The following is a 56,069-nucleotide window of genomic DNA, read 5'->3' as shown; positions in this document are numbered from 1 at the left end:
GGTGGTCAGGTGGTGCAGGCCGATGATCATATCCTGCGAAGGCAGGGCAACCGGGCGGCCATCCGAAGGCTTGAGGATGTTGTTGCTCGAGAGCATCAAGATCCGGGCCTCGGCCTGGGCTTCGGGGCTCAGCGGCAGGTGAACTGCCATCTGGTCACCGTCGAAGTCGGCGTTGAACGCGGCACAAACCAACGGGTGAAGCTGAAGGGCCTTGCCTTCAACCAGCTGCGGTTCGAACGCCTGGATGCCCAAACGGTGCAGGGTAGGTGCACGGTTCAGCAGCACCGGGTGCTCGGTGATGATCTCTTCGAGAACGTCCCAGACCTGCGGACGGTAACGCTCGACCATGCGCTTGGCGCTCTTGATGTTCTGTGCGTGGTTGAGGTCAACCAGGCGCTTCATCACGAACGGCTTGAAGAGTTCCAGGGCCATCTGCTTGGGCAGACCACACTGGTGCAGCTTCAGCTGCGGGCCGACCACGATGACCGAACGGCCCGAGTAGTCGACGCGCTTGCCGAGGAGGTTCTGGCGGAAACGACCCTGCTTGCCCTTGAGCATGTCGCTCAGGGACTTCAGCGGGCGGTTACCCGGACCGGTCACCGGACGGCCGCGACGGCCGTTGTCGAAGAGCGAGTCCACAGCTTCCTGCAGCATGCGCTTTTCGTTGTTCACGATGATTTCCGGCGCGCCGAGGTCCAACAAGCGCTTGAGGCGGTTGTTGCGGTTGATCACGCGGCGGTACAGGTCGTTGAGGTCGGAGGTCGCAAAGCGGCCACCGTCCAGCTGCACCATCGGGCGAAGCTCCGGCGGGATCACCGGAACGGCGTCCAGGACCATGCCCAACGGGGAGTTGGTGGTGGTCAGGAACGCGTTGACGACCTTGAGACGCTTCAAGGCGCGGGTCTTGCGCTGGCCCTTGCCGTTCTCGATGATCTCGCGAAGGATCTCGGCTTCTGCTTCCATGTCGAAGCCCTCGAGGCGCTTCTTGATGGCTTCGGCGCCCATGGAGCCTTCGAAGTACAGTCCGTAGCGCTCGCGCAGCGAGCGGAACAGGCCCTCGTCTCCCTCGAGGTCGGCGACCTTGAGGTTCTTGAAGCGGTCCCAGACCTGGTCAAGACGCTCGATGTCGGCATCGGCGCGCTTACGCACCTGTGCCATGGTCTTGTCGGCCAGGTCGCGGGCCTTCTTCTTCTCCGCTGCCTTGGCACCGTCGGCTTCGAGGGCAGCAAGCTGGTCCTCGAGGTCGCGGGCAATGGCGGCGATGTCGGAGTCGCGGGTGTCAACCAGCTGCTTGCGTTCCAGGTCATGCTGGGCCTGGAGGTTCGGCAGTTCGGCGTGGCGGCGCTCTTCATCAACGGCGGTGACCATGTAGGCCGCGAAGTAAATGATCTTCTCAAGATCCTTCGGGGCCAGGTCAAGCAGGTAGCCCAAGCGCGAGGGAACGCCCTTGAAGTACCAGATGTGGGTCACCGGAGCGGCGAGCTCGATGTGGCCCATGCGCTCGCGACGGACCTTGGCACGGGTGACTTCGACGCCACAGCGTTCGCAAATGATGCCCTTGAAACGCACGCGCTTGTACTTGCCGCAGTTGCACTCCCAGTCACGGGTCGGACCGAAGATCTTTTCGCAGAAAAGACCGTCCTTCTCCGGCTTGAGGGTGCGGTAGTTGATGGTTTCGGGCTTCTTTACCTCGCCGTAGCTCCACCCGCGGATCTCTTCCGCAGTTGCCAGGCCGATGCGCATGAGGCCGAATGAGGATTCGCTGGACATATGGTCCTTATCTCTCTTCTAAGTTCTCTGAAGTCTAATGTGGTGAGGTGTTCGCGGATCCGGTGCGGATCCGCGCTCACCGTTGGGTCTGGAAGAAATCCAGTTCCTTGGTGCTCCGGGCCGGGGAATGCCGGGGGCACTTGGCCCCCGCACTCCCCCGACCCGCGAACACGGGTTGGAACTAGACCTCTTCGACGGAGTTCGGCTCCGACCGGGAAAGGTCGATGCCGAGTTCTTCCGCGGCCCGGAAGACTTCTTCGTCCGAGTCTCGCATTTCGATGGTTTGGCCGTCGGTTCCGAGGACCTCGACGTTCAAGCACAACGACTGCATTTCCTTGATCAGGACCTTGAACGATTCCGGGACACCTGGTTCCGGGATGTTCTCGCCCTTGACGATTGCCTCGTAGACCTTCACGCGACCGTGGATGTCATCGGACTTGATCGTGAGCAGTTCCTGCAAGGTGTATGCGGCACCGTAGGCCTCCAGGGCCCACACTTCCATCTCACCAAAGCGCTGGCCACCGAACTGTGCCTTACCACCCAGCGGCTGCTGGGTGATCATGGAGTACGGACCGGTCGAACGGGCGTGGATCTTGTCGTCCACCAGGTGGTGGAGCTTCAAGATGTACATGTAGCCCACGGACACCGGATCCGGGAACGGCTCGCCGGAGCGGCCGTCGAACAGACGGGCCTTGCCGGAGTTGCCGATCAGGCGGACGCCGTCGCGGGTCACGGCGGTGTGGTCGAGCAGCCCGCGGATTTCGTCCTCCGACGCACCGTCGAAGACGGGGCTGGAAACCTTGGTGGATCCCATTTCACGCGGGAGGGCCGGCAGGTTCTTGACCCACTCGGGCTCGCCCTCGATCTTCCAGCCCTGCTTCGCGGCCCAGGCCAGGTGGATTTCCAGGACCTGTCCGACGTTCATTCGGCCCGGAACACCCAGCGGGTTCAGGACGATGTCGACGGCGGTTCCGTCTTCCAGGAACGGCATGTCCTCGATCGGCAGGATCTTGGAGATGACGCCCTTGTTGCCGTGGCGGCCAGCGAGCTTGTCACCGTTGGTGATCTTGCGCTTCTGGGCCACGTAAACGCGGACCAGCTGGTTGACGCCCGGGGGCAGGTCGTCGTCGTTGTCGCGATCGAAGATGCGCACGCCGATGACCACGCCGGACTCGCCGTGCGGAACCTTCAGGGAGGTGTCGCGCACTTCGCGGGACTTCTCACCGAAGATGGCGCGCAGCAGGCGCTCTTCCGGGGTCAGCTCGGTCTCGCCCTTGGGCGTGACACGGCCGACGAGGATGTCGCCGGCTTCGACCTCGGCACCGATGTGGATGATGCCGCGCTCGTCGAGCTGCGCCAGGATTTCCTCGGAGACGTTCGGGATGTCCCGGGTGATCTCCTCGGCACCAAGCTTGGTGTCGCGGGCGTCGACTTCGTGCTCCTCGATGTGGATCGAGGTCAGCACATCGTCGGAGACCATGCGCTGGGAGAGGATGATTGCATCCTCGAAGTTGTGGCCTTCCCAGGACATGAACGCCACGAGGAGGTTCTTGCCCAGGGCGAGCTCGCCCTTGTCGGTGGACGGGCCGTCGGCGATGATCGAGTTGTAGTCAACCCGGTCGCCTTCGGACACCATCACGCGCTGGTTGTATGCGTTGCCCTGGTTGGAGCGTGCAAACTTCATGATCGGGTAGGCGGCCTCGGTGCCGTCGTCGTTCATGACGGTGACCAGGTCGGCCGAGACCTCGGAGACGACGCCGCCGGTGGTGGCAACGACGGAATCGCCGGCATCCACGGCTGCGAACTTCTCCATGCCGGTACCAACGAGCGGGGACTCGGAGGCCAGCAGCGGCACGGCCTGGCGCTGCATGTTGGCGCCCATCAGTGCGCGGTTGGCGTCGTCGTGCTCGAGGAACGGAATCAGGGCGGTTGCCACCGACACCATCTGCCGCGGGGAAACGTCCATGTACTCGATCTCGGACGGCTCGACGATGACAGGCTCGCCTCCACCGCCCTTTTCACGGACCAGGACGCCTTCTTCGAGGAAGCTTCCGTCTTCGCCCAGCGGCGCGTTGGCCTGTGCGATGAAGGAATCGAGCTCGTCGTCGGCCGTCAAGTAGTCGATCTGGCCGGTGACCCGGCCATCGACGACCTGGCGGTACGGGGTTTCGATGAAGCCGAAGGCGTTGATGCGGCCATAGGTCGCCAACGAACCGATCAGGCCAATGTTCGGGCCTTCAGGGGTTTCAATCGGGCACATGCGTCCGTAGTGGGACGGGTGGACGTCTCGGACTTCCATGCCTGCACGGTCACGGGACAGACCGCCCGGGCCCAGCGCGGAGAGACGACGCTTGTGCGTCAAACCGGCCAGCGGGTTGTTCTGGTCCATAAACTGCGAGAGCTGGGAGGTTCCGAAGAACTCCTTGATCGCCGCAACAACCGGACGGATGTTGATCAGCGTCTGCGGGGTGATCGCCTCGACGTCCTGCGTGGTCATGCGTTCGCGAACGACGCGCTCCATGCGGGACAGGCCCGTGCGGACCTGGTTCTCGATCAATTCGCCAACGGCGCGGATGCGACGGTTGCCGAAGTGGTCGATGTCATCGATGCTCACGGTCAGGTCGACGGGCTTGCCGTCGCGGATGCCCGGGGTGGTCTTCTCGCCGGCGTGCAGCGCGACCAGGAACTTGATCATCGCGACGATGTCGTCGATGTTCAGGACCGAGGCGTCGGGGCTGTTCAGCGGGGTGTCGACACCGAGCTTGCGGTTGATCTTGTAACGACCAACCTTGGCCAGGTCGTAGCGCTTCGCCTCGAAGTAGAGGTTCTTGAGCAACGCCTGTGCTGCATCGACCGTCGGCGGCTCGCCCGGGCGAAGCTTGCGGTAGATATCCAGGAGGGCTTCTTCCTGGGTATCGGTGGTGTCCTTCTCCAGGGTCGCGCGGATCGAGTCGTACTGTCCGAACTCTTCCAGGATGCGGCCTTCGGTCCAGCCGAGGGCCTTGAGCAGGACGGTGACCGACTGCTTGCGCTTGCGGTCGAGGCGGACGCCGACCTGGTCGCGCTTGTCGATTTCGAGTTCGAACCAGGCACCACGCGACGGGATGATCTTCGCGGTGAAGATGTCCTTGTCACTGGTCTTGTCCGGGGTGCGCTCAAAGTAGGCGCCCGGGGAACGAACCAGCTGGGACACCACGACACGCTCGGTGCCGTTGATGATGAAGGTACCCTTGTCGGTCATCAGCGGGAAGTCGCCCATGAACACGGTCTGCTGCTTGATTTCGCCCGTGTTGTTGTTCATGAACTCGGCCTTGACGTACAGCGGAGCGGCGTACGTGGCGTCGCGGTCCTTGCACTCGGCCATGGTGTACTTCGGATCAGCGAACTCCGGCTCCGAGAAGCTCAGGGACATGGTCTCCTGGAAGTCTTCAATCGGGGAGATCTCTTCAAAGATCTCGGCCAGGCCAGAGATGCTGGCTACACTGGTGTCACCAATGGTCTGGGCGTACGCCAGACGGTTCTTCCAGCGCTCGTTGCCGATGAGCCAGTCAAAGCTCTCGGTCTGCAGCGCCAGCAGGTTGGGGACGTCAAGTGGTTCGTGAATCTTTGCAAAAGAAAGTCGGCCAGCATATTCCGCGCTGCGGGCCGAACTAGCGGTTTGGTTGTTAGAGGTGCTCGAGGCGACCAAGATGGATCCTTCCACAGACCGTCAGGTTTCCGGCGTCGTCTCTCTGTGAAGAGTTTCACTGATCACAGCACCGCTGAGCAGGCCCACCGCTATATGAAGGCCGGAGATGAAAAGAGAAGACGCAAAGTTCCACGTTACACCATGGGACTTACCATGTCCAGCGGCCCGCGTGCAACCCGGCACCCCAGGCCGGGAATAGGATGAGAGTTCCGTCACCATTGGATGGAAGTCCTGTGGCGCAAACCACAGCGCGCTAGCCTAGAGGTAAGTACTTAATCCCGGTACTACCCGAAAGCGAGATTCCGATCATGTCCTCACCACGAGACGCCGTGCTGGTCGCCGGCGCCCGCACACCCTTTGGCCGGCTCAACGGCCAGCTTTCCAGCCTCAGTGCCGTCGAACTGGGGGCGGCAGCCATCCGTGGTGCACTGGAGCGCTCCGGGATCCCCGCAACCGAGGTGCAGGCAGTGATCATGGGCCACGTGGTCCAGGCCGGCTGCGGGCAGAACCCTGCGCGCCAAAGCGCCATTGCCGCCGGGATCGGCTGGGACGTCAATGCGACCACGTTGAACAAGGTCTGCCTCTCCGGGCTTGCCGCCATCACCGACGCCGCCCGGTTGATCCGCGTCGGCGACGCCGACGTGGTGGTTGCCGGAGGCCAGGAATCCATGTCGCAGACGCCGCACCTGCTGCCGGGTTCGCGCCAGGGCTGGACCTACGGAAACATCTCGGCCATCGACTCCGTCGCCCACGACGGACTGACCGACGCCTTTGACGGCAACTCGATGGGCATGAGCACCGAGGCCAAGAACACCGTCCTGGGCCTGACCCGCACCCAGCAGGACGAGGTGGCTGCGGCCTCGCACCAGCGGGCCGCCGCTGCCATCGGCTCAGGTGTCTTTGCCGAAGAAATCGTTCCGGTCAGCATCCCGCAGCGCAAGGGAGCTACCTTGGTGGTCGACACCGACGAGGGCGTCCGCCCGAACACGACGATCGAGACGCTGGCCGGGTTGCGCCCGGCCTTCGCCAAGGACGGCACCATCACCGCCGGAAACTCCTCTCCCCTGTCCGACGGAGCCGCTGCCGTCATCGTCACCTCGCGGGAGTACGCCCGGTCCCGCAACCTCGAGATCCTGGCGACCATCGGCGCCGCTGGCCAGGTCGCCGGTCCCGACAACTCGTTGCATTCCCAGCCGTCGAATTCGATCACCGCGGCCTTGAAGAAGCAGGGATGGGCGACCTCGGACCTCGACTTCATCGAGATCAACGAGGCGTTCGGTGCCGTGGCATGCCAGTCGCTAAAGGACCTTGGATACCCCCTGGACAAGACCAACATCCACGGCGGCGCGATTGCCCTGGGGCACCCCATCGGCGCCTCCGGGGCGCGCCTGGCCCTGACCGCGGCCATGGAGCTGAAGCGCCGCGGTTCGGGCAAGACCGCCGTCAGCCTCTGCGGCGGCGGAGGCCAAGGCGATGCCCTGCTGTTGAGCAGGGAGGCCTAGGACCGTGGCAGAGCAGGTTCCGGCGGGAGTGGCGCGCATGCAGCAGGACGCCGCCAAGCGCGGCCTGGATGTCCAAGTCGTTTCCCGTCCGCCGGCCCGGAGCCTGGCCGAGGCGGCTGGCCTGTTGGGCGTCGAACCGCGCGAAATCATCAAGTCCCTCGTGGTGAAGCACAAGGACGGATCTTTCTTCTTCGCCCTGATTCCCGGAGACAGGGTCATTTCCTGGCCCAAGCTGCGTTCCCTGCTGGGCGTGAACAAGTTGTCCATGCCGCACTCCGACGTTGCCTTCGCGGCAACGGGCTACGAGCGGGGCACCATCACCCCGCTCGGGTCAAGCACGCCGTGGCCGGTTTACGCCGATTTGGGGATGGAACCGGGGAGGATCTGCATTGGTGCCGGCGCACACGGGCATTCGGCCTTTGTGGATTCGACGGCCTTGATTGCCGCGCTGGATGCCACAGTGGCGGACATCAGCGACCCGGAGCCGGAGTCGCGACCTTCTTCCTAGGAGCGAGACGGCCGCCGAGGTAGCCAAGTCCCCGGGTGGTGGCCGCCGCCAACGGCTTGGCAGAAGGCCGCTCGATGAAACGGTGGACCAGGAAAGCGACAGTGAAGACGATGCCTATGACCAGCGGCAGCGTCACGTATTGGCCCAGCACGGGAGCGAAGTGGTCAATCAGCCACCAGCCCCATACCTGATGCAGAAGATAGACCGGGTAGGTCAGGGCGCCAAGGATTCCCAGGAACTTCCACTGCACATTGCCCAGGCGCGTGAGCGAAAGCAGCGCCACGGCGGCAAATAGTCCCACGATGATGAGCCAGTAATGCCAGGCCGGGACCACATAGCCAACCAGTTCCAGGGCTTCGGCGGGACCCTTGATACCGGTGAAGTAGGCGGCGATTCCCACGTTCAACGCCAGCACCGACCAGCGCACGATGCTGTGCCCGAAGCGATAGATCAAGAACAAGACGATCCCGCCGGAAAAGAGGGCCGCATAATCGCTCATGAGGTTCTCGGCGGCGGCCTCTCGGTTCATGAGTTGCGCCGCGAGGCCGAGCACAGGCCAGACCACCGCAAGGATGGTCATGCTGCGGATGGTCAGCAGGCGCAGGATTATCAACGCGAGGATGAGCAGGTAGAAGCGCATCTCGACCCACAACGTCCAGTAGACGCCATCGATGTGCCGCAATCCCATGAGCGGATGGAACATCGTGAGGTTCGCCGTCAATTCCTTGCCACCAAGGCCCGAACCCACCTGGGGCCACATGACGATCACCAGGAATCCGGTGACCAACACCGCAAACCAATAGGCCGGGTACAACCGGCCCACACGCGATCCGACAAACCGCCCGGCACCCTTGCCGTAGGCGGACAGCAGGATGACAAATCCACTGATGATGAAGAACAATTGCACGCCCATGTTGCCATAGACGGTGACCTTCGACAGGACAGGCCAGGCGTCCTTGGCTTCGGCGGTGCCCCAAAAACCGTGGTGCCAAGCGGTGTAGTGAAACAGGACCACCAGGACGGCGGCCGCGAAACGCAGGCCGTCCAGCAGCGCCAGCCGGGGTGGTTTCTGCGCGCTTTTCGTCGTGGCATCGGCGGTTTGGCTGAGGGGCGATGCCGCCGGGGCACTGAGGAGCGCCGTTGTGTTCCCCGCCATCGATGCTCTCCCTAACTCTTGGCCCAGTTCGTTACCTATCTGTTATCTACGATAGCAAACAACAAAAGCAAAGCAGCCCCAAGTGGTAAGGGTCACTCAAAACCGGGGCAAGCCATAAGCTTTTTCCCACGCCAATCGGTGGGTTAAAGACCTCTGGCCCGCAAGACCAAAAAGGTCTGCGGGCCAGAGGCAATGAAGCGAAGAGTTACTTGACAGTAACGCGAGCGCCGGCGGCCTCCAGGGCCTCCTTTGCCTTCTCTGCAGCTTCCTTGGTTGCGCCCTCGAGGACGGCCTTCGGAGCCGAGTCAACGACCTCCTTGGCTTCCTTCAGACCCAGCGAAGTCAAGGCACGAACTTCCTTGATAACCGCGATCTTCTTGTCGCCAGCAGCTTCGAGGATAACGTCGAATTCGGTCTGCTCTTCGGCCTCAGCGGCGCCACCGGCGGCCGGGCCAGCAACTGCAACAGCTGCTGCGGAGACCTCGAAGGTCTCCTCGAAGGTCTTGACGAACTCGGAGAGCTCGATGATGGTCATTTCCTTGAAGGCTTCCAAGAGCTCTTCGGTGGACAGCTTAGCCATGGTGGGCAGCCTTTCCGTCGGCGGCACATATGTGCCGCAAGTTACTTGAGTGAGGGGTTGAAGAAAGCTTAGGCTTCTTCGGTGGCGGCTTCGGCAGCAGGTGCCTCGGCCTCGGCAGGTGCTTCAGCAGCGCCACCGTTTGCTTCTTCGAGCTTTGCGCGCAGTGCTTCGATGGTGCGGACAGCGGCGGAAGCCGGAGCCAGCAGCACACCGGCAACACGTGCCAGCTGGAACTCACGCGATTCAAGTGCTGCCAGAGCGGCAACCTCGGTTGCGTCAAGGGCCTTGCCCTCGAAGTAACCGGTCTTGATGATGAGCTGCTTGTTGTCCTTAGCAAAATCCGTGAGGCTCTTAGCGGCAGCGATTGCATCACCCTTGATAAAGGCGATTGCAGTCGGGCCAGCAAGCTGGCCTTCGAATGCTTCGATGCCGGCTTCCTTTGCTGCGATACCAGTCAAGGTGTTCTTCACTACCGCGTACTTGGTATCTGCACCAAGTGAACGGCGAAGCTGCTTGAGCTGCGCAACAGTAAGCCCACGGTATTCGGTCAGGACAGCGGCGGTCGACTCCTTGAAGTCGGCGGTGATTTCCTCAACTGCGGAAACCTTAGTCGGCGTTGCCATAACACTCCTTCCGGGGTATAGATCTGATACCAGTCGATCTGACCCGGTCAGGAGTACTGACATAAAAAACGCCCCATGCAGATGCACGGGGCGGAAAGGACGCAAAATTGCGGCAAATTCACTTCGTTCACCTGCGCAGGTCGTCCTTTGTGGGACTTTCGGAGTCTTACCGCATAAACAGCAATCCTCGACCGACGGTCTTCGGTATTCCAAGCCTAACAGCGTGGTGCCACGGTCTCCAAATCGAGGTGGAGTGTTCTCCGCAACTCCCCGGGAACCAAGGTGAGCACTTGCTGAAGATAGACGACGGGCCCCTCGGGTTCCGCAACTTGGGGGATAGCGGAAGGGAGGGGCCCGTCTACGCAGCAATGCAACTTGGGGGAACGCATTGCTGCAATTACACGCTCGGGCGGGGCTTGGGGTCTCCGCCATAAAGCGTGTGGTGACTGAGTCACCTGGTCACGATCAAGTCGCGACGAGTTAACCATATCAGGAATGTGGCGACCCACAACTCCTATTTTTGGATATTTTCGTGACTTCGGCCAAACCGCCGATAGTTCCCGACGTGCCTGTCGTGTTGCCCCGGAACCGCATCCGCAATCCTGGCGCCGCGCCGCCGGCCATGCGGCAGGACATCGACGCCGCGTGCCGGGATCCCCCTTGGATTCTGGCCCTGTCAGGCGACAACGCGTAAAGACGCTCGATCGCCCAGCAGCATGCCATCAGTCGTTCGCGCATGAAGCGGGTCATGGGGGTGCGTGGGCCCTGCCGTCGCCCCCGGTCCAACCGATCCCCCGCCCGGTCGCGAGTGCCCGGTTTGTTCGATCCAGGACCTTGGTCCGTCCGGGAGCCGCCCCATCGGCACCGGTGTCCATATGGGCACCGGGAATGCTTCGCGCCATCCGGATACGGCCGTCCCGCCGGTTAAACGACCGGACCCGGCACCAGTCCCCCGTGGGGGGCGGTACCGGGTCCGGAACGCGGAGGCGCTATTAGGCCTCGGCAAGCACGCGGGTCACGTTCGCATCGACCGGGACGCCCGGGCCGAAGGAGGTGGCCACGGTGGCCTTGGTGATGTAGCGGCCCTTGGAGGAGGAAGGCTTCAAACGAAGAACCTCGTCCAGTGCTGCTGCGTAGTTCTCTGCAAGCTTCTGGGCATCGAAGGAAACCTTGCCGATGATGAAGTGCAGGTTCGAGTGCTTGTCGACGCGGAAGTCGATCTTGCCGCCCTTGATCTCGTTGACGGCCTTGGCGACATCCATGGTCACGGTACCGGTCTTCGGGTTCGGCATCAGGTTACGGGGACCCAGGACCTTACCCAAACGGCCAACCTTGCCCATGAGGTCAGGGGTGGCCACTGCTGCGTCGAAGTCGGTCCAGCCGCCGGCGATCTTGGCGATCAGGTCGTCCGAGCCAACGAAGTCGGCGCCGGCTGCGATTGCAGCTTCTGCCTTGTCGCCATTGGCGAACACGAGGACGCGGGCGGTCTTGCCGGTGCCGTGGGGAAGGATCACGGTGCCGCGAACCATCTGGTCTGCCTTGCGAGGGTCAACGCCCAAGCGGAAGGCAACCTCAACGGTCTCGTCGGCCTTCGAGAAGGCGATCTCCTTGGCGAGGGCAACAGCCTCGGCCGGAGCGTAGAACTTGTCTTCTTCGATCTTCGCCGCGGCGGCTACGAATGCTTTACTGCGCTTTGCCATCTGCTTTTTCTCCTTATGCAGTCGTGGTCATGTATGGGTCGCGCGCGACCCTGCCACTTGCAATGCGGTGCACCGGGTTCATCCGGCTGGTTCCGCATCGACTTGGTTGTTTTGGGGGTGCGTTCCTGGGTTTCCAGGTGCGCGGGTGTGGAAGGCGGAATTAGCCTTCTACGGTGATGCCCATGGAGCGGGCGGTGCCGGCGATGATCAAGGCAGCAGCCTTGATGTCGTTGGCGTTGAGGTCTTCCATCTTCACGGTGGCGATCTCTTCAACCTGTGCCTGGGTCAGCTTGGCAACCTTGACGGTGTGCGGGGTAGCGGAACCCTTGGGCACGCCTGCAGCCTTCTTGATGAGCTCTGCTGCCGGCGGGGTCTTGGTGATGAAGGTGAAGGAACGGTCTTCGTAGACAGTAATTTCAACCGGAACCACGTTGCCGCGCTGCGACTCGGTGGCGGCGTTGTACGCCTTGCAGAATTCCATGATGTTGACGCCGTGCTGACCAAGCGCCGGGCCGATCGGAGGTGCCGGGTTGGCGGCGCCTGCCTGGATCTGCAGCTTGATGAGTCCGGTGACCTTTTTCTTGGGGGCCATGTCGGGTCCTTCTTCTTTTGCGTTGCCCCGCTGCACAGGAGCGTGCCTCGGGGGGTTGACCGCCGTGGCGCGGCGGCCGAGTCATGCCGTTTCCCGGTAAAGCAAACCGGGAAGGCACGAAGTCTTTAATGTTACTGGATCTTGGTGACCTGGCTGAACGACAGGGTCACCGGGGTCTCGCGCTCGAAGATCGAGACCAGGACGACCAAGGTGGAGGACTCCAGCTTGATCTCGCTGATCGTTGCCGGCAACGTCTCGAACGGGCCGTCGTTGACGATGACCGATTCGCCGACCTCGAAGTCAACGTGGACCTCGGTGATCGGGGCGCGGCCGGGCTTGTTGTGCTCGCCCTCTTCTTCGGTGACGATCGTGTGCTCGAGCATCGAGAAGACTTCCTCGAGACGCAGCGGCACTGGATCGTGGGCGTTGCCGACGAAGCCGGTGACGCCGGGAGTGTGGCGAACCGCACCCCAGGAAGCGTCAGTCAGTTCCATGCGGACCAAGACGTAGCCGGGAATTCGAACGCGACGCACAATCTTGCGCGTGGTGTTCTTGATCTCCACGACCTCTTCCATCGGGACCTGGATTTCATAAATGAATTCCTCCATGCCCAGGGTCTGGATGCGGGTCTCGAGGTTCACCTTGACGCGGTTTTCGTAACCGGCGTACGAGTGGATGACGTACCAGTCGCCGGGCTGGCGGCGAAGCTTGGTGCGGAATTCTTCAATGGGATCCACGGCCGGGGTTTCCTCGGCTGCGGAATCCTGATCGGCATCCTCGGTTGCCTGGACGGCGTCCTCGGAAACCTCGGGAGCCTGCTCGGCGTCCTCGGAAACGACGGAATCGGCCGACACCTGATCGGTATCAGCCTCTACTGCTTGGCCTTCGATTACTTCGGTGGCCTGCGGTTCGAGTTCCTGCTCGGACACTGCGGTTCCTGCTTTCTGTTACTGGTTCACCAGAAATATGGGGCGAATGGTCCCGTGTTACTGTTCGGGCGAATTGGTGAAGATAAGAATTGATCCATTGCCGAAGACGAAGTCCAGAGCGGAAATGATCAGCATCATGAACACCACAAAGCCGATGACTACCAAGGTGTAGTTGACCAGCTCGCTGCGGGTCGGGGTGACGACCTTCTTCAGTTCGGAAATCATCTGACGGAAGAAGAGGGCCATTCCCGCGAAGAAACCGGCTTTCGACGGCTTCTTGTTGTGCCCAGCGCCGTGCGAATCGTTTGCAGTCGTTTCGGTCACCGATTCCTCGTTTCAGATTATCCCACATGAAACAATCACGGTGTGCCGCAGCCATATCGACCACAACACACCGTGACGTGAATATTCGCCGAGCAACCGTAGATGATTGCCACTGCGCAGGGCAGACAGGACTCGAACCTGCAACCTGCGGTTTTGGAGACCGCTGCGCTACCAATTGCGCCACTACCCTTCGAGCGTAATGCTCGCGGAACAGCAAATCCTTTGCGGACTTGGTGATCCAGATGTTTTCCAACACCGAGGAACAAGTCTACGCAAAGAATGTGCCGATTGTCGAACCGGGGGCCCCGGGTGCCGTTTCGCCTGTCATTTGGCCACCGAATGCGACTGCTAGGTTGGGGTTCATGTTCCCCCTGACACCCCGACGCACCGGCCCCGGCCATGCAAGCGCCCTGGTCCTGCTGGTCTTTGCCGGCGGCTCGGTGCTCGATGCCATCCTGCGCGCCATCTCGCGCTATACACCTGCCGCCGGGATTCTGCCCCAGGTCCTGTTGGCTGGCGTCCCGGTGTTGATAGTCATCGGTACCTGGCTGTGCCTGCGCGGACGGAAGGATCTTTCCGCCCACTTGTTGCTGCACTTGCTCCTGGGGATTCTCGTGGGCATCCTCACCATGTGGTCTGCACTGCCCCTGTCCTGGTACCTCGGCATCGGGCTGGTCTTCTGGTCGATGCGCCTGGGCACGAACCTGCTGATGTGGGTGGGCACCAGCCTGTTGGTCCTGGCCGGCTGGGCGAAGTTCGGGCTGATCGATTTCACAGGGGTCCTTTTCCTGCCCTTCGCCGCCACTCCTGTGCTCTTCCTGGGGGCGGCCGCCTACTTCCAACTGCACCAGGTACGCCACCAGCAGCAGGAGGACGCGGACCCCGAGGCTGAACAGGCCAGGGAACTGCTCCTGAACCGCTACGGCCGCGAGCCCGGGCAGTAGCACGCCACCGGCCGGCGGCCGCGAAGCGAGGGGGGAACTTCACACTACGGCGGCGTGTCAACAAATAATCGTTCTCCCACTACCGCGCCGACTAGGCTTGGATCATACGTTCACCCACACCTCCCTTTCCAGGAAGCGACGACATGGCACGCATTTCCCGACGTATCGGGTCCATCGCAGAATCCGCCACTCTGGCCGTAGACGGCAAGGCCAAGGCCCTGAAGGCGGCGGGGCGTCCCGTCATCGGCTTTGGCGCCGGCGAGCCGGACTTCCCCACCCCCGACTACATCGTTGAGGCTGCGGTTGCCGCTGCCCGAAACCCCAAGTACCACCGCTACTCCCCCGCGGCCGGCCTGCCGGAGCTGCGCACGGCCATCGCCGAGAAGACCATGCGCGATTCGGGCTACAGCCTCGACGCCTCCCAGGTCATGGTCACCAACGGCGGCAAGCAGGCCGTGTACAACGCGTTTGCCACCCTGCTGGATCCGGGAGACGAAGTCATCGTCCCGGCCCCGTACTGGACCACTTACCCGGAAGCCATCCGTTTGGCTGGCGGTGTGCCGGTGGAGGTCTTCGCCGGCCCCGAGCAGGGCTACAAGGTCACCATCGACCAGCTTGAGGCAGCGCTCACCGAAAAGACCAAGGTGCTGCTCTTCGTCTCCCCGTCGAACCCGACCGGTGCCGTGTACTCCCCCGAGCAGGTTGCCGAGATCGGTCGCTGGGCCGCGTCGAAGGACCTCTGGGTCATCACCGACGAGATCTACGAACACCTCACCTACGATGACGCGGTCTTCACCTCGATCGCCACCGCCGCCCCGGAGCTGGGCGACAAGGTCATCATCCTCAACGGCGTCGCCAAGACCTACGCCATGACCGGCTGGCGCGTGGGATGGATGGCCGGCCCGTTGGACGTCATCAAGGCAGCAACCAACCTGCAGTCGCACGCGACCTCCAACGTCTCGAACGTCTCGCAGATCGCCGCCCTGGCAGCGGTCTCCGGCCCGCTGGACGCGGTGGCGGAAATGCGCACGGCCTTCGACCGCCGCCGCAAGGCCATGGTCTCGGCCCTCAACGCCATCGACGGCGTCAACTGCCCGGTCCCCGAGGGCGCGTTCTACGCGTACTCGGATGTGCGCGGGCTGTTGGGCCGCGAAATCCGCGGTGTCGTGCCCAACACCAGCGCCGAGCTTGCCGCGCTGATCCTGGAACAGGTGGAAGTGGCGGTGGTTCCGGGCGAGGCGTTCGGCCCCTCGGGCTACATCCGCATGTCCTACGCGCTGGGCGATGAAGACCTGGCCGAGGGCGTGGGCCGCCTGGCCACCCTGCTCGGCGAGGCCAAGTAGCCAAGCCGCGTAGCCACGCCGGGGGTTTCGGGCAAGAAATTCCAAGGCCGTCGGCCGGATCCGCAGTGCGGGCCCGCCCGACGGCCTTTTGCCTGCCCGCAGCGGGTGCGGGCAGTGGGGGGCATGCGCGACCTAGAGGATCCGGCGGTCCACGGCCCAGCGGGTGAGTTCGTGCCGGTTGGAGAGCTGGAGCTTGCGCAGCACCGAGGAGACGTGGGTTTCCACGGTCTTGACCGAGATGAACAGGTCCTTGGCGACCTCCTTGTAGCTGTAGCCGCGCGCGATCAGGCGCATGACCTCCAGTTCGCGGGCGCTGAGCAGGTCCAGCTCCTCGTCGGCGCTGATCGCGGCCTGGGTGCCGAAGGCATCGAGCACGAACCCTGCCAGCCGCGGGGAGAAGACGGCGTCCCCGCCGGCAACGCGCAGCACGGCATCGGAGATCTCGGCCCCCGAGATCGACTTGGTGACGTAGCCACGGGCCCCTGCACGGATCACCGTGACCACATCCTCCGCGGAGTCCGAGACGCTCAGGGCCAGGAACTTCACCTGCGGGAAGACGTCCACGCAGCCGGCCAGCACCTCCGCGCCGCCGCCCCCGCGCCCGCCGGGCAGGTGCACGTCGAGCAGCACGACGGCCGGCATTTCCCGATGCACCACGGCGATGGCGTCCTCCACCGTGGCCGCCTCTCCGACCACTCTCAGGCGGGCGTCCAGGTCCGCCTTGAGCCCGGAGCGGAAGATCCCGTGGTCATCGACCACCACCACGCTCACCGGTGTGCGTGCGGTCTGGGTGGTCGGTTCAGTCATTGTCTTCTCCGTCTTCTGCGTCCATGGTCAGGTGCACCTCGGTGCCCTCCTCATTGCTCTTGATGTCTGCGTGCCCGCCGTTGCGTTCCATGCGCCCGATGATCGATTCGCGCACGCCGTGCCTGTCCGCCGAGACCGTGGCGGGGTCGAAGCCCGGGCCGCGGTCGCGCACGAACACCTCGATGCGCTTCGGCCCCGCCTCCACGTACACGGAGATGGTGCCCCCTGCATGCTTGGCCGCGTTGGCCATGGCCTCGCGGGTGGCCTGGAGCAGCGCATCGTGCCCCGGTGCCCCGGTGTGCTCCCCGACGTCGACCATGTTGATGGACACCAGGTAAAGTTCCTCGATCTCCCCGGCGGCAGCCCGGATCGCGGCGGCGATGCCGTCCTCGCTGCGTTCGTGCTCGTCGTAGAGCCAGGAGCGCAGTTCGCGTTCCTGGGCGCGGGCCAGGGTCAGCACCTTCGCGGGGTCCTCGGCCCGTTTCTGGATCAGGGCGAGGGTCTGGAGCACCGAGTCGTGCAGGTGCGCGGCGATGTCGGCGCGCTCGGCCGCCCGCACCCGGTTGGCGCGCTCGGAGACGAAGTCGCGCCAGAAGCGCAACCCCCAGGGCAGCAGCACCAGCAACAGGCCGGCGATGACGGCAACCGCCACCGCGAGCCCGGAGAGCAGGGAACCGATGCCGACGGCCCCGCTGAAGAGCAGCAGCACCCCGGCGACCACCAGCCCGACGCCCACCAGCAGCCGGGTGAGCCCCGCCGCGCCCAGGGCCCCGGTGCTCCTGCGCAACCCGGCACGCCCGCCCTCGTCCAGCTGCATCCAGGCCAGCACAGCGCCGGCGATGACCACCAGCACCGGCCAGAGCAGGTCCCAGCGGATCGAGACACCCAGGAACTGGGCCACCCCGAGCGCCGCCACCACCAGCAGTGCGATCCCGATGAGGACCTGGCGCAGGGAGGCTTGGCGCGCGGCCCCCAGCGGGTCCGCTGGCTCCGGCGCGCCGGTGTCGGTGAGCACCTCGGCCAGGGAAAAGCGCCGGGTGCCGGTGCCGCGGGCGGCATCGCGCTGCGCATCCCGTGCGCTCGGCACGAAGATCCACAGCCAGGCGTAGAGCACGATTCCCGCGCCGGCGAGCATGGCCGCCAGCACGAAGCCGATGCGCACCCAGGAGGCCTTCAGGCCCAGGTGGGCGGCAACCCCGGAACACACCCCTGCGATGATGCGGGTCTCCCCGCGCAGCAGCGCGGGACGGAGAGGTGTTTGGCTCATATGTCCATCCAAGCACGCCACGGGCCGCAATCGCGCCCTTCGGCGCCTTTCCCGGGGTTGGCCTCAGGGTTCAATCAGGGGCGACCCCCATAGCGGCGGCACCCCGGCAGGCACGAGGATTGAAGCATGAGAGAAGCATCAATGGAACACGGGTTTTTCCGCTGGGTAAGGGAACTGGGACTGCAACGCGGCGAGGACCACTGGGTCGGCGGCGTCTGCGCCGGGGTCGCCCAGCGCTTTGACATCTCCCCCATCCTGGTACGCGGCATCATGGTGGCGCTGTGCTTTGTCGCAGGCCTGGGGCTGCTGGTCTACGGAGTCGGCTGGGCGCTGATGCCCGGAACCGACGGCAGGATCCACGTGCAGGAGGCCATCGCGGGGCGCTGGAGCAGCGGGATGAGCGGGGCGCTGCTCTTCTTCATCGCCGGCGCCGTGAGCTCCCCGGCACTCTTCGGCTGGTGGGACGGCGGCTTCTGGACGCTGCTGGTGATCGTGGGCATCGGCTTCCTGGTCTTTTCCCGACGAGAAAGCTTCGCCGGGGGCACGCCACAGCCCGGGCCCCCCGCATCGTCCGGACCCACCGACGGCCGATCCGCCACAGGCCCGGGCACCGAACCCGGGGATTCCGCTGATCCCGGCGACGCCGACGCCTCCGCCAACGACGCCGCGGATCCCGCCGGGAGCGCCAGCGGGGCACCGACCACGCCGCTGCCCGGCACCATGCGGGAATACGGACCCTTCACCCAGGAGCACACCATGAAAATGCCATCACCCCAGGCCCCGGCCTCCCCGGGGCCAGCCGGATTCGGGCCCCCGCCTCCGGCCCCGCTGCCACCCCACGTGCCCAAGGTCCCCAAGCCGCCACGCCACAAGGCGCTGCCCGGCTACGCGGCAACCATCGTGCTGGGACTCGCGGTGTTGCTCTTCGCAATGGTCACCGGCCTGTCCCACCTGGGCATGCTCGAGTTGCCGGCCGACGCCGTCGCGGTGGGCTTCGCCGTCGCGCTGATCGTCATCGCCCTGGGCTTGATCGGGGCGGCGCTGAACCAACGCACCGGCGGGGCACTGGTGGGCTTCGGCATCGTCGCACTGGTCTTGTCCCTGTTCTGGGGCGGCGGATCGCTGCGCGATTCCGGGCCGATGAACGGCTTCATGGGCATCACCACCACCGAGGGCGACGGCACCACCAACGTGTTCCATTCCGGGGAGCTGGACCTGCGCTCCTACTCGACCATCACCTCCGACACCACCGTGAAACTGGACAACGTCTTCTCCTCGATGGAGCTGACGGTGCCGGACAACATCCCGGTGGTCATCGACTCCCAGGGGGCCTTCGGCTCGCTGAGCATCAACGGCAGCACCGCCGAAATCCGCGACGGCTCCACCGTGCTCAACGCGGGCCTCGGCGGCCCCGAGCTTCGCCTGGACATCGACGGGGCATTCAGCAGCATCGAAATCAACGTAGCGAAAGCGGAGGTGGCACCATGAGCCAGCACACCGAACAACAGCACGGCAGCGGCGAACCCGCCGCGCAATTCCCCACCGGGACCCTGGTCTTCGGCCTGATCCTGCTGGCCATCGGCATTGCCTTGCTGGCTGGCCTGCTGCTGAACTTCCAGATCAGCGCGCCGTTGCTCTTCATTTCCCTGGTGGGAGGCGCCGGTCTCATCCTGATCGTCGCCGGGATCCTGGCCGCCCGCCGCACCCGCTGATCCACCCCGATTCACCGCACACACGTTTCACAGCCAATTTCCGGCTCCGGCATGAAAGACTTTGACACCATGGACACCTTTTTCAATTCCCTTCGCTCGATCCCCTTCCGCCGCGGCCCCAAGCGCCTGGTCGCAGGCGTCGCCGGCGGCATCTCCGAAAAGTTCGGCTGGGATGTCACCTTGGTGCGCATCGGGTTGCTGCTCAGCTTCCTGCTGCCGGTCCTGGGCATCGGCGCCTACCTCGTCGCCTGGCTGCTGCTCCCGGCGCAGGACGATTCGATCGTGCTGCAGAAGCTAATCCGCCAGGTCCGCTAGCGGGGATCGGTTCCCGCCGCCTCCGACGCCCGCCGCCCCCTTTCGTGGGCCGGCGGGCGTCGGCGTGCGTGCAGGTGCAGGCGCGCGTAGCACTTTGGACACCGTGTTGGCGATCACAAGTGTCCCGTGGCTAGACTGGTTGTTGGCGAGCCCAACGTCGCGCTCCGGAAGCCAGGAAACACCGTCCCGCACTGCGCGGCCGCGGTGGTCGAGCAGCGAAAGAATTGAGTGAGCATGCGCATCGGGATCATGACCAGCGGCGGGGACTGCCCCGGATTGAACGCCGTCATCCGCGGAGCCGTCCTGAACGGCATCAAGACCTACGACCACGAATTCGTGGGCTTCCGCGACGGCTGGCGCGGAGTCAAGGACGGGGACGTCGTCGAACTCCCCCGCACCGCGGTCCGCGGCATCTCCAAGCAGGGCGGAACCATCCTGGGCACCTCGCGCACCAATGCCTTCGAGGGCGAAAACGGCGGGGCGGCGAACATCAAGGCCACCCTCGAACGCCTCGGCGTGGACGCGATGATCGCCATCGGCGGCGAGGGCACCCTGGCCGGGGCCAAGCGGCTCACCGACGCCGGGCTGAAGATCGTGGGGGTGCCCAAGACCATCGACAACGACCTGGACGCCACCGACTACACCTTCGGCTTCGACACCGCCAACCAGATCGCCGTGGAGGCCATCGACAGGCTGCGCACCACCGGCGAATCCCACCACCGCTGCATGATCGCCGAGGTCATGGGCAGGCACGTGGGCTGGCTGGCGATGCACGCGGGCATGGCCACCGGCGCGCACGCGATCCTGATCCCCGAGCAGTCCACCACCATGGAACAGATCTACGCCTGGGTTTCCGAGGCCCACGAGCGCGGGCGCGCCCCGCTGGTGGTCGTGGCGGAGGGCTTTGTGCCCGAGGGCGCCGACGGGGCGTTCTCCGAGCGCGGCCTGGACGCCTTCGGCCGCCCGCGGCTCGGCGGCATCGGCGAGCAGCTGGCCCCCTTCATCGAGGACGCCACCGGCATAGAGACCCGCGCCACCGTGCTCGGGCACATCCAGCGCGGCGGGGTGCCCAGCGCCTTCGACCGGGTGCTGGCCACGCGCTTGGGCATGGCGGCGGTGGATTCGGTGGCCGACGAGGCCTGGGGGTCGATGGTCGCGCTGCGCGGCACCAAGATCAACCGGGTGCCGTTCCAGGCAGCGCTGAACAACCTCAAGCGCGTCCCGCAGGACCGCTACGACGAGGCCCGGATCCTCTTCGGCTGATCCGCTGCGCCACGCCTTGGCCTGCTCCCCTCCCCCGGGGGTTTGTGCCGCCGAACGCCGTTGGCTGCCCGCTCCTGCATTAGGCTCGAACACGTGAATCTTGAATTTGGCACCCGTGCCATCATTGCGCTGTCCTGGGCCCGCGAGTTTTCCGTGCCCGACTCCGCCCTGCAACCCGACCGCGCACCGGTGTCCCTGTTCGTCCCGTCCATCGGCACCGACCGCGTGGAGGTGCTGCACCTGGGCGACCACCAGGTGGTGCGCGCCCCGGAGCAATTCCTGCCGCTGCTGCGCGAGGCCGCCGACCAGCACTTCGTCGACGACCGGGGGCTGCTGGGGCTGTTGCATGCCTCTGGCCTGGCCCCGTCGATCCGCTCGCTGGGCGTCGATGCGCTGACGTACCTCGATTCGCCCTTCGACATCGTGGACTCGGAGAACATCACCGTTTCCACCGACGTGGAGGACCTGGCGGAGCTGCGCGAAGGCACCCCGCGCGACGACGCCGCGAGCACCGAGCTCGGCGGCTGGGACCAGTGCTTCGTGCTGTTCTCCGACACGCGCTCCGAGCCCGTTGCCGGTGCCGGCTATTGGGCGCCAGGCGGGCTGCTGGCCGACACCACGGTGCTCACGCACCCGCACTTGCGCGGCCACGGACTGGGTCGCTACGCCGCGGCGCTGGCGGTGGACGACGCCCTGAGCGAGGGATTGATTCCGCAGGCGCGCATCAAGGAGGGCCAGGACGCCGCCAACGCCCTGGCCACCTCGCTGGGATTCGAACTGGTCGGTTCCCTGATGTCCCTGAAATTGCACGGCGGGGCCTGAGGCAATATCCGCCGGCGCGGGGACGAACGAGGTGGCCCCGGTTTCGCGCACACGAACCCTGGCCCCCGGGACATTCCGGCGTTGTGCTACGGGAGAACGGTTGCCCTCGGGATTTCGTTCGGCGTCACGGTGCCGAGCTTCTCGACATACGCCCTCAGCGCACTGACGTCCGCGGTGCCTTCGTCCGCCGATACCACGATCGGAGCGTTCATAAACGCCGTCACTCCGTCACCGCCGTTCGTTGCCACATAGTTGGTGATGGCCAAGGAGTAGGTGGAGCCCGGATCGAGAGGTGTCCCGTCCTGAAGGAGAACGCCACCAATGCGCTGGCCTGCGGGGGCCGATTCGGAGTAGGTGTAGGTGAAGCCGGAAACCCACGGGAAGCCCCCGTAGCCGCCGGGACTGGAATTGGCGCCCTGGTTCAGGCCCTCGATCAGCTCCGCGCCGGTGACCTCGATGAGCATCGCCCGGTTTCCGAAGGGAAAAACGGTGTGCAGGTCGCGCAGCGAGAGATCTCCGCCGGCGATTTCGGCGCGGATGCCGCCGCCGTTCGCCCAGCCGAGGTCGGCCTGGTAGTAGTCGCGAAAGGCATCTGCGGCCAGCTCGCCGGCGGCACGGCGGCCAAAGTCTCCGGTCGCCGTCCCGATCCTTGTGTCGAGACGCTCTTCCATGTCCTGCTCGTAGAAGGCGGCCTTTGCCGCCCACGACGGCTCCTCGGCCACCGATTCGTCGACGTCGTGGAGGACGGCGCCCGTGCTGATGTTGCCGCAGAGGTCCTTGGCAATGTCGATCTCGGCGACCACGCCGTAGTCGCCCATGCCGGTGACCATCAGGCGCTCGTCGCCCAGCCCGAGCGCCTCGGCCGGGGACGAGCCGCTGTTCTCCTCCCGCATGAGAACCTGGACTTCCGGGACCTGGGCCATGAGCTCGAGTCCTTCGGCCCGGTCGATCTGGCCGGAGACGACGATGACGTCGACGTCCTGCTCCTGCAGCAGCTTCACTCCGGCCCGGGTGGACTCGAGGTAGGGCCGCTGGTCGAGATCGGCATTGGCGGAGCTGTTCTGCAGCGATCCGGTGAGGCCGATGACGCCGACCGTCAGCTCGCCGGCATCCACGGTTCCAGCCACGGCGCCGGGCAGGAACCCGCTGCCGTCCTTGTAGGCGAGATTGGAGGCAATCCACGGGAATTCGGAGGCCGCCACGAGGTCAAGCGCGGTCTCGAGCCCGAAATCGAAGTCATGTTGGCCGAAGGTGGCCGCGTCCACGCCAAGGTCGTTGAACGCCTCCACGAACGGGAACCCCTTGTAGACGCCGCCGAACAGGCTGCCGCCGGCCATGTCGCCGCCGAAGATCGTCGCCGGGTTCTCGTTGGCGGCCTCGATGCCGTCCAGAACCGTGGCAAGGCGGGCAATGCCGCCACGGTAGCCGTCGGTGTGCTCGCGCGGGCTGTACTCATGGGCGTCCTGGAAGTAGGCCAGCGTGCCGTCCTCCGACGGGACAGGCGGCTGGCCCGGTGCGTGGCACCGCCCGGCGCCCGTGCCCTGCCCCTTGCCCGGGGATGCGGATTTTGCGCCGTGCTGCTCGCCGGCGTGTGTTTCCGTTGGGGCAGCAAGGGCAGCGGGAGTTAAGGAAAGGGACAGCGCGCCGGCCGCGGCGGCGAGGGCGAGAACGCGCCCGAATGTGAAAGAAGGCATGCGGGCGACGGTACGAGGTTCAAGTGAACGGCTGGGAAGCCCTGCATGAACGCCCGGCGGCTGCCCCGCTGACTACCTGCCCAACGATATATGAGGACTTCACCGGGCTTTCCTTCATGCTCGTCCATGCAAAACGCCCGGCCGATTCCCCGGCCGGGCGTCCTGCATCACGTAGTGTTTTCTAGCGCGGCGGGCGGATGAACCCGGTGAACCTGCCGGCGATCTGCCCGGCCTCGGGGGTCACGATGACTTCCTGCTTGGCCGCATAGCGCTCCTCGCCGTCAACGACCTCCAGCTCGAGTTCGGTGTCGATGTTGCGCTTGATGAGCGCCAACCCGACGGGCCCCGCCTCGAAGTGCGTGGCCACCGAGGTCAGGGAGCCGACGACCTTCTCCCCCACCATCACCGGGGAACCCAGGGCCGGCAGCGTGTGCATCGAGCCGTCCAGCTGCAAGAACACCAGGCGGCGCGGCGGGCGCCCGACGTTGTGCACGCGGGCCACAGTTTCCTGCCCCTTGTAGCAGCCCTTGTCCAGGTGCACGGCGGTGCGGATCAGGTCCAGCTCGTGCGGGATGGCCTTCTCGTCGGTCTCGAAGCCGAAGCGCGGGCGCCAGGCGGCGATGCGCAGCGCCTCCACCGCGAGCATCCCTGCCAGCGGGAGACCGGCCACGGCCGTCTCCAGTTCGCCGGCGGGCACGAGGTAGAGGTACCAGGGGCGCTCGTTCCCCGGGTGTTCGGGCTCCGAATAGGCGTAGCCTCCGGTGGTGACGCCGGGCCACGGGTCGATCCAGACCGGGTACTGCGCCAAGGCCGGCTGCGGTGCGCAGGCACCCACGACGGCATATTCCGCAGAGACATCGGTGATTTCCACGCGCAGCATGAAGCGCATGCGCGTCAGGAACGCGGCCAGCGGCTCGGCCTGGCCGGGCTCGACGACCAGCCAGAGCTTGTCGGCGTCGGCGAGCACGCGGATGTCGAACTCGATGCGGCCCTGCACCGTGAGCAGCAGCGTCTGGGTGCTTTGGCCCTCGCGAAGCCCGGTCAGGGACTGGCTGGAGAGGGTGTTGAGCCAGGAGAGGCGGTCCTCGCCGGACAGCGTCACCACCCCGAAGTGGGACAGGTCGGCCACCGCGGTGCCGGCGAGCAGCTTCTGCTGCTCCTTGTTCAGCTCCCCGTAGTGGGCGGCGACGCCCTCATCGATCCCGGACGCGGCGACGGCGCCGGGTCGTGTCAACAACGGCGAAAGCGCCATGGTGGTCATCCCTGTTTCTTGAGGGCGGCCGAGGCGTGTGCCTTGAGGTCGTTGCCGCCGGTGGATACATCCCAGCGCCAGAACAGGTCCCCGTTGACCAGCCCGTAGATCCGGGTGGCCGAGGCGTAGTCCTTGGCGTTGGTGCCGCGCATCACCAGGTCGGTGGCCAGCTGGATTTGCGGGCCCTTGATGACGCCGTAATACAGTTCACAGATCGCCCCGGGGTGCGCGATGTCGACCTGGATCTTGAACCCGCCCTCGTCGGTGCGCAAGTCTTCAACGTCTTGGGCCGAACGCAGGGCGGGAACAACATCGCCGGGGGTCATTCCCGGTCCGAGGTCGGCGTCCACCATGGGACGCTCCAGGGACCAGAATCCCGATTCAACGGTGAGCGGACGCAATGTGTTGCCCTGCTCGTCGGTGATCCAGGATTCCGACCTGTATTCCAGGAACGGCAGGCCGTTCTGGTTGAAGCTCACGCGCTGGAAGAAGAATTCGTCGTCCGCCTCGCCGGCGCCCAGGCGGCCGGTGCCTTCCCAGGTCCCGATCAGCCACGACAGCGGCACCAGTTCGGGGGTCAGGTCGGTGGGAATCTCGATTGCCATGCGTGCGCTTCCTAGTGCTATTTGTTCTTTACTTCTGGCCCTTGAAGAGGCGCGCCACGACGAGTCCGGCGAAGCCGGCCATGCCCAGGCCCGCCAGGGTCAGCAGCGAGAGGAAGAAGATTTCGAGTCCAAGGTATTCGTTCATGCCACCATCCTAACCGGTTCGGCGGGCACCCCGGGCCTTTCATGACATCGGCCGTGGCGGCGGCCCGCTTGCCCCCGGGGGCTAGACCAACAGCAACATGACGTACCAGGTCACCGATCCGCAGACCAGCAACGGGGCCAGTGCGGCGGCGGCCATCTGCGCCGGCCCCTTGGGACCGCCCAGGGAAACGAGCATGGCGCGGGTGCCCACGACGACCAGGCCGCAGGCCGCACCCAGGACCAGGCCCGGAACCACGCTGAGATCGGGGTGCAGCAGGCTGGCGGCACCGCCGAAGAGCACTGCCAGCACAAAGCCCAGCGGGAAGACGACGCGGTCAGGCAGCCGCGAGACCCCGGGCGCCGCTGCGCCCAGGATGGCGATCCCTGCCATCAGGGCCACGGCACGGCCGTCGGGATCGGTCCCCAGCACCGCCCAGCCGGAACCGAATGCGGCGATGAGCATGCCGCAGATGCCGGTGGCCACCGAATCCAGCCGCTTTTGCGCGTCGGTGCCGCGCACCAGCTGGGTCACGAACATCAGGATGAGGCCGGCGGCCAGCGACGGTGCCACCCATCCCAGCCCCGGGCCCGGCCGCGCCCAGAGGCCCAGCACCGCCGCCGCCGCGCCGACCACGAAGATCACCAGGGACACCGGATTCGGCGCGGGCACCTTCATCAGGCGCGGCCAGCCGAGCGCGAACGCGGCCAGCAACGCCAGGGTGATGCCGAGCACCGGCCAGCCCGTGGCACCGGGCACAAAGTTCGCCCCGACAACCAGTGCAAGGGCAATTGTTCCTGTGGCCAAAACTTTGAGTCTCACAGGTTACATCCTGCCTTATCCCGCCCTTCACACCCCGTTTGGACGCCGGGCGGCGGTGCGTGTTACAAGCGTCGGAAACGTAATGGAAACGCACGGCAATCTATACTTCATGATGTAAACACCGATGGTTCGGGTCTGGGCGGCATATGCTGCCCGCGCCGGTAAATCGGCAACCCAAGCATGTGGGAGGGATCGCATCGATGGCCGTCATCGCGCTATTGACCAACGCCCCCGGGCCCTCGTCCGACATCCTTCCGTCCCTGGGACTGCTCTCCCACACGCTGCGCGTCATGCCCGCCCAGGGCGCGGCACTGCTGACCACCGAGGGCGCCGAGGTGGTGCTGGTCGACGGACGCAAGGACCTGGCAGCCTCCCGCACGCTGTGCCAGCTGCTGCGCACCACCGGCATCGCCTGCCCGCTGCTGCTGGTGCTGACCGAGGGCGGAATGGCGGCGATCTCCGCATCCTGGCAGGTCGACGACGTGATCCTTGACACCGCCGGACCCGCCGAGGTCGAGGCGCGGCTGCGCCTGGCCATCGCCCGCTCGGCCCCCGACGGGGAAACCGCCGGTGCCCCGATCCGCGCCGCGGGCGTCTTGATCGACGAGGCCAGCTACACCGCCAAGGTCCACGGATCCCCGCTGAACCTGACCTACAAGGAATTCGAGCTGCTCAAGTACCTGGTCCAGCACCCCGGGCGGGTGTTCACCCGCGAGCAGCTGCTGCACGAGGTCTGGGGCTACGACTACTACGGAGGCACCCGGACAGTGGACGTGCACGTGCGCCGGCTGCGCGCCAAGCTGGGCACCGACCACGAACAGCTCATCGGCACGGTGCGCAACGTGGGGTACCGTTTCGCCTCGCAACGCCACGACAACCCCGAGGTCATCGACGCCTAGGCGCCGCTGCGGCTATCTTAGGGATATGAACGCTGCGACAAATCCCGAAGTCACCATCGACATGCTTGCCGGCGCCCCGGACCCGGGCGTGCTCTCCGCGCTGCACCTGCTGGTGGCCGCCGGGGAGGAAGCCGACGGCAACCCTCCGCTGAGCGAACAGACCCTCCTCGAATTGCGCAGCGCCCCCGAATCGGCGTCCCTGCTGGGGGCCTACGCCTACCTCCAGGACGGGTCCGACACGTCCTCCAGCGAACTGGTGGGAGCCGCCGTCGCGGTGCTCGGCGATGCCGGCGCGCCGGGGACCCTGGAAATGGTCGTGCACCCCGCCTTCCGCGACTCGGGCATCGCCGGCGCGCTGCTCACGGCCCTGGCCGGCAAGACCGAGCTGGGCAGGCTGCGCGCCTGGGCCCACGGGAACCACGAGGCCGCGGCCAAGCTGGCCGAGCGCTTTGGCTTCATTCCGGTGCGCGAGCTGTGGCGCATGCGCATGGTCACCGGCACCCAGGTGCCCGCCCCGGTGGTCCCGGCCGGCATTTCCATCCGCGCCTTCGACCCGGAGACCGACGCCGAGGGCTGGGTGGCGGCGAATGCAGCGGCCTTCGCGCACCACGCCGAACAGGGTGCGATGACCCGCCACGACCTGGCCGCGCGCATGGAGGAGGACTGGTTCGATCCGGCAGGCTTCCTGCTGGCCGTCGATGCCACCGGCAGGATCCTGGGCTTCCACTGGACCAAGGTGCACCCCGCGGTGTCCTCCCCCACCACCGGGAAGCACCAGGCCATCGGCGAGATCTACGTCGTGGGAGTGATCCCCGAGGCGCAGGGCACCGGGCTGGGCAAGGTGCTCACCCTGGCAGGCATCGACCACCTCAATTCCCTGGGCCTGGATGCGCTGATGCTCTACGTGGATGCCGACAACACCGCTGCCGTCTCGCTCTACCGGAAACTGGGCTTCACCAAGTGGGATGTCGACGTCATGTACGCACCGGTTTCGGTAAGGTAGACAGTGACGCAAGGCCGCGTGCCCATCCGGCTCGCCGTGGGCACGCGACATCTCCACCCTCATCCACGCTAGGGGCAACAGCCATGGATCCGTACCCAGTCACCTCCGCATTGGGCATCACCGATGTCCCGGCGGCCCGGGCCACCCAGGACCGGATCGAGCTGCCCGACTTCGAGCCCTCCCCGATCCCCGAGGGCGACTTCGCCCACGACAGGTTCCTTGACCGCGAGCTGAGCTGGCTGCACTTCAACGCCCGCGTGCTGGAGTTGGCCGAGGATCCCGAAATGCAGCTGCTGGAACGGGTCAACTTCCTCTCGATCTTCTCCTCGAACCTCGACGAGTTCTTCATGGTGCGCGTCGCCGGCCTCAAACGCCGCATCGCCACCGGCCTTGCCGTGCCCTCCGCCACGGGAACCAGCCCCATCGACCAGTTGGAGCTGCTGCTGTCCGACGCGCACGCCCTGCAGCTGCGCCACGCCCAGGTCTTCGCCGAGCAGGTCCGCCCCGCCCTGGAAAAGGAGCAGATCCTGCTGGTGGGCTGGAAGGAACTCGACGAACGCGCCCGCGAGGAGCTGCGCCGCTGGTTCATCGACCAGGTCTTCCCGATCCTCACCCCGCTGGCCGTCGACCCGGCGCACCCCTTCCCCTACATTTCCGGACTCTCGCTGAACCTTGCAGTGGTGGTCCGCAACCCGGTGTCCGGCAAGGAGCTCTTTGCCAGGTTGAAGGTGCCCGACGTGATGCCGCGGCTGATTTCGGTGGATGGCCCGCGCGCCGGCAACTCCGCGGGCAGGGTCGCGCGCTTCATCTCGCTCGAGAACGTGATCGCCGTGCACCTGGACTACCTGTTCCCGGGCATGGACATCGTCGAGCACCATTTCTTCCGCGTCACCCGCAACGAGGACCTCGAGGTGGAGGAGGACGACGCGGAGAACCTGCTCCAGGCCCTGGAGAAGGAGCTGCTTCGCCGCCGCTTCGGTCCCCCGGTGCGCCTGGAGGTCGTGGAGGACATATCCCCGAACATCCGTGCCCTGCTGGTGCGCGAGCTGGGCATCGAGGAGGACGAGGTCTTCGCGCTGCCCGCGCCGCTGGATTTGCGCGGGCTCGGGGTGATCGCGAACATCGACCGCTCCGACCTGCACTACCCCAAGCAGCTGGCCCACACCTCGCGCTTCCTCAACGAGTCCGAGACCTCCAAGGCAGCCAACGTGTTTGCCGCGATGCGCCGCCGCGACATCCTGCTGCACCACCCCTACGACTCCTTCTCCACCTCCGTGCAGGCCTTCCTGGAGCAGGCCGCGGCCGACCCCAAGGTCATGGCGATCAAGCAGACGCTGTACCGCACCAGCGGCGATTCGCCGATCGTGGATGCGCTCATCGATGCAGCGGAGGCCGGCAAGCAGGTCCTGGCGCTGGTGGAGATCAAGGCCAGGTTCGACGAGCAGGCCAACATCTCCTGGGCGCGGAAGCTCGAGCAGGCCGGCGTGCACGTGGTCTACGGGATCGTGGGCCTGAAGACCCACTCCAAGCTCTCCCTGGTGATCCGCCGCGAGGGCGACAAGCTGCGCCGCTACTGCCACATCGGCACCGGCAACTACCACCCGCGCACCGCCCGCTACTACGAGGACCTGGGCCTGCTCACCTCCGACGACGCGGTCGGCGAGGACCTCTCGCGCCTGTTCAACCAGCTCTCGGGCTACGCCCCGCGCTCGACGTTCCGGCGCCTGTTGGTGGCCCCGCGTTCGCTGCGCAGCGGGTTGATCGACAAGATCGAATCCGAGATCGCCAACCGCAAGGCCGGGCTGGCCGCGCGCGTGGTGATCAAGGTGAACTCGATGGTCGACGAGGCCATCATCGACGCGCTCTACCGCGCCTCCCAGGCCGGGGTGCAGGTGGACGTGATCGTCCGCGGGATCTGCGCCCTGCGCCCGGGGGTTCCGGGACTGAGCGAAAACATCCGCGTGCGCTCGATCCTGGGCCGGTTCCTGGAGCACAGCCGTGTGTTCATGTTCTCCAACGCCGGGGAACCGATCATCTACATCGGCTCCGCGGACATGATGCACCGCAACCTGGACCGCCGCGTCGAGGCGCTGGTGTCGCTGAGCAGCCGCGAGGACATCAACGACCTGGTGCTGCTCCTTGACCGCTACATGGATCCACGCACCGCCAGCTGGCACCTGGATTCCGACGGCGAATGGACCAGGCACCACAAGGACGAGGACGGGGCCCCGCTGGCCGACATCCAGTCCTGGCTCATTGAATCGCGTGCCCGCCAGCGCACCGTGGTCAGGCGCTAAGGGCGTGCATTTCGTGCGTTCAAGCGATGCGGCCGAAATCCGCGAAGGTCAATTTGCCGTGCGTGCCGCCGGGGCCCTGGTCTGGCGCGTCGTTGCCGGCGAGCTTGAGGTCCTGATGATCCACCGCGACCGCTACGACGACTGGTCCTGGCCCAAGGGCAAGCTCGACGACGGGGAGACCATGCCCGAGTGCGCCACCCGGGAGGTCTTCGAGGAGGTCGGCCTGGATGTCCAACTGGGCATTCCGCTGCCCGCCATGACCTACCCGGTCGGTGCCGGAAACAAGGTTGTCTACTACTGGGCGGCAAAGTCCCCCGGCACCCGTCCGGTCCCGGACGGGAAGGAAACCGACGCGGTGCGCTGGGCCACGCCCAAGGTTGCGCGCCAGTGGATCACCAACCCCGGGGACCTGGGTCCGCTCGAGGGATTGGTCCAGGCCCACGACAACGGCACGCTGGAAACCCGCCCGTTCGTGGTGGTGCGGCATGCCAAGGCGAAGCCTCGCTCCAACTGGACCCGCGAGGAAGGCAAACGCCCGCTGGCGGCCACCGGCCGGCGGCAGGCACTGGCCGTGGCCAGGCTGCTGGATTCCTGGCGTCCGGCCAAGGTGGCATCGAGCCCCTGGACACGCTGCGTGCAGACGGTTGCCCCCTACCTGCAGCAGCACCGGTTCACCCTCAAGCTGCTCGCATCGGTCACCGAGTACGAGGCCACGCGTCGCCCGGCCAAGGCGCAGCGCACCGTGGCCAAACTGCTGGACAGGCGCCGGTCCCAGGCGCTGTGCACGCACCGCCCGGTGCTGCCGCTGGTGCTCGCCGAACTCCGTACGCGCATGAATGGCGAGCTGACGCCCTTCCTTCCCGCCGAGGACCCGTACCTTCGTCCCGGCGCCGTCATCGTGGTCCACCAACCGGCCTCTGGCAAGGGGAAACTTGTCTCGGTGGAAGTTTACGACGCGTTTGACGACTAGAGCCCACCCCTTCACGGTAGTCTCATAACTAGGCGCCCGTTTGGCGCGGCGCCGGTACGGTTTTCGAGCTTTGCTAAGGAGCGCATCATGGCCCAACAGGATCACGGCACCACCCAGGAAAAGATCGTGCACCAGGGGCTGCGGTTGGACCACGACGCGGACCGCGGACGCTACGGGCTCTGGCACGGAGCCACCTTCGTGGGCTTCCTGGGGTACCGGCTGGAGGACGGCGTCGCGACCTTGCAGCACACCATCATCAACGAGGAATACGGCCGCCGCGGCTATGCCCGGGCCCTGGTCACGCTGGTGCTGGAGCAGATGCGTGAACGCGGGCTGAAGATCGTTCCCGAGTGCACCTACGTGCAGGACTACCTGCGGCGCTACCCGGAGTACAACGACCTGCTCGCTTGAGCCCGAGGTGGCCACACGGCAACGATTCGACCAGCATCGGGCCATTGTGGAGCCGGGGACCTAAACTTTGTCTCAATGACTTGATACATTGAGACAAAGTTTGATCCCCCCAAGGAGACCCGGATGAGCGACGCGTTGACTTCCATCGGCTTCGGCCTGGCCGGCTCGGCCGCACTGATCTACGTGCTGCTGCGCTTCTTTGTGGCGAGCCCAAACGCCAAAAACACCACCGAGTCCATCTCGCGCCACGCGTTCTGGACGGCCCTGATCGCCTTCCTGGCGTCGGGAACTTCCGGCTTGGCCAACCTCTGGGCCAGCACGTCCCCCGGCACGCCCACAGACCCCGCGGCCCCCACCATGCTCATGCACGCCGCCGCCCCCGGGCTATGGCTCGGGCTGGTGTACATCCTGGGGCAATTCACCTGGCCCAGGCACCTGCGGCCGGTGCGCTCGGCATCCCTTCAGGTGCGCCGCGTCAGGGACGTCTTCCCGCGCTTCCTGGCAGGATTCCTGCTTCTGTGCACCGTTATCAGCACTGCGCTTCTCATCGTGGCCTGGAACGATCCGGGGGCCCCGAGCCGCATCGGCAGCGAGGAGACCCGCCAGGGCCCTGTCTACAACGGAGCGGAGGACAAGTATGGAAACCCGGTGGACGAGTTCGGGCACGTTGTTGACCTGGACAATCTGGAGGACTATTCCACCGGGGACGAGGCGAAGCCCGGGCAACCCTATGTCTCGGGCGTTGCCGGGGTTCGTCCCGGTTCCGAGGTCGGACCATACCTGCTCGGCGGGCTCGGACTGGTGCTCCTGGGCACCCTTGGCGCCGCCGCTGTGGTGGTGCGTCGCCCGCCGCTGGATTCCCTGGACGCGCATGACAATGCGGTCCTGCGCTCCATCTGGATCAACCGGTTACTGCGGACCGCCATCCTCGTCGTCTCCGGATTCGGTGCGGCGGCCCTGAACTACCTGGCCGATGGAATCCGGGCACGCGGCGAGTTGGCCATGCCACTCGGGGATCCCGGAGTCGGATTCGACTCGACCGCCCAGGACCGGGCCAACGTCCTGTCCGGAACCGGTTTCCTGTGCATGTTGCTGGTCGTCGTGGTGATTCTGGCCTGGGCGCCGCCGCGGCTCGCCGAACCTTCCGCATCCGTCCAGGCGGTGGCCGGAACACCCTCGGGCACCTTCGCCAAGGCCCGCGACTTCCTGCTGTTGACCCAATTCGTTTCCCTCGTCCCGGTGTTGGCCATTGTGCTGTTCGCCGGAGTGGGCGCCAGCCCCGTTGTCACCACGGCGGAAGACGGCATGCGGACCTATTCGTTCACGGCCCTCGCACCTACCCGGCTGGAGGCACTAGGCTCCCTGTCGCTGGCCTTGCTGGCGGCTTCCGGCATCTACCTCGTCTTGAACCTCGCAGCCTCGAGGATCATCATCCGCCGGCTGGGGCAGGATCCCGTCCACGCCGAACCACGACGACATCTGTTGCCGGTATGGTTCCTGGTGGTGGTTTCCATGTCGGTGACAGCGGCCATCGCAACCATCACGACCTTTGTCCTCGCCGCCCCGGCGGCAACACGGGTCGCCGCATGGTGGATGGCCGGCATTCTGGCCGTGGTGGCCGCCCTGGGCTGGACGCTTCAAGGCACTGCAGCTCGCCGCCGCCCGCTGCACGGGGCCAGCACCATCGAGGACACCAAGATCCGCATCATCCTGGCCCATCGCGGGATGCGGCTACTCGGTGGCGTGTCGCTGCTCGTTGCCTCCATCCTGGGCGACCCCACCTATTGGACCCCTGGCGGCGCCGGTTATGGGGAGTCAATGTACGTGTCCCAAGAACCATCGGGATTCCAACTCTCCACCTTGGTCCTGGGCCTTCTGCTATGCCTGCTGCCGGCCGCCACGGCCTACCCGGCGCAGCGACACAGCCCACAAACCCCTAGCATGAGCAGCCAGTGAGCACGCTGATCACCGTCGACCTTCGCGACGCCACTCCCCCGTTTGAACAGATCCGTGCCCAAATCGCCTCGCTGATTGCCGTTGGCCACCTGGCGGACGGGACACGGCTGCCGACGGTGCGCGCCCTGGCCGGCGACCTAGGCGTGGCCACCGGAACCGTGGCACGGGCCTACAAGGAGCTCGAGGCCCACGGCCTTGTCGAGAGCCGGCGGCGGCTGGGGACCGTGGTGACCAGCCCCGCCGCGCGCCCGGCCACCGCGCCGGAGCAGCGTGTCCATTCCCTGATGGACGAGCTCATCGCCACCGCCCGGCAAAGCGGGATCGACGACGCCGCCCTACTCTCCCTGTTCCAGGGCAAGCTGCGCTCCGGCGCATAGGACCGGCGCGACCCTTGGTTGTGCTGCCCAGTTGGGAAAAGCCGGTGCCAACCGGGCGTCAAAGGGCGTTGCGAACCGCGACTTCCACGTGCGATATCTGCGTGGGTGGCTTGCCTCGAGGAAGAACTACGCACCATTCTGCAAGGACTCGTTCCGACGCCGTCGATGGCAACGGCTGGGGCTGGCAACTTCCGGATCCCTGGCTTGTGGCGTGTCGGAGCGAAAGCCGAATGTAACGTCCCGGACGATGGGGTCGATTCAGGTGTCGGTCTTTTTCAGTTCCTCGGCAAGCATCACGAGGATTCCGCTGGGGCCACGGAGGTACGTGAGCTTGTACACGTCCTGATAGGTCGCCACTCCGCGTAGCGGATGGCACCCGTGCTTTGCTGCCACCTCGAGGGCCTTGTCCATGTCGTCCACCGAGAAGGCCACGCGGTGCATGCCGATGTCGTTGGGACGTGTCGGGTTCGACTCGATCGCCTTGGGATGGATGTATTCGAAGAGTTCGAGGCGACCATGACCGTCCGGGGTCTGGAGCATCGCGATGTTGGCGTGGTTTCCGTCAAGGCCGACAGCGGTGTCGGTCCATTCGCCGCTGACCGTGTCGCGTCCGATGACCGTGAGGCCGAGATCGGTGAAAAAGGCGATTGCCTCTTCGAGGTCGCGAACGGCGATTCCGACGTTCTCAAGTTTGATGGCCATGCGATGAAAGCTACCAAGGCGGCGAGAGTAACACCAGAGGCGAGGCTCCACCGGCTGTCCGTCGGCCGATCGCCTGAGCGGGCCGTGAAGTGGTGGCTGATCACCATAGGGTGTTCCATGCGAAGTGTGGATTGGCCGCCCTTGGACGGGACGGGACGCCCACCCACGCCGACGCGCCCGCGAGCCGGGAATCACATCAAGGCACCGGCCCGCGTACCGACGCCGGTTCAAACCGGCCCCGGCACGTGCCGAGCCCCTGTGGGCGCCTATCGGATACTGGCTTCCGCGGCACTTCTCCCGTCACCGTCTAGACTGAACCAGTGAAGATTCAAACCCCCTACGAAGATTTGCTCCGGGACGTCCTGGCCAACGGCACCGCCAAGGGCGACCGCACCGGCACCGGAACCTCAAGTGTTTTCGGCCGCCAGATGCGCTTTGACCTCGCCAAATCCTTCCCGCTGATCACCACCAAGCGCGTGCATTTCAAGTCCGTGGCAGTGGAGCTTTTGTGGTTCCTGCGCGGGGATTCGAACACGTCCTACCTGCGCGAGAACGGCGTGAAGATCTGGGACGAGTGGGCCGACGAAAACGGCGAGCTGGGCCCGGTCTACGGCGTCCAGTGGCGCTCCTGGCCCACGGCCGACGGACGCCACATCGACCAGATCTCCCAGGTCATGGACTCGCTGCGCGCCAACCCGGACTCGCGCCGGCATATCATCTCCGCCTGGAACGTTGCCGAGATCGAGAACATGGCACTGCCGCCCTGCCACGCGTTCTTCCAGTTCTACGTGGCCGACGGCAAGCTCTCCTGCCAGCTCTACCAGCGCAGTGCCGACATGTTCCTGGGCGTTCCCTTCAACATCGCCTCCTACGCGCTGCTGACCTGCATGATGGCCGACCAGCTTGGACTGGAACCCGGCGAGTTCGTGTGGACCGGCGGAGACACCCACATCTACGACAACCACGTGGAGCAGGTCACCGAGCAGCTGACCCGCGAGCCCTACCCGTACCCGCGCCTGCGCATCACGCGCACCCCCGATTCAATCTTCGACTACGGACTCGACGACTTCGTGATCGAGGACTACCAACACCACCCGACGATTAAGGCCCCCATCGCCGTATGAGCAACACGAACCAGAGCGCCGGACACCGCGCCGAAACCACCACAAGCGAGCGCATCGGCATGATCTGGGCCGAGGCCGCTGACGGCATCATCGGAGCCGGCGGCACCATGCCGTGGTCCCTGCCCGAGGACCTGGCCCACTTCAAGCGCACCACCAACGGCCACCCGGTGATCATGGGACGCAAGACCTGGGAGTCCTTCCCGGAGAAGTTCCGCCCGTTGCCCGGGCGCACCAACATCGTGATCACCCGTGATGCATCCCGCCATGGCGCACTGCGCGCCGCCGGCGCGGTTCCCGTTGGCTCCACCGACCAGGCCCTGAAGGCAGCGCGGGCTGCCGAAGGCGCGGAGGAAATCTGGGTTATCGGCGGCGGAGAGATCTACGCCGCGCTCACCGATGGTGCCCACCTGGCCGTCAAGACCGTCATCAATGCCAGCCCCAAGGGCGACACCAAGGCCCCGGCCCTGGACTCTGCATGGACGAAGCTGCTTTCGGATCCCGATTCCGGATGGCTGACAGCTGCCAACGGCACCGAATACCGCGTCGAGGCGTGGGAGCGGAAGTCATGAAGGAAGCCCTCAAGGCACTGAAGACCAACCCCGAGGCGCTCTTTGTGCTCGGGTACATGCTCTTTCCGCTCTTCGCCCTCATTTTTGCCGGGCTGGGCCTTTTCATGGTCCTCACGGGATCGAAGATCATGGGCCTGATCCTGCTGCTGGTATTCACCCAGGTCTTTGCCTTCGGCTCCCTCAAACTGGTGGGCATGCGCAAGGCCCTGCTGGCCGACGGCAACAAATAGCACGACCACGCGACCGGCCCGCCGATCCGCGTACAGCTGGGGCGCCCCTCCATGGGTTCATTCCGTGGGGCGGCACCCTACATTAACACCTGCGCCGATTGGCATTGGTACGTAACCGACTCCTCCCGTGGGGTTGTTACCCCTTAAGCTGGAACCATGACTTCATCCGTTGGCTTTGTCGGTTACCGCGGCATGGTTGGCTCCGTCCTGATGCAACGCATGCAGGACGAGGGCGACTTCGCGAATCTCGACCCCGTATTCTTTTCCACGTCCAACGCGGGCGGTGCAGCCCCGGCTTTTGCCGACGGCGCACCCGCGCTGCAGGACGCCTATGACATCGACACCCTGGCCAAGTTGCCAATCATCGTCACCGCCCAGGGCGGGGACTACACCCAGAAGGTCCACGCTTCGCTGCGCTCGCGCGGCTGGGACGGGCTGTGGATCGACGCCGCCTCCACGCTGCGCATGAACGACGATTCGGTGATCGTGCTTGATCCGATCAACCGCAACGTCATCGACGCGTCGCTGGCTTCCGGCACCAAGGACTTTGTGGGCGGCAACTGCACCGTCTCCTGCATGCTGATGGGCCTGGGCGGACTTTTCAAGAACGGTCTGGTCGAGTGGAGCACCTCCATGACCTACCAGGCTGCTTCCGGCGGCGGCGCCCGCCACATGCGCGAACTGCTGACCCAGTTCGGCGACATCAACAGCCACGTCGCCACCGAACTCGACGACCCGGCCTCGGCAATCCTGGAGATCGACAGGAAGGTCCTCGCAGCCCAGCGCGGCGGCTTGGACGCCACCCAGTTCGGTGTCCCGCTGGCAGGCTCGCTGATCCCGTGGATCGACGCGGACCTGGGCAACGGCCAGTCCAAGGAAGAGTGGAAGGCCGGGGTCGAAACCAACAAGATCCTGGGCAACACCGAGGCCAACAAGGTCGTCGTGGACGGCTTGTGCGTCCGCATCGGCGCCATGCGCTCGCACTCACAGGCATTGACCCTCAAACTCACCGAGGATCTGTCGGTGGCCGAGATCGAGAAGCTGCTGTCCGAGGACAACGAGTGGGCCACGGTCGTGCCCAACACCAAGGAAGCCACCGTTGACGCGCTGACCCCCGTCGCCGCTTCCGGCACCCTGGACATCCCGGTGGGACGCATCCGCAAGCTGGAAATGGGCCCGGAGTACATCTCCGCGTTCACCGTGGGCGACCAGTTGCTCTGGGGCGCCGCGGAACCACTGCGCCGCATGCTGGCCATCGCCCAGGGCCGCCTCTAACCAAGGCGTCCTCCGGCGGCACGAAGACCCAAGGCCGGTCGTTGTCCCCGTTCCCCCGCTTGAGGGGCCGGGGGCGGCGGCCGGCCTTTTCGCTGCCCGCCGGGCGCCTCAGTTCTCCCGGAACTCCAGGTAGGCGTCCAAGCGGGCGGCAATCTGCCGGGCGCGGCCTTCCCCGGGCTCCGGCCCGAAGGGGACAAAACGCCCGGTGCGCGCCTTGCCGGCACCGGCCAGCTCCCACGTGGCGATGATCTGCCCGCCGACGGCCACGGTGCGCAGGAAGATCCCGTTCTTCCCCGGCGTCACCACCTGCGCGTGTTCCTCCGGCAGGGTCACCGAGCGGTCCCGGTAACCGAGCAGGAACTCGTCGAACCCGGGCAGCGCGAGAACGCTGCGTGCCCCCGGCGGATGCTCCCAGCGTTCCCGGTGCTGATCGGCAAAATGAAAGGTGTCCCCGCCCAGCTCCGCACGGACCAGCACCGGGTCCAGCGCCGCCACGGCGGCACGCACCGGGGTCAGGGGCAGGCCGAGCCACCACGCGCAGTCGGCAACGGTCGCGGGGCCATGGGATTCGAAGTAGCCGCGCACCAGCATCGCCAGTGCCCCATCGGCGTCGGGATGTGGTCCTGTCTCCGGAAGCCAGGACCCGGCGGCCATGAACAACTGCCGGGTCTCGCTTCCGGGTTCCATGGGGCCCTGGACGATGACCCCGCGCAGGCTCACGGCCACGATCAGGTGGTAGCCGCGCTGCCCCTCGATGCTCGATCCGGCATCCTCGAAGGCACGGAGCAATTCGGCGCGCGTGGCGCCGGTCCCTGCGCAGCGCTCACGGGCCACATCGGCCAACCTGCCGATCTCGGCCTCGGTGATGTCTTCCTGTGCCCTGGTGCCTGCCATCTTGGCGTTCATCCGCTGCGCGGTCACGGCCAGCAGCGCACCGTGCAGCCGCGGATCGATGAGCATCAGTGTGCCGCGTGCACCCCAGCACCGGATCACCGACCCGTCGGCCAGGGCCGCATGGATCGCACCGAGCCCGGTGCCGGGCAGGCGGACCCCCACGCCCCAGCAGGCCTGGGGCAGGTCCTGGGCCTGCATCATGCCCAGCGCGGCGACCACGTCCGCCGGCGTGGTTGCCGGGGCCGGCAGGGTCGCGGCCGGTATCCCGGGCAGCAGCCCCTGGGCGGCCAGGCGCAGGCGCGCGACGGCGTTGCGTTGCACAAGGGTGAGGTGGTGCGGTTGGGTTGCCATGGTGAACCCAACGATTCCCTACAGGGAGCAGCCGATCAAGAGCGGTTCGTTGTGCAGCTCGATGCCGAAGCGCGCCAGCACCCCGGCGCGGACCGCGCGGGCGATGGCCAGCACGTCGGCGCTGGATGCGTTCCCGCGGTTGGTGATGGCCAGGGTGTGCTTGGTTGACAGGGCCGCCCGGCCGCCGGCCAGCTGCTCCCCGTCGGTGCCCTCCAGTCCGAAGCCCTTGGCGAATCCGGCGTTGTCGATGAGCCAGGCCGCCGAGAGCTTGACCATGCCAGGGGTGTCCACCGGGAAGTTCGGGGCTCCTTCGGGCAGCGAGTCGAGCACCGCGGCCGGCACGATCGGGTTGGTGAAGAAGGAGCCGGTGGAGAAGGTGTCGCGGTCCGCGGCGTCCAGCACCATGCCCTTGGAGGCACGCAGTTCCAGGACCGTGGCGCGCACCGCGGCGGCATCGGCGCGTTCGCCCACCGCGACGCCCAGGGTGCGGGCCAGCTCCTTGTAGCGGATCGGCGCGGAGTCACCCCGGCGTTCCAGCGCGAAGGTCACCGAGAGCACCACAAATGCGGGCGAGCCGTTGACGGTGGTGCGCTTGAGCAGCGAGTCGCGGTAGCCGAACCCCAACCCGGCATTCCCGAAGTGGCTGGTGGTGCCGGTGGCGCGCTCGTAGAACTTGGCCTCGAGCAGCGTGTGGGCGACCTCGGATCCGTACGCGCCGACGTTCTGCACCGGGGTGGCCCCGGCCGATCCGGGGATCCCGGACAGGGCCTCGAGCCCCGAGAGCCCGGCGGCCAGGGTCTGGGCGACGGCGTCGTCCCACGGGTGCCCGGCGGCGATGTCCACGCGGATGCGCCCGTCGGAGAGCTCCTTGCCGATCGAGACCCCCTGGTTGGCGATCTGCAGCACCGTGCCCCGATACCCGGCGTCGTCGATGAGCAGGTTTGAGCCGCCGGCAATGATCAGCACCTCTTCCCCTGCCGCGTCAGCGGCGGAGAGCGCGGCGGTGATCCGCGCCTCGGTGTCCGCACGGACGAAGGTGCCGGCGGGGCCGCCGACGCCGGTGGTGGTCAGGGGTGCGAGCAGCTGGGTGTTCACGGTGGTTTGCGCCTTAGTGTTCGGTGGTGGTGGTTGCGGGTGCCGCCACGGTGGCGGCCCTGCGGGGACCGGCGGCCGGGGCCAGGAAGAAGGAGATGACCACGAGGATGCCCACGTAGCCCAGGGCGTGCAGCAGCCCGATGCGGTCCGCCAGCAGGCCCAGCAGCGGCGGGCCGCCCAGGAAGGCGCCGTAGCCGATGGTGGAGACCACCGAGACCCGGGCCGCGGCGCGCATCGGGTCATCCGATGCCGCGGTCATGGCCACCGGGAAGCTCAGCGCCACCCCCAGGCCCCAGAAGACCAGGGCCGCGAAGGCCGTGTGCAGGGAAGGGCCGAGGACGAAGAGCAGCAGGCCGGCCAGGGTGGAAGCAGCGGAGATCCGGATGACCACCACGCGCCCGAGCCGGGCCAGGACGAACCCGCCGCCGAGGCGGGCCAGGGTCATCGCGGTGACGAAGACCCCGTAGCCGATGGCGCCCACGGAGTTGATGGCCCCGTAGCCGTCGGACAGGGCCAGGGCGACCCAGTCCCCCGCGGCACCCTCGGCCAGCGCCATGCCGAGGACCAGCACGCCGAGCACCAGCGTGCGCGGTTCGCGCCAGGCGTCGGCCAGCAGCGACCTGTTGGAGTGCCCGCTGCCGGCGTTGGTGGCGTCGGGCCTAAAGGCCTTGGTGCCGGTGAAGATGATGGCCAACACGGCCGCGGACATGGCCGCGAAGTGCCAGGAAATGGACAGCTGCAGCGCCGCTCCCAGTGCCCCGGCCGCGGCTCCCAGCACGGTGCCCACGGAGAAGAAGCCGTGCAGCACCGGCATGATCGGCACGCCCAGGGCCCGTTCCATGGCGGCTCCCTGCACGTTGGAGGAAACGTTCCAGGCGGCGTTGCCGGCGCCCAGGAGGCCCAGTGCCGTCCCGGTGAGCACCAGCGAGTGGAACCCGGCCGCCGCAACGCCCACCACGGCAAGCGCCACGGCGGTCAGCGAGGCGGCCAGCACCAGGGTCCGCTTGGAGCCCAGGCGCATGACCACGAACCCGGAGACCGAGACCGAGGCGAAGGAGCCGGCCGTCATGCACAGCAGCAGCAGGCCCACCTCCCCGTGGCTCAGCCCCAGCGCGTCGCGCACCGAGGGCAGCCGGGAGACCAGCGTGGCGAGCATCAGCCCGGAGGCCAGGTACAGCGCCAGCACGCCGTTGCGCCAGGGCCGGACCTCGGGGTTGCCCCGACGCCCGGCCGGGGCGGGCGATGCGGGTTGGGGTGCTGGTTTCAGAGTTGCACCACGGCCTGGGCCTTGACCAGCACCTTGGTGCCCTCGACGCTGACGGTCAGGTCAACGCGCGCGGTGCGGGCCTCGGCGTCCAGCGCACCGATGGCGCCGCTGATCTCGATGGCGGTGCCCTCGAAGTCCGACGGGTTGGACCCGTCCGGGTCTGCCACCGGGACCGGCTTGGTGAAGCGGGTCTGGTAGTCGATGACCGCCCCGGGGTTCCCCGCCCAGTCGGAAACCAGCTGGACGGCCGATCCCATGGTGAACATGCCGTGGGCGATGACCCCTGGCAGCCCGACCTCGGTGGCAAAGCGTTCGTTCCAGTGGATGGGGTTGAAGTCCCCCGAGGCCCCGGCGTAGCGCACCAGGTCGGCGCGGTTCACGCGGATGGTGGTGGTGCCGATGGGCTGGCCCTTTTCAAGGGTGTCAAAGTCGATCATTACTGGTCCTCTCCGCGTACCAGGAGCGAGGAAACGGTGGTGGCGACCCTTTCGCCGGCCGCCGTGGTGATTTCGGAGCGGGTGGTGATCATGGCCCCGCCACCCATGGCGCGCACGGTGTCCACGTGCAGTTCGGCCAGCAGCTCGTCGCCGGCGACGATCGGGCGGTGGTGGGTGAAGCGCTGGTCGGCGTGGACGACGCGGGAGAAGTCGATGCCGCTGGCGGGATCGGCGATGAGCTGGGCATCGGCCTGCTGCGCCACGATGATGGCGAAGGTCGGCGGGGCCAAAAGGTCCTTGTGGCCGAGTTTCGCCGCGGCGTCCAGGTCGTAGTGCGCCCGGTGGGTGGCCTTGACCGCTGCCGCGAATTCGCGGATCTTTTCGCGGCCCACCACGTAGGGGTCCTGGGCCGGGTAGATCCGGCCCGCCAGTTCGGGATTGATGCTCATCTGTTGTGCCGCTCCTGTGTGGGACGAATTGGGGCTTTGGTGACTGTGGGGGGACGCTAGGGGGTGTCCCGGGGTGCGCGCTTGTCGCGCTTGGGTCGCTTGGCCGGGACCAGCCCCTGCGACACGCGCCAGGCGCGGGCGTCGCGGGCCCGCACCACCAGCCCGATGACGTGGGTCACCAGTCCGATGCCGATGATGCCCAGTGCCGTGTACATCAGCGGGCGGTTGTCGGTGTTGGCCCCGATGATGGCCAGGATGATGCCCGTGCCGGAAACCGCCATCGATCCGAAGGTCAGCTTCTTGTAGAGTCCGGACGATGCTTCCCAGGGGGTATTGGTCATGAGTCAATCCTAATTCAGCACGGCAAATCGATTCAGAACAGGGCGCCTTGGACCGGCGGCGAATCGGTCACATGATCGCCCGGCACGAGCTTGCGCCCCTTGAGCAGTGCGGCGTTGGCGACGAAGATCTCCGGTTGCCCGCCCAGCCTCACGCCCAGGGCCTGGCCGCAAACCGCGGCGACCTCGAAGCCGTGGGCGGCTTCGCCCAGGAAACCGGGATACGGCTGCAGGTCCTGGGCGTCGAAGCCGGCAAGCAGGACCCGTCCCTGTTCCGGGGCGTTCCAGGTTTCCTCCGCGACGCGGGAGCCGGCCAGGATGCCCGGTGCGAGTCCGGCAACCAGTGCGCGAACCGTGGTGGCGGCCTCGTCGTTGAGCTCATCGAGGCGCCCGGTGGTGTCATGGTTTTCCAGCAGGCCGCGCACCTTGGAATTGGCACGCACCTGTTGGGTGAACCCGAGCTCTGCGCTCACCAGGTCCTCAAGGTGCCGCACGCTGGCCCCGTCGGGGCTCCAGGCAACGTAGCGGGCGGTGATCGCGCCCTGTTCGGCCAGGCGCCGCCACTTGCTGGGATCGGCCGCCGTGCCGACCTTCGTGGTCCCCGTGGCGAAGGTCGCCACATAGAGCCAGTGCGGCTGGTCCAGGTAGTCGCGCAGGCCCGCGCCGGCGCGGCCGCTGCGGTGGAAGTCGTGCATGGCCCGGGATTGGTCGGCGGCCTCGCAGGCCGCGCACTGGGTGCCGTTGGCGATCACCGCATCCTGCGGGCAGGGCACCAGCGTGCGGTGGTGCCGGTCCCGGATCAGCTGGTGGCCCAGGCACCAACGCCCGGGCAACACGGTGAAGCCCAGCCGCGTGCCCGGTTCCAGGGCGACATCGTGGCCGTGGTGCTCCGCGTCATCGAGCACCAGGCGCGGGTTGCCCGGGGTGGAGGGCCACCGGATGCCGCGGCAGAGCAAGGCAGCGCTCTCCACCTCAGTCGTGCAGTGCCCCGGCCACAGCGGCGGTGGCGTGCAGCCAGGCGCGGCGCGTTGCCGGACGCAGTCCCTCGAAGCGGATCTGTCCCTTGACCAGTGCCGCGTCGTAGGGAACCGTCACCACGGAGCGGGCCAGGCGGCGGAATCCGTGGGCAATGCGGTCGAGCTGTTCGCGGTTGCCGTGCGGCTGGTGCTGGGACACGATCACGACGGCGTTTTGGGCCAGGTCGGCGTAGTGCCCGCCGCGCTTGGCCAGTGCCTCGAGCAGCAGGGCCCCGGCCTCGGCGTGTTCCTCCACCGTGGTGCTGGCGATGACCAGTTGGTCGGTGTGGTCGATCATGCGCATCCAGCGTTCGGCCGATTCGTCGTTCCCCGAGTCCACGATGGTCAGGGCGAAGAAGCGCGAAACGACTTCGTGCAGGTGGTCGAAGTCGGCGGCGTTGACGAATTGCTCGCTGGCCAAAAGCGTGGGGTCGGTGCGCAGCACGCTGTAGCAGTCTTCGGGCTGGTAGTGCGTGTAGTCGTGGATGATGGGGTCCCCGACCTTGATGTCCTTCAGCCGCGGGGCAGCCGAAAGCAGGTCCATGGAGTGGGACGCGTGGGGCCCCTGGACGGTGCGCCAGCCCAGGGTGCCGCGGGTTCCGTTGTTGTCCCAGACCAGGACCGGGTCCCCGGTGTTGCGCCCAAAGACCGCCGAAAGCAGGACCGCCGTGGGGGTCTTGTTGGCCCCGCCCTTGCCATTGACCACCGAGATGGTCTTGGGCTCGGTCAGGCGGGTGCCCACCGTGCGGCGCCAGGTGCGCTCTTCGACTTCTTCGGCGGAGGGTTCCATGTTGAAGCCCAGCCGGGAGAGGAAGCCGCGGAAGCCGCGCTCGGCACGGAACGTCGTTTCGTCCTCCGGGCGCAGGAACGTGTCTCGGGTTCCTGCAGCGGGGTTCATTTCGCGGAAGGCCTGACGGCGGCCTTCAGGTGTCGACAGGTCTTCGGCAGCGGAATCGGCCGATGTTGCGTCCGGTGCCGGTGCGGTTGCAGCGGGCTTGGGAGTTGCAGGCTTCGTGGTCTCCACCGCCACGGCGGGCTTGGCCGGGGCCGCTGCGGCTGGCTTCGCGTCCTGAGCGGCTGCAGGTTTCGAGGCCTGAGCGGCAGCAGGTTTCGAGGCGTCCGGCTTGGCTGCGGGTGTGGGCTTGGCGGCAGCGGCAGGCTTGGCGGCCGGTACGGCCGCAGGTTTCGAGGCTTCCGGCTTGGCTGCGGGTGCGGGCCTGGCCGGAGCGGCAGCGGCGGGCTTGGCCGGAGCCACTGCGGCGGGCTTGGCTGCTGGAGCGACCCCAGGTTTCACGGCGTCCGGCTTCGCAGCGGGTGCCGGCTTGGCCGTCGCGGCAGCGGGCGTCGCAGCGGGTGCTGGTTTGGCAGCCGAAGTGGGCGTCCCGGTTTTGGCCGGTGCCGGGATCGGAGCAGGCTTCGCTGCCGGTGCTGCCGCAACGGGCTTGGCAGGAGCCGTCGCAGCAGGCTTGGCGGCCGGAGTCGGGGTCACCGTTTTGGCTGCGGGGCTCGGAGCAGGTTTCGCCGCCGGTGTCGCCGCAGCGGGCTTCGCCGCAGGTGCCACGGGCTTGACGGCTGGCGTCGGAGTGGCGGCAGGCTTAGAGCCGTTGCCTGGCACCGGGGTGGCGGTGGGCTTGGCCGACTGCTGTGGAGCGGGCTTTGCCGGTGCGGGAGCCGGCTTTGCGTGTCCCGGCACCGTTGGCGCCGGCTTGGCCGCTGCCTTGTTGGAGCCGTCTGCGACCGATGCGGCCGTGGGAGCGGTTTTCGCATTTGTTGCGGCCGTTGGCTTCACCGGGGTGGCCGAAGTCGCCGGGGCTTGTTTGCCCGGAGCCGCCGGGGTGCCGTCGGCTATGGTTTCGGGAACTTCGTCGAATTCATCGACTGGTCCAGGCTTCGTGACAGCCTTCTTCGCTTCATCCTTGGTCGTTTGCTGCGCGTCCAGCTCGGCCTGGCGCGCGCGCCGCAATGAAGCACGGGTCGGGAACTCTTGGTTGAAGTCCGCTTTCGGCATGTGCTTCGTCCTCTCCTGAAGGTTCGTGGTCTTCGTGAGCGAATGACCTCAACGAGTCCCGCCCAGGAGGTCGGGCACACAGGATTGCGGCTTCGCACTTTATCCATCCTATCGGGCACCCCATGTGAACCGCCGGATTTGAGCCGGATTGAACACAACCGGCCCCGAAGTAGGAAATGCCCAATGTCATCGTTAGCCTTGAACGAGGGCTCTTGGTTTCTCCCATCGGGGCCGAACATTGAACGAACAGGAACGCTCTTGGACATTATTTCCACTGCATTGGATGCGCTGAGCAACTTCATCCTGTCCGCTGCCGGAAACCCGCTTTCCTATTTGATGATTTTCCTCTTCTGCGCAATCGACGGTTTCTTTCCGCCGGTCCCCAGCGAATCGCTGGTCGTGGCGTTGGCCTCCTTGGTGCCCACCCAGGGAAATCCGAATCCCTGGATCCTGGGTGCGGTGGCCGGGATGGGCGCCTTCGTCGGTGACAACGTGGCATACCTGATCGGGCGGGCCATAGGCACAGACAGGTTTGCCTGGATGCGCCGAAAACGGCTCCAACATGCCTTTGCCTGGGCAGGCTATGAATTGCGGCTCCGCCCGGTGTCGTTGATCCTGGTTGCACGATTCGTTCCTATTGGCCGCGTTGCGGTGAACCTGGTGGCCGGGGCAACCGGATTCCCCCACCGGACCTTCGTTATCCTGACCTGCTTTTCGAGCGTGGGATGGGCAACCTATTCGGTCCTGATCGGGGTACTGGCTGGACGCTGGTTCGAGGAAAATCATCTGCTGGGAATCGTGGTGGCGGTGGCGGTGGCCATCGGCCTGGGAATCCTCATCGACCGGATCGTGTCGCGCGCCAGTGGAAACACTTCGCTGCGGAAGTAGCCGCCTGCACGGCAAATAAAAACCGCGGTTGCACCCATTTCCTGGGGGCAACCGCGGTTTTTTTCTGCGAGCCCCCCACCGGAATCGATCCGGTGACCTCGTTCTTACCAAGAACGCGCTCTACCACTGAGCTAGGGGGGCAACGAGAAAATACTCTACCCAATAACCGCCATGAAATGCACATCGAAAACCACCGACATGACCAACGCCACACCCACGGCCTGATCCCGCTGAAGGGCATCGCTCCGGCCCGCGTCCGCGAATCACCCGGCACCCTTCGGCATTCGGCCGGCCCGTGGGCCGCGGATTCACGGGCCGAACAACGATTCCGCAGCCCGCGCTAGCCGGCGGCCCTCCGTCGCCGTCCTCCCAGGAGGAGTTCAAGGCCGATGGGAATCACCGACAGCAGCACGATGACCAGGAAGATCAGGTCGATGTTTTCACCCACCCATTCGTACTGCCCCAGCCAGAAGCCCAGCAGGGTGACGCCAACGCCCCATAACAGGGCTCCGAGCAGGTTGTAGAGGACGAAGGTCCTGTAGCTCATGTGGGCGACCCCAGCGATGACGGGCACGAACGTCCGCACAATGGGGATGAAACGGGCCAGCACCACCGCCCTGCCGCCAAAGCGCTCAAAAAACGCATGCGCCTTTTCGACGTACTCCTGACGGAAGAAGCGTGAGTCGGGCCTCTTGAAGATCGCAGGGCCGGCCTTGCGCCCAATCAGGTAGCCCGTCTGGTCCCCGACAAACGCTGATACAAATATCAGCGCAGTGAAGAGCGGCAGGTTGACATCCAGCGCGCCCGTGGCGATCAGCAGCCCGGCGGTAAAAAGCATGGAATCTCCCGGCAGGAAGAATCCGACGAGCAGGCCGGTTTCCGCAAAGACGATGCCGCAAATCAGCAGGATGATCCACGGGCCGAGTGCCGGATCGCGCAGGAAGACATCGGGATTCAGCCAGTCAGGCAGAAAGCTGGCGGTGGGTGGCCGTACCATTGCCGCGGCGAGCGTTGTCGGCAGGTTTGCAAATGGACTCACCGCACAACCCTATGGCATCGTGTTTCAAACACGGCCGGGTCGGGCCCGGATCCAAATCCCGACTGGAACAAAAAATCCCCGCCTTCACGAGGAAGACGGGGATCAATCTGTAGCGGCTCCGGGACTCGATCCCGGGACCTCACGATTATGAGTCGTGCGCTCTAACCAGCTGAGCTAAGCCGCCACGAATGGTAAAACCCGCGTCCGCGTCCGATTCTCTTTCCAGCCGACTAAGACGCGGGCCATTCCATTCAGAGCCCCCCACCGGAATCGATCCGGTGACCTCGTTCTTACCAAGAACGCGCTCTACCACTGAGCTAGGGGGGCAACGAGTAAGAACTCTACCAGCAATTTTCTGCGCTGTGAAATCGGGATGGCACTTTGTGACCGAGCACACAAAAGTGGCCGGAAGGGGCAGGTCAGGCATCGATTGGTGTCTGGTTTCGGTGACCTAAATCACCGGTGAATTTTGGGTCTCCGGGCAGCCAGCTGCACCGCCCTTCAGGACAATGCCCGCAATGGCCAGGGGTGCCAGCCACCGGGCACCTTTTCCAGCATGGTCCTGGCCTCGTCAAGGTCCTTGTTCGGGTCGGCCGATCCTTCCCCGCCGCGGAGCGAGTTCCCGTCGGGCGCCGTCAGCCGGAACTGGATCCACGGTTGGCCGCCGACGTCGTAAATGCGCTCGGCGAATCCCCCGGCCGCGACTCCGAGCACCAGGTTCTCCAGTTCGTCGCCTGCACTTTGCAGCGTTTCGTCGCAGGCATCGCAGCCGCATGAGGGGACGACGAAGTCGTGCGCGGCGCCGGCGAAGACCCGCACGGTCGGTTGCCCGCCTTCGGTCCTCGATTCGAGGCGCATGGTTGCGGCCAGAGGGTCTGCCGGAACCAGGGTGATGCGCGTGCCGTCCTCCAGTTGCGCATCCTCGCGCCGCACCTGGTAGTTGGACTCGAGGTGTGCGGCCAGCGCCAGCACGAGCTGGCCAAGCCCGGCAAAGCGCTCGGGGTGGCTGATGCGTTCGTAGCTGCCCTCCGGGGTTTCCCCGTCCGCCCAGCGGCGTCCGTAGTTGATGGGCACGTCGTCCCCGTCGCGGTAGACGGCTTCCTCCAGCAGCGGGCGCCGGTATGGAGCGGGCACGGCCTCGGGAGGGCGCGGAACCGGGTTGAGCGGCGCCAGCTTAGGCACCACCTGGGCAAGCCACTCTTCCAGCAGCGCCGCGGCCCGCTCCACCGCCTGGTCACCGCCCTGGGCCACGGCATCGATCATCACCCGCGGGTCGTAGTAACGGTCGAACGCGCCGACCATCATCTGCCCCGAAGCCGTTGATTCCCACCGGACGTCCTCCCGCGCCTGGGCCACGGTGTTGCCCAGGAAGATCTCCGTGGCCAGCCGCAGGCCGCCCGCCGGCTCCAGTGCCTGCCGGTGGTCGTGGATGAAATGCAGCAGGGCCGGCATGTCGCGGGCCAGCCGCACAGGCTCCTCGCCGTGCTTCCGGGCATAGTCAGCGAAGTCGTCCCAGCCCGGATAATGCCTGATGCCCACCAGTTCGACATCCGCTGCAAGATCGGTTCCGGGGCCGGGGACCATGCGCGCGGTGGGCCGGGGCCTGGCCGGTGCATCGAAGACCGGCGGTTGCGTGTCCATGCCCGGAGCCTACCAACCAGTGCGGTTTCCGGGGGGAATGACAAAACCCCCGGCGGCGGCGTGCCTCCCTGTCTCCAGGAACACGCCCCCACCGGGGGTCATTGTCTATTTAGTGCTTAGTAGTCGCGACGACGCGGGCCACCGGTGCCACCGGCGGTGCGGGGCTTGCGCGAGGAGCCGCCGAAGCTGCGCTCTCCGGCACCGGCACCGGCACCGGCGTTGCCGCGGTAGCCACCGCTGCGCTCGCCACCGGCGTTGCGGTCGTAGCCGCCACGGCCACCTTCGGAGGAGCCGCCCTCGGAACGACGGTCGTTGCCACCGCGGTAGCCACCGCCACCGCCACGGCCTCCGCCGTAGCCGCCGCGTCCGCCACCCTGGTAACCGCCTTCGCGGCCGCCTTCGCGGTCGGACTTCGGGCTGCGGCCGTTGTCCAGCTCGAGGTGGATCAGCTCGCCGCCGATGCGGGTGCGGGAGAGCGAGCGGAGCTGGTCCGCGGAAAGATCTGCCGGCAGCTCGACCAGGGTGTGGTCGGCACGGATGTCGATGCCGCCGATCTGGGCGGAGGTCAGGCCGCCTTCGTTGGCCAGTGCGCCAACGATGGAGCCGGGCATGACGCGCTGGCGACGTCCCACCGCGAGGCGGTAGGTGGCGTTGCCTTCGGTCAGGGCGCGGGACGGGCCGCGGGAGCCGAAGCCGTCCTTGCCGCCGCCTGCCAGGCGGGCCTGCTTGGCCGGGGCCACGGGCAGTTCCTGCATGAGCAGCGGGCGGCCGCCCTGTGCCATGTGTGCAAGCGCCGCGGCGATCTCGACCTCGGTGATGTCCTCGTGCTCGGCGGAGTACTTTTCCACCAGGTTGCGGAAGACGGTGAGGTCCTGCGAGGAGATGGTCTCACCGATCTGGTCGGCGAACTTGGCCAGGCGCTTGTCGTTGACGGCGTCGACGCTGGGCAGGTGCATGTGCTCAACCGTCTGGCGGGTGGCCTTCTCGATCGCACGCAGCAAGTACTTCTCGCGCGGGGTCATGAAAAGGATCGCGTCGCCCGAGCGGCCGGCACGGCCGGTGCGGCCGATGCGGTGGACGTAGGACTCGGTGTCGTGCGGGATATCGAAGTTGATCACGTGGGACACGCGCTCAACGTCGAGGCCGCGGGCCGCGACGTCGGTGGCGACCAGGATGTCGATCTTGCCATCGCGAAGGTTCTCGATGGTGCGCTCGCGCTGCTGCTGCGGGATGTCGCCGTTGATGGCGGCGGCCGTGAAGCCGCGGGACTTGAGCTTGTCGGCCAGGTCCTCGGTTGCCATCTTGGTGCGCACGAAGGCGATGACGCCTTCGGACTTTTCCGACTCAAGGATGCGGGTCATGGCATCGAGCTTGTGGGCTCCCATGACCTGCACGTAGCGCTGGCGGATGTTGGTGCCGGTCGAGGTGTTCGACTTGACCGAGACTTCCTGCGGGTTGCGCAGGTACTGCTTGGAGATGCGGCGGATCGAGGACGGCATGGTGGCCGAGAACAGCACAACCTGCTTCTCTTCCGGGGTGGCCTCGAGGATCTTGTCGACCTCTTCGGCGAAGCCCATGCGCAGCATCTCGTCGGCCTCGTCGAGCACGACGTACTGCAGGTCCGAGAGGTCCAGGGAACCCTTGTTGATGTGGTCGATGACGCGGCCCGGGGTGCCGACGACAACCTGGGCGCCGCGGCGCAGGCCTGCAAGCTGCGGGCCGTAGGCGGATCCGCCGTACACGGGCAGGACGGTGAAGTCGCCCATGTGCTTGGCGTAGGAGGTGAAGGCCTCGGCGACCTGGAGCGCGAGCTCGCGGGTCGGGGCCAGGACCAGGACCTGGGTGTTGCGGGCGGTGCCGTTGAGGTCGGCCAGTTCGGCCATCTTCGACAGGGCCGGAAGGGCGAACGCGGCGGTCTTGCCGGTGCCGGTCTGGGCAACGCCGACGACGTCGCGGCCTTCGAGCAGCAGCGGGATGGTGGCTGCCTGGATCGGGGAAGGCTTTTCGTAGCCCAGGTCGGAGACGGCGGCGAGAACGCGGCCGTCAAGACCCAGGTCGGTGAAGAGAATCGAATCTTCTTCGGTCTTGGCTTCGGCGGTGGGCTGGTTTTCGGACATGTCGGTAGACACGGAGAATTACCTCATTCATAGGGGCGGAATAGACCCCGTATCAACGAGGTTCCGCAGCACAATCGGACGCAATCACTTTGGTCCGGCGACTCCCCTATGAAAGCAACAACCCGCAAGTATTTGGCGGGCTCACACACGACGAGCTTCTGCCTCAAGAATTGGGCAGAATGCGAGGGAAGCCGGATACAGTGAACTCCCTAATACTATCGTCCCTCGCGTAACTTGTGGGACTTGAGCCCGGTGAGGTTGCGCACACGGGGCTTCCCTGCCGGTCAATGTTGTGCCTCGCATGGCCCCTTTGGGCCCGCCGGTCACTGCCCAGGTTCTATCCGTGGCAGTGCGCGCAGGACCTTGGCCGGCAACTGGCTGCCGCTGGCCTGTTGGTGTTCCAGCAGCCGCCGGGCCTGTTCCAGGGTGGGCCCGACGAAGATGTCGCGCACCCGCACCCCGTGTTCCGGACGCGAGATCACCGCGATGCCGTCCCCGGCTGCGATCTTCCCGGTCCTGACCACCTTCAGGAAACAGCCGACGTCGCCGCGATCGGTGAACCGGCGCACCCAATTCTCCTCCCCCAGGTGCCGGGCGAACGTCGAGCAGGGAATCCGCGGGCTGGTCACTTCCAGCACCACGGCCTTGCCGATGGCCCAGCGCTCCCCCACCACCGCGTCGGTGGTGTCGATCCCCGAGACCCGCAGGTTCTCACCAAACAGGCCCGCGGGGATGTCCCGGCCCAGCTCGCCGGCCCAGCGTTCGGCCTCGGTGTGCGAGTAGGCGTAGACCGCCTGGTCATGGCCGCCGTGGTGTTCGCGGTCCACCTGCACATCCGCATACAGGCCCATCTTGCGCACCTTGACCTGGCCTTCGATCGGGCGCTTGTCGATGGCGGTGGTGCCCACCGGCCCGGCATCGGGCTTCAGGGCATGGACAACGCACACCGCCTCAAGCGTGCCGTGGGCAACGGGACCCGCTGCAAGGTCACCGGATTCGGGGGAAACACTCATGACATGAATCCTATAAGAGGTGCGGGAGATGGCCGTGTGGATCTTGCGCTGCCAGGGCCGATGCGCGCCGCGAAATCCGCCGCGGGACAATCATCGGGTAACCTGCGGTGCATGGAGAAGCCTGAAAACCATTCCGTGGCCGCCGCGTGAAAAACACGAAACCCGTGCTCCCGCCCTCGTTGCGTGCCGCCCGCTGGTGGTGGAGCGCCGCGGCGATTTCCGCCCTGGCGTTCGCCGGCGGATTCTTCCTCAATGCCGCCACGCGCCCCGGGAACGAGGCCCCCGGATTTTGGGGCGCGGGCATCGCCCTGGTGGGCCTGGGGCTGGTCATCGGCTATTGCACGCTCCAGCTCTGGCGCGGGAAGCTGTCCGGCCGGATGTCGCTGATCTGGTGCGGGGTCATTGTGGGCATCCCGCTGCTGACCCGCGGGGTGCGCGTGGGGATCTTCGGCGCGCTGCTGCTGGTGGGCGTGGCCCTGCTCTTCAGTCCGGGCACGGTCAAGTACTTTGCCCCGCAGTCCAAGGCAGCCCGCGCGCAGCGCAAGGCCGAACGCCAGCGCCGCAAGCGGGAAAACGCCGGCTGACACCACGAGGGTGGGCGCCTGGCATTTGAGGCGGCGGCAAACCATGGAAGAGTGCCATCATGAGTACCTTTGCCATCGCCAATGCATTCATCGTGCCCATCGCCGGGGAGAAATTCACCGGCACGCTTCTGGTCAAGGACGGGTTGATCGCCGCCTTGGGTCCCGACCTGCCGGTCCCCGGAGACACCCCGGTCTTTGATGCCGAGGGCGCGTGGCTGCTGCCCGGCTTCATCGACGCGCATGTGCACCTGGGCATGCACCCCGAGGGCGAGCACGAGGCCGGGTCCGACGTGAACGAGATGACCGATCCGAACATGGCCGCGGTGCGTGCCATCGACGCCATCGACCCCTTCGACCCGGGCTTCGACGACGCGCTGGCCGGCGGGGTGACAACCGTGAACGTTAATCCCGGATCCGGGAACCCGATCGGCGGGCAGACCGTGGCGATCCACACGCACGGGCGCTACGTGGATGAGATGGTGCTGCGGGCCCCCAGCGGCATCAAGTCGGCCCTGGGTGAGAACCCCAAGCGCATCCACGGCGCCAAGGACAAGACCCCCTCGACCCGGTTGGGCAACGCCATGGTGATCCGCCAGGCATTCATCGAGGCACAGAACTACCTGGCCGCCAACGACCCGGCCAAGCGCGACGCGAAGCTGGAGGCCCTGGGGATGGTGCTGCGCCGCGAGATCCCGTGGCGCCAGCACTGCCACCGCGCCGACGACGTGGCCACCGCCCTGCGCCTGGCCGCGGAGTTCGGCTATGACCTGGTCCTTGACCACGGCACCGAGGCCCACGTGATCGCCGACGTGGTGGCGATGCGCAAGGTTCCCGTGCTCATCGGCCCGCTGTTCACCTCCAAGTCGAAGGTGGAGCTGCGCGGCCGCTCACTGGCCAACCCGCGGCGGCTGGCCGAGGCGGGGGTCGAGATCTCGATCATCACGGACCACCCGGTGGTCCCGATCAACTTCCTCATCCACCAGTGCACGCTGGCGGTGAAGGAGGGGCTGGATGCGGACACCGCGCTGCGGGCAGTGACCCTGAACCCTGCCAAGGTGCTGGGCCTGGCCGGGAAGCTGGGCTCGCTCGAGGCCGGCAAGGACGCGGATCTGGTGCTGTGGAGCGGGGATCCGCTGGATGTCATGTCCCGGGCCGTGCGCGTGTGGATCGGCGGGGTCCAGGTCATGGAGTACGACGCGGCGACCCGCACCCCGGTGGTGGCCTCCCGCAAGGTCGTGCCCGAGTAGGACCCACGAAAAACGGGCGGTGCCGCGGGGGAATCGATCCCTCCGCGGCGCCGCCCGTCCTTCGTTGCCGTTCGGTTGCCGCCTACAGCTTGGCGAAGGCCTGCTCGAGGTCGGCGATCAGGTCCTCGACGTCCTCAATGCCCACCGAGAGGCGCAGCAGGTTCACCGGAACCGCCAGCTCGGTGCCCTTCACCGAGGCGTGGGTCATCTCCGAGGGGTAGTTCATCAGCGATTCGATGCCGCCCAGGGACTCGGCGAGGGTGAACACGTGGGTGGCCTCTGCCACGGTGCGCGCCGCGTTCTCGCCGCCGGTGAACTGCACCGAGACCATGCCGCCGAAGTCGCGCATCTGCGCCTTGGCCAGCTCGTGGCCCGGGTGGGTGGGCAGGCCCGGGTAGTGCACTGCCTCGACCTCGGGGCGCTTTTCCAGCCACAGGGCCACGGCCATCGCGTTTTCCGAGTGGGTGCGCATGCGCACGCCCAGGGTCTTCAGGCCGCGGGTGGTCAGGAACGCGTCCATCGGGCCGGAGACCGCGCCGACGGCGAACTGGATGAAGCCGATGGCCTCGGCCAGCACCGGGTCCTTGACCACGATGGCGCCGCCGACCACGTCGGAGTGCCCGCCGATGTACTTGGTGGTGGAGTGCACCACCACGTCGGCACCCAGGTCCAGCGGCTGCTGCAGGAACGGGGAGGCGAAGGTGTTGTCGACCACCAGCAGGGCACCGGCGGCATGGGTGATCTCCGCGATGGCCTTGATGTCGGAGATGCGCATCATCGGGTTCGACGGCGTCTCCACCCAGACCAGCTTGGTCTTGTTGGCGGCGATGGCATCCTTCAGCGCCGCGTGGTCGGACATGTCCACCGGCGTGTTGCCGATGCCCCAGCCGCCCAGGACCTTGGAAATCAGCCGGTAGGTTCCGCCGTAGGCGTCGTTGCCCAGCACGATGTGGTCACCGGGTTCGGCCAGCGCGCGGATCAGCGAATCCTCGGCGGCCAGGCCGGAGGAGAACGAGTAGGCGTGGGTGCCGTTTTCCAGCGCGGCGAGCTGCTCCTGCAGGGCATCGCGGGTGGGGTTGCCGCCGCGGCCGTACTCGTAGCCGGCGCGCAGGTTCCCGATGCCGTCCTGGGCGTAGGTCGAGGAGAAGTGCAGCGGCGGGACCACTGCCCCGGTGCGCGGCTCGAATTCCTGCCCGGCGTGCACGGCGCGGGTGTTGAATCCTTGGATGTTTTCAGTCATGTCTGGACGCAACTTTCTTAGTGGGTGAGGTAGGTCAGCAGGTCGTGCCGGGTGATGACCCCGACGGCCGCCCCGTCGTCGGTGACCAGCAGGGCGTCGTGCTCGGAGAGCCGTTCCTTGGCGCGGTCAATGGTTTCGTGGATGCCGATCAGCGGCAGCGCGGTGGTCACCAACGGGCCCACCGGGTCGGTCAGGGAGATCTCGTTGCGGAACAGCTTCTCGGTCAGCGTGCGCTCGTCGATGTAGCCGCGCACCTCGCCCAGGCGGACCGG

Annotated in this window: 53 protein-coding genes, 4 tRNA genes and 1 pseudogene (2 of these 58 only partly in view); 24 read left to right on the top strand and 34 right to left on the bottom strand. The window is 66.3% G+C overall.

Annotated features, from left to right (window positions below):
- Positions 1-1,770: the 5' end (the start) of a DNA-directed RNA polymerase subunit beta' gene (locus tag ACIPUB_RS01620; protein WP_264270827.1), read on the bottom strand. 2,124 nt of this gene lie to the left of the window's left edge; the window shows 1,770 of its 3,894 coding nt (coding positions 1-1,770); it begins with the start codon at positions 1,768-1,770; its stop codon lies beyond the left edge, outside the window.
- Between the two features lie 181 nt (positions 1,771-1,951).
- Entirely contained in the window at positions 1,952-5,458 is a 3,507-nt protein-coding gene (gene rpoB, locus ACIPUB_RS01615; RefSeq protein WP_407605822.1) for a DNA-directed RNA polymerase subunit beta, read from the bottom strand.
- 308 nt (positions 5,459-5,766) lie between these two features.
- On the opposite strand from rpoB, the gene ACIPUB_RS01610 reads away from it, so the two are divergent.
- On the top strand, positions 5,767-6,960 hold the full coding sequence (locus ACIPUB_RS01610) for an acetyl-CoA C-acetyltransferase (RefSeq protein WP_407605821.1): 1,194 nt from the start codon (positions 5,767-5,769) through the stop codon (positions 6,958-6,960).
- Between the two features lie 37 nt (positions 6,961-6,997).
- The gene (locus ACIPUB_RS01605) at positions 6,998-7,468 is read left to right on the top strand and encodes an aminoacyl-tRNA deacylase (RefSeq protein ID WP_407605866.1); all 471 of its coding nucleotides are present in this window, start codon (positions 6,998-7,000) and stop codon (positions 7,466-7,468) included.
- On the opposite strand, the gene ACIPUB_RS01600 is transcribed toward ACIPUB_RS01605, so the two are convergent.
- The 8 genes from ACIPUB_RS01600 to ACIPUB_RS01565 form a co-directional block, all read right to left on the bottom strand.
- Complete coding sequence (locus tag ACIPUB_RS01600; RefSeq protein ID WP_407605820.1) at positions 7,431-8,624, bottom strand: acyltransferase family protein; 1,194 nt, start codon at positions 8,622-8,624, stop codon at positions 7,431-7,433. The two genes, ACIPUB_RS01605 and ACIPUB_RS01600, sit on opposite strands and share 38 nt — an antisense overlap.
- A gap of 205 nt (positions 8,625-8,829) precedes the next feature.
- Positions 8,830-9,204: a 50S ribosomal protein L7/L12 gene (rplL, locus tag ACIPUB_RS01595; protein WP_264270823.1), complete on the bottom strand. Its 375-nt coding sequence runs from the start codon at positions 9,202-9,204 to the stop codon at positions 8,830-8,832.
- Positions 9,205-9,272: 68 nt separating this feature from the next.
- On the bottom strand, positions 9,273-9,827 hold the full coding sequence (gene rplJ / locus ACIPUB_RS01590) for a 50S ribosomal protein L10 (RefSeq protein ID WP_264270822.1): 555 nt from the start codon (positions 9,825-9,827) through the stop codon (positions 9,273-9,275).
- A gap of 992 nt (positions 9,828-10,819) precedes the next feature.
- Complete coding sequence (gene rplA / locus ACIPUB_RS01585; protein WP_407605819.1) at positions 10,820-11,527, bottom strand: 50S ribosomal protein L1; 708 nt, start codon at positions 11,525-11,527, stop codon at positions 10,820-10,822.
- 160 nt (positions 11,528-11,687) lie between these two features.
- Positions 11,688-12,119, bottom strand: coding sequence for a 50S ribosomal protein L11 (rplK, locus tag ACIPUB_RS01580; protein ID WP_217389408.1), 432 nt, complete (start codon positions 12,117-12,119; stop codon positions 11,688-11,690).
- Positions 12,120-12,250: 131 nt separating this feature from the next.
- Positions 12,251-13,048 (bottom strand): transcription termination/antitermination protein NusG, encoded by a 798-nt coding sequence (gene nusG / locus ACIPUB_RS01575; RefSeq protein ID WP_407605818.1) that lies wholly within the window; start codon positions 13,046-13,048, stop codon positions 12,251-12,253.
- 57 nt (positions 13,049-13,105) lie between these two features.
- Positions 13,106-13,372: a preprotein translocase subunit SecE gene (gene secE / locus ACIPUB_RS01570; RefSeq protein ID WP_407605817.1), complete on the bottom strand. Its 267-nt coding sequence runs from the start codon at positions 13,370-13,372 to the stop codon at positions 13,106-13,108.
- A 117-nt stretch (positions 13,373-13,489) separates the two neighbouring features.
- Positions 13,490-13,562 (bottom strand) — tRNA-Trp (locus ACIPUB_RS01565).
- 172 nt (positions 13,563-13,734) lie between these two features.
- Here ACIPUB_RS01565 and ACIPUB_RS01560 point away from each other — a divergent pair.
- Together ACIPUB_RS01560 and ACIPUB_RS01555 are read left to right on the top strand one after the other, a co-directional pair.
- On the top strand, positions 13,735-14,316 hold the full coding sequence (locus ACIPUB_RS01560) for a hypothetical protein (RefSeq protein ID WP_407605816.1): 582 nt from the start codon (positions 13,735-13,737) through the stop codon (positions 14,314-14,316).
- Positions 14,317-14,459: 143 nt separating this feature from the next.
- Positions 14,460-15,659, top strand: coding sequence for a pyridoxal phosphate-dependent aminotransferase (locus tag ACIPUB_RS01555; RefSeq protein ID WP_407605815.1), 1,200 nt, complete (start codon positions 14,460-14,462; stop codon positions 15,657-15,659).
- A 132-nt stretch (positions 15,660-15,791) separates the two neighbouring features.
- Here ACIPUB_RS01555 and ACIPUB_RS01550 read toward each other — a convergent pair whose 3' ends face one another.
- Both ACIPUB_RS01550 and ACIPUB_RS01545 read right to left on the bottom strand, forming a co-directional pair.
- A complete protein-coding gene (locus ACIPUB_RS01550; RefSeq protein ID WP_407605814.1) occupies positions 15,792-16,466 on the bottom strand; it encodes a LuxR C-terminal-related transcriptional regulator in 675 nt (224 codons plus the stop codon).
- Positions 16,459-17,733, bottom strand: coding sequence for a PspC domain-containing protein (locus ACIPUB_RS01545; protein ID WP_407605813.1), 1,275 nt, complete (start codon positions 17,731-17,733; stop codon positions 16,459-16,461). The genes ACIPUB_RS01550 and ACIPUB_RS01545 overlap by 8 nt, the downstream gene beginning before the upstream one ends.
- A gap of 126 nt (positions 17,734-17,859) precedes the next feature.
- Here ACIPUB_RS01545 and ACIPUB_RS01540 point away from each other — a divergent pair, with 126 nt between their 5' ends.
- The 5 genes from ACIPUB_RS01540 to ACIPUB_RS01520 all read left to right on the top strand — a co-directional run bounded on the left by ACIPUB_RS01540 (position 17,860) and on the right by ACIPUB_RS01520 (position 21,845).
- On the top strand, positions 17,860-19,221 hold the full coding sequence (locus ACIPUB_RS01540) for a PspC domain-containing protein (RefSeq protein ID WP_407605812.1): 1,362 nt from the start codon (positions 17,860-17,862) through the stop codon (positions 19,219-19,221).
- Positions 19,218-19,445, top strand: coding sequence for a hypothetical protein (locus tag ACIPUB_RS01535; RefSeq protein ID WP_264270814.1), 228 nt, complete (start codon positions 19,218-19,220; stop codon positions 19,443-19,445). The genes ACIPUB_RS01540 and ACIPUB_RS01535 overlap by 4 nt, the downstream gene beginning before the upstream one ends.
- Before the next feature lie 69 nt (positions 19,446-19,514).
- Positions 19,515-19,760, top strand: coding sequence for a PspC domain-containing protein (locus ACIPUB_RS01530; protein ID WP_264270813.1), 246 nt, complete (start codon positions 19,515-19,517; stop codon positions 19,758-19,760).
- A gap of 234 nt (positions 19,761-19,994) precedes the next feature.
- Positions 19,995-21,023: a 6-phosphofructokinase gene (locus tag ACIPUB_RS01525; protein WP_407605811.1), complete on the top strand. Its 1,029-nt coding sequence runs from the start codon at positions 19,995-19,997 to the stop codon at positions 21,021-21,023.
- Between the two features lie 93 nt (positions 21,024-21,116).
- Positions 21,117-21,845, top strand: a complete 729-nt coding sequence (locus ACIPUB_RS01520; RefSeq protein WP_407605810.1) for a GNAT family N-acetyltransferase — start codon at positions 21,117-21,119, stop codon at positions 21,843-21,845.
- 86 nt (positions 21,846-21,931) lie between these two features.
- Here ACIPUB_RS01520 and ACIPUB_RS01515 read toward each other — a convergent pair whose 3' ends face one another.
- The 4 genes from ACIPUB_RS01515 to ACIPUB_RS01500 all read right to left on the bottom strand — a co-directional run bounded on the left by ACIPUB_RS01515 (position 21,932) and on the right by ACIPUB_RS01500 (position 26,345).
- Entirely contained in the window at positions 21,932-23,539 is a 1,608-nt protein-coding gene (locus tag ACIPUB_RS01515; RefSeq protein ID WP_407605809.1) for a bifunctional metallophosphatase/5'-nucleotidase, read from the bottom strand.
- A 181-nt stretch (positions 23,540-23,720) separates the two neighbouring features.
- Complete coding sequence (locus ACIPUB_RS01510) at positions 23,721-24,800, bottom strand: YgfZ/GcvT domain-containing protein (protein ID WP_407605808.1); 1,080 nt, start codon at positions 24,798-24,800, stop codon at positions 23,721-23,723.
- A complete protein-coding gene (locus ACIPUB_RS01505; RefSeq protein WP_264270809.1) occupies positions 24,797-25,396 on the bottom strand; it encodes an FABP family protein in 600 nt (199 codons plus the stop codon). Before ACIPUB_RS01505 ends, ACIPUB_RS01510 begins: the two co-directional genes overlap by 4 nt.
- Before the next feature lie 226 nt (positions 25,397-25,622).
- On the bottom strand, positions 25,623-26,345 hold the full coding sequence (locus tag ACIPUB_RS01500) for a hypothetical protein (protein WP_407605807.1): 723 nt from the start codon (positions 26,343-26,345) through the stop codon (positions 25,623-25,625).
- 215 nt (positions 26,346-26,560) lie between these two features.
- On the opposite strand from ACIPUB_RS01500, the gene ACIPUB_RS01495 reads away from it, so the two are divergent.
- From ACIPUB_RS01495 to ACIPUB_RS01465, 7 genes are all read left to right on the top strand, one after another.
- Positions 26,561-27,259 (top strand): winged-helix domain-containing protein, encoded by a 699-nt coding sequence (locus ACIPUB_RS01495; protein WP_407605806.1) that lies wholly within the window; start codon positions 26,561-26,563, stop codon positions 27,257-27,259.
- A gap of 25 nt (positions 27,260-27,284) precedes the next feature.
- Positions 27,285-28,262 carry a mycothiol synthase gene (mshD, locus tag ACIPUB_RS01490; protein WP_407605805.1) on the top strand — a complete coding sequence of 326 codons (978 nt, stop codon included), beginning with the start codon at positions 27,285-27,287 and terminating at the stop codon, positions 28,260-28,262.
- 83 nt (positions 28,263-28,345) lie between these two features.
- Entirely contained in the window at positions 28,346-30,559 is a 2,214-nt protein-coding gene (locus ACIPUB_RS01485; RefSeq protein ID WP_407605804.1) for an RNA degradosome polyphosphate kinase, read from the top strand.
- A gap of 13 nt (positions 30,560-30,572) precedes the next feature.
- Complete coding sequence (locus ACIPUB_RS01480) at positions 30,573-31,529, top strand: NUDIX hydrolase (RefSeq protein WP_407605803.1); 957 nt, start codon at positions 30,573-30,575, stop codon at positions 31,527-31,529.
- Positions 31,530-31,616: 87 nt separating this feature from the next.
- Positions 31,617-31,940 carry a GNAT family N-acetyltransferase gene (locus tag ACIPUB_RS01475; RefSeq protein ID WP_264270803.1) on the top strand — a complete coding sequence of 108 codons (324 nt, stop codon included), beginning with the start codon at positions 31,617-31,619 and terminating at the stop codon, positions 31,938-31,940.
- A gap of 123 nt (positions 31,941-32,063) precedes the next feature.
- Complete coding sequence (locus ACIPUB_RS01470; protein ID WP_407605802.1) at positions 32,064-33,896, top strand: hypothetical protein; 1,833 nt, start codon at positions 32,064-32,066, stop codon at positions 33,894-33,896.
- The gene (locus ACIPUB_RS01465; RefSeq protein ID WP_407605801.1) at positions 33,893-34,273 is read left to right on the top strand and encodes a GntR family transcriptional regulator; all 381 of its coding nucleotides are present in this window, start codon (positions 33,893-33,895) and stop codon (positions 34,271-34,273) included. The genes ACIPUB_RS01470 and ACIPUB_RS01465 overlap by 4 nt, the downstream gene beginning before the upstream one ends.
- A 258-nt stretch (positions 34,274-34,531) precedes the next feature.
- Here ACIPUB_RS01465 and ACIPUB_RS01460 read toward each other — a convergent pair whose 3' ends face one another.
- Complete coding sequence (locus ACIPUB_RS01460; RefSeq protein ID WP_407605800.1) at positions 34,532-34,975, bottom strand: VOC family protein; 444 nt, start codon at positions 34,973-34,975, stop codon at positions 34,532-34,534.
- Between the two features lie 320 nt (positions 34,976-35,295).
- Here ACIPUB_RS01460 and ACIPUB_RS01455 point away from each other — a divergent pair, with 320 nt between their 5' ends.
- The 4 genes from ACIPUB_RS01455 to asd all read left to right on the top strand — a co-directional run bounded on the left by ACIPUB_RS01455 (position 35,296) and on the right by asd (position 38,173).
- Positions 35,296-36,099 carry a thymidylate synthase gene (locus tag ACIPUB_RS01455; protein ID WP_407605799.1) on the top strand — a complete coding sequence of 268 codons (804 nt, stop codon included), beginning with the start codon at positions 35,296-35,298 and terminating at the stop codon, positions 36,097-36,099.
- Positions 36,096-36,668 carry a dihydrofolate reductase gene (locus ACIPUB_RS01450; protein WP_407605798.1) on the top strand — a complete coding sequence of 191 codons (573 nt, stop codon included), beginning with the start codon at positions 36,096-36,098 and terminating at the stop codon, positions 36,666-36,668. Before ACIPUB_RS01455 ends, ACIPUB_RS01450 begins: the two co-directional genes overlap by 4 nt.
- Positions 36,665-36,898, top strand: a complete 234-nt coding sequence (locus tag ACIPUB_RS01445; RefSeq protein WP_407605797.1) for an NF038396 family protein — start codon at positions 36,665-36,667, stop codon at positions 36,896-36,898. Before ACIPUB_RS01450 ends, ACIPUB_RS01445 begins: the two co-directional genes overlap by 4 nt.
- A 156-nt stretch (positions 36,899-37,054) precedes the next feature.
- The gene (asd, locus tag ACIPUB_RS01440) at positions 37,055-38,173 is read left to right on the top strand and encodes an aspartate-semialdehyde dehydrogenase (RefSeq protein ID WP_407605796.1); all 1,119 of its coding nucleotides are present in this window, start codon (positions 37,055-37,057) and stop codon (positions 38,171-38,173) included.
- A gap of 108 nt (positions 38,174-38,281) precedes the next feature.
- Here the strand turns inward: asd and ACIPUB_RS01435 are convergent, their stop codons facing one another.
- From ACIPUB_RS01435 to ACIPUB_RS01400, 8 genes and pseudogenes are all read right to left on the bottom strand, one after another.
- Positions 38,282-39,418: a winged helix DNA-binding domain-containing protein gene (locus tag ACIPUB_RS01435; protein WP_407605795.1), complete on the bottom strand. Its 1,137-nt coding sequence runs from the start codon at positions 39,416-39,418 to the stop codon at positions 38,282-38,284.
- Positions 39,419-39,436: 18 nt separating this feature from the next.
- Positions 39,437-40,516: pseudogene (locus tag ACIPUB_RS01430) on the bottom strand (UDP-N-acetylmuramate dehydrogenase); the annotation flags it as partial.
- A 10-nt stretch (positions 40,517-40,526) separates the two neighbouring features.
- Positions 40,527-41,699 carry an MFS transporter gene (locus tag ACIPUB_RS01425; protein ID WP_407605794.1) on the bottom strand — a complete coding sequence of 391 codons (1,173 nt, stop codon included), beginning with the start codon at positions 41,697-41,699 and terminating at the stop codon, positions 40,527-40,529.
- Positions 41,700-41,776: 77 nt separating this feature from the next.
- Entirely contained in the window at positions 41,777-42,217 is a 441-nt protein-coding gene (locus ACIPUB_RS01420) for a MaoC family dehydratase (protein ID WP_407605793.1), read from the bottom strand.
- Positions 42,217-42,666, bottom strand: a complete 450-nt coding sequence (locus tag ACIPUB_RS01415; RefSeq protein ID WP_407605792.1) for a MaoC family dehydratase N-terminal domain-containing protein — start codon at positions 42,664-42,666, stop codon at positions 42,217-42,219. The genes ACIPUB_RS01420 and ACIPUB_RS01415 overlap by 1 nt, the downstream gene beginning before the upstream one ends.
- 56 nt (positions 42,667-42,722) lie before the next feature.
- Positions 42,723-43,007 carry a hypothetical protein gene (locus tag ACIPUB_RS01410; protein WP_407605791.1) on the bottom strand — a complete coding sequence of 95 codons (285 nt, stop codon included), beginning with the start codon at positions 43,005-43,007 and terminating at the stop codon, positions 42,723-42,725.
- A gap of 32 nt (positions 43,008-43,039) precedes the next feature.
- Positions 43,040-43,975 carry a DUF2797 domain-containing protein gene (locus tag ACIPUB_RS01405; RefSeq protein WP_407605790.1) on the bottom strand — a complete coding sequence of 312 codons (936 nt, stop codon included), beginning with the start codon at positions 43,973-43,975 and terminating at the stop codon, positions 43,040-43,042.
- A 1-nt stretch (position 43,976) separates the two neighbouring features.
- Positions 43,977-46,028 (bottom strand): hypothetical protein, encoded by a 2,052-nt coding sequence (locus ACIPUB_RS01400; RefSeq protein WP_407605789.1) that lies wholly within the window; start codon positions 46,026-46,028, stop codon positions 43,977-43,979.
- A gap of 279 nt (positions 46,029-46,307) precedes the next feature.
- Here ACIPUB_RS01400 and ACIPUB_RS01395 point away from each other — a divergent pair, with 279 nt between their 5' ends.
- Positions 46,308-46,916 carry a DedA family protein gene (locus ACIPUB_RS01395; RefSeq protein WP_264271449.1) on the top strand — a complete coding sequence of 203 codons (609 nt, stop codon included), beginning with the start codon at positions 46,308-46,310 and terminating at the stop codon, positions 46,914-46,916.
- A 69-nt stretch (positions 46,917-46,985) separates the two neighbouring features.
- On the opposite strand, the gene ACIPUB_RS01390 is transcribed toward ACIPUB_RS01395, so the two are convergent.
- Positions 46,986-47,057, bottom strand: a tRNA-Thr gene (locus tag ACIPUB_RS01390).
- 35 nt (positions 47,058-47,092) lie between these two features.
- On the opposite strand from ACIPUB_RS01390, the gene ACIPUB_RS01385 reads away from it, so the two are divergent.
- On the top strand, positions 47,093-47,260 hold the full coding sequence (locus ACIPUB_RS01385) for a hypothetical protein (protein WP_407605788.1): 168 nt from the start codon (positions 47,093-47,095) through the stop codon (positions 47,258-47,260).
- Here ACIPUB_RS01385 and ACIPUB_RS01380 read toward each other — a convergent pair.
- From ACIPUB_RS01380 to ACIPUB_RS01355, 6 genes are all read right to left on the bottom strand, one after another.
- On the bottom strand, positions 47,257-47,913 hold the full coding sequence (locus ACIPUB_RS01380) for a VTT domain-containing protein (RefSeq protein WP_407605865.1): 657 nt from the start codon (positions 47,911-47,913) through the stop codon (positions 47,257-47,259). The genes ACIPUB_RS01385 and ACIPUB_RS01380 overlap by 4 nt on opposite strands.
- A gap of 152 nt (positions 47,914-48,065) precedes the next feature.
- Positions 48,066-48,139: transfer RNA gene (locus ACIPUB_RS01375), tRNA-Met, on the bottom strand.
- A gap of 71 nt (positions 48,140-48,210) precedes the next feature.
- A tRNA-Thr gene (locus ACIPUB_RS01370) sits at positions 48,211-48,282 on the bottom strand.
- A gap of 174 nt (positions 48,283-48,456) precedes the next feature.
- A complete protein-coding gene (locus ACIPUB_RS01365) occupies positions 48,457-49,596 on the bottom strand; it encodes a DUF6226 family protein (RefSeq protein WP_407605787.1) in 1,140 nt (379 codons plus the stop codon).
- A gap of 116 nt (positions 49,597-49,712) precedes the next feature.
- A complete protein-coding gene (locus ACIPUB_RS01360) occupies positions 49,713-51,713 on the bottom strand; it encodes a DEAD/DEAH box helicase (RefSeq protein ID WP_407605864.1) in 2,001 nt (666 codons plus the stop codon).
- A gap of 323 nt (positions 51,714-52,036) precedes the next feature.
- Positions 52,037-52,726 carry an MOSC domain-containing protein gene (locus ACIPUB_RS01355; RefSeq protein WP_407605786.1) on the bottom strand — a complete coding sequence of 230 codons (690 nt, stop codon included), beginning with the start codon at positions 52,724-52,726 and terminating at the stop codon, positions 52,037-52,039.
- A gap of 146 nt (positions 52,727-52,872) precedes the next feature.
- On the opposite strand from ACIPUB_RS01355, the gene ACIPUB_RS01350 reads away from it, so the two are divergent.
- Together ACIPUB_RS01350 and ACIPUB_RS01345 are read left to right on the top strand one after the other, a co-directional pair.
- Positions 52,873-53,310 (top strand): hypothetical protein, encoded by a 438-nt coding sequence (locus tag ACIPUB_RS01350; RefSeq protein ID WP_264271438.1) that lies wholly within the window; start codon positions 52,873-52,875, stop codon positions 53,308-53,310.
- Between the two features lie 59 nt (positions 53,311-53,369).
- Positions 53,370-54,557: an amidohydrolase gene (locus tag ACIPUB_RS01345; protein WP_407605785.1), complete on the top strand. Its 1,188-nt coding sequence runs from the start codon at positions 53,370-53,372 to the stop codon at positions 54,555-54,557.
- An 82-nt stretch (positions 54,558-54,639) separates the two neighbouring features.
- Here ACIPUB_RS01345 and ACIPUB_RS01340 read toward each other — a convergent pair whose 3' ends face one another.
- The gene (locus ACIPUB_RS01340; RefSeq protein WP_407605784.1) at positions 54,640-55,797 is read right to left on the bottom strand and encodes a cystathionine gamma-synthase; all 1,158 of its coding nucleotides are present in this window, start codon (positions 55,795-55,797) and stop codon (positions 54,640-54,642) included.
- A 17-nt stretch (positions 55,798-55,814) separates the two neighbouring features.
- On the bottom strand, positions 55,815-56,069 hold the 3' portion of the coding sequence (locus ACIPUB_RS01335; RefSeq protein WP_407605783.1) for a cystathionine beta-synthase. Its footprint extends 1,122 nt past the window's final position; only the last 255 of its 1,377 coding nucleotides appear in the window; its start codon lies beyond the right edge, outside the window; its stop codon occupies positions 55,815-55,817.

This window comes from Paeniglutamicibacter sp. ORCA_105 (genome assembly GCF_045798545.1).
GTDB classification, from domain to species: domain Bacteria; phylum Actinomycetota; class Actinomycetes; order Actinomycetales; family Micrococcaceae; genus Paeniglutamicibacter; species Paeniglutamicibacter sulfureus.
The sequence above is the reverse complement of the archived record's forward strand: the minus strand, read 5'-3'. Positions and strand labels throughout refer to the sequence as shown.

Coding starts and splice junctions, on each gene's coding strand:
- mshD (WP_407605805.1), top strand. CDS start 27,285: ATGAACGCTGCGACAAATCCCGAAGTCACCATCGACATGCTTGCCGGC.
- ACIPUB_RS01550 (WP_407605814.1), bottom strand. CDS start 16,466: ATGACTGAACCGACCACCCAGACCGCACGCACACCGGTGAGCGTGGTG.
- ACIPUB_RS01345 (WP_407605785.1), top strand. CDS start 53,370: ATGAGTACCTTTGCCATCGCCAATGCATTCATCGTGCCCATCGCCGGG.
- ACIPUB_RS01600 (WP_407605820.1), bottom strand. CDS start 8,624: ATGGCGGGGAACACAACGGCGCTCCTCAGTGCCCCGGCGGCATCGCCC.
- ACIPUB_RS01515 (WP_407605809.1), bottom strand. CDS start 23,539: ATGCCTTCTTTCACATTCGGGCGCGTTCTCGCCCTCGCCGCCGCGGCC.
- ACIPUB_RS01545 (WP_407605813.1), bottom strand. CDS start 17,733: ATGAGCCAAACACCTCTCCGTCCCGCGCTGCTGCGCGGGGAGACCCGC.
- rplL (WP_264270823.1), bottom strand. CDS start 9,204: ATGGCTAAGCTGTCCACCGAAGAGCTCTTGGAAGCCTTCAAGGAAATG.
- rplK (WP_217389408.1), bottom strand. CDS start 12,119: ATGGCCCCCAAGAAAAAGGTCACCGGACTCATCAAGCTGCAGATCCAG.
- ACIPUB_RS01530 (WP_264270813.1), top strand. CDS start 19,515: ATGGACACCTTTTTCAATTCCCTTCGCTCGATCCCCTTCCGCCGCGGC.
- ACIPUB_RS01605 (WP_407605866.1), top strand. CDS start 6,998: ATGCAGCAGGACGCCGCCAAGCGCGGCCTGGATGTCCAAGTCGTTTCC.
- ACIPUB_RS01445 (WP_407605797.1), top strand. CDS start 36,665: ATGAAGGAAGCCCTCAAGGCACTGAAGACCAACCCCGAGGCGCTCTTT.
- rplA (WP_407605819.1), bottom strand. CDS start 11,527: ATGGCAAAGCGCAGTAAAGCATTCGTAGCCGCCGCGGCGAAGATCGAA.
- ACIPUB_RS01525 (WP_407605811.1), top strand. CDS start 19,995: ATGCGCATCGGGATCATGACCAGCGGCGGGGACTGCCCCGGATTGAAC.
- ACIPUB_RS01410 (WP_407605791.1), bottom strand. CDS start 43,007: ATGACCAATACCCCCTGGGAAGCATCGTCCGGACTCTACAAGAAGCTG.
- ACIPUB_RS01560 (WP_407605816.1), top strand. CDS start 13,735: ATGTTCCCCCTGACACCCCGACGCACCGGCCCCGGCCATGCAAGCGCC.
- ACIPUB_RS01400 (WP_407605789.1), bottom strand. CDS start 46,028: ATGCCGAAAGCGGACTTCAACCAAGAGTTCCCGACCCGTGCTTCATTG.
- ACIPUB_RS01435 (WP_407605795.1), bottom strand. CDS start 39,418: ATGGCAACCCAACCGCACCACCTCACCCTTGTGCAACGCAACGCCGTC.
- ACIPUB_RS01450 (WP_407605798.1), top strand. CDS start 36,096: ATGAGCAACACGAACCAGAGCGCCGGACACCGCGCCGAAACCACCACA.
- ACIPUB_RS01505 (WP_264270809.1), bottom strand. CDS start 25,396: ATGGCAATCGAGATTCCCACCGACCTGACCCCCGAACTGGTGCCGCTG.
- ACIPUB_RS01555 (WP_407605815.1), top strand. CDS start 14,460: ATGGCACGCATTTCCCGACGTATCGGGTCCATCGCAGAATCCGCCACT.
- ACIPUB_RS01340 (WP_407605784.1), bottom strand. CDS start 55,797: ATGACTGAAAACATCCAAGGATTCAACACCCGCGCCGTGCACGCCGGG.
- ACIPUB_RS01535 (WP_264270814.1), top strand. CDS start 19,218: ATGAGCCAGCACACCGAACAACAGCACGGCAGCGGCGAACCCGCCGCG.
- ACIPUB_RS01475 (WP_264270803.1), top strand. CDS start 31,617: ATGGCCCAACAGGATCACGGCACCACCCAGGAAAAGATCGTGCACCAG.
- ACIPUB_RS01380 (WP_407605865.1), bottom strand. CDS start 47,913: ATGGTACGGCCACCCACCGCCAGCTTTCTGCCTGACTGGCTGAATCCC.
- ACIPUB_RS01495 (WP_407605806.1), top strand. CDS start 26,561: ATGGCCGTCATCGCGCTATTGACCAACGCCCCCGGGCCCTCGTCCGAC.
- ACIPUB_RS01365 (WP_407605787.1), bottom strand. CDS start 49,596: ATGGACACGCAACCGCCGGTCTTCGATGCACCGGCCAGGCCCCGGCCC.
- ACIPUB_RS01420 (WP_407605793.1), bottom strand. CDS start 42,217: ATGATCGACTTTGACACCCTTGAAAAGGGCCAGCCCATCGGCACCACC.
- ACIPUB_RS01485 (WP_407605804.1), top strand. CDS start 28,346: ATGGATCCGTACCCAGTCACCTCCGCATTGGGCATCACCGATGTCCCG.
- asd (WP_407605796.1), top strand. CDS start 37,055: ATGACTTCATCCGTTGGCTTTGTCGGTTACCGCGGCATGGTTGGCTCC.
- ACIPUB_RS01540 (WP_407605812.1), top strand. CDS start 17,860: ATGAGAGAAGCATCAATGGAACACGGGTTTTTCCGCTGGGTAAGGGAA.
- ACIPUB_RS01610 (WP_407605821.1), top strand. CDS start 5,767: ATGTCCTCACCACGAGACGCCGTGCTGGTCGCCGGCGCCCGCACACCC.
- rplJ (WP_264270822.1), bottom strand. CDS start 9,827: ATGGCAACGCCGACTAAGGTTTCCGCAGTTGAGGAAATCACCGCCGAC.
- ACIPUB_RS01510 (WP_407605808.1), bottom strand. CDS start 24,800: ATGACCACCATGGCGCTTTCGCCGTTGTTGACACGACCCGGCGCCGTC.
- ACIPUB_RS01360 (WP_407605864.1), bottom strand. CDS start 51,713: ATGTCCGAAAACCAGCCCACCGCCGAAGCCAAGACCGAAGAAGATTCG.
- ACIPUB_RS01385 (WP_407605788.1), top strand. CDS start 47,093: ATGCACATCGAAAACCACCGACATGACCAACGCCACACCCACGGCCTG.
- ACIPUB_RS01415 (WP_407605792.1), bottom strand. CDS start 42,666: ATGAGCATCAATCCCGAACTGGCGGGCCGGATCTACCCGGCCCAGGAC.
- ACIPUB_RS01470 (WP_407605802.1), top strand. CDS start 32,064: ATGAGCGACGCGTTGACTTCCATCGGCTTCGGCCTGGCCGGCTCGGCC.
- ACIPUB_RS01460 (WP_407605800.1), bottom strand. CDS start 34,975: ATGGCCATCAAACTTGAGAACGTCGGAATCGCCGTTCGCGACCTCGAA.
- ACIPUB_RS01355 (WP_407605786.1), bottom strand. CDS start 52,726: ATGAGTGTTTCCCCCGAATCCGGTGACCTTGCAGCGGGTCCCGTTGCC.